This window comes from Rhizobium sp. Root1203 (genome assembly GCF_001424945.1).
Taxonomy (GTDB): domain Bacteria; phylum Pseudomonadota; class Alphaproteobacteria; order Rhizobiales; family Rhizobiaceae; genus Rhizobium.
In genome coordinates this window covers 1-57,671 of sequence record NZ_LMCW01000005.1, presented here as the reverse complement: position 1 = coordinate 57,671, position 57,671 = coordinate 1, and the positions used below count along the sequence as shown (strand labels likewise).

General features: G+C 61.0%; 49 protein-coding genes and 1 pseudogene (1 of these 50 running past the window's edge). 36 read left to right on the top strand and 14 right to left on the bottom strand.

Features of this window, described 5'->3' with window-relative positions:
* On the bottom strand, nt 1-714 hold the start of the coding sequence (locus ASC97_RS06225; protein ID WP_244481401.1) for an IlvD/Edd family dehydratase. 1,164 nt of this gene lie to the left of the window's left edge; 714 of the gene's 1,878 nt are visible here — the first part of the coding sequence; it begins with the start codon at nt 712-714; its stop codon lies beyond the left edge, outside the window.
* A gap of 78 nt (nt 715-792) precedes the next feature.
* Between ASC97_RS06225 and ASC97_RS06220 the strand changes: the two genes are divergently transcribed.
* Nucleotides 793-1,692 (top strand): LysR family transcriptional regulator, encoded by a 900-nt coding sequence (locus ASC97_RS06220; RefSeq protein WP_057467483.1) that lies wholly within the window; start codon nt 793-795, stop codon nt 1,690-1,692.
* Between the two features lie 12 nt (nt 1,693-1,704).
* On the opposite strand, the gene ASC97_RS06215 is transcribed toward ASC97_RS06220, so the two are convergent.
* A complete protein-coding gene (locus tag ASC97_RS06215; protein WP_057467482.1) occupies nt 1,705-2,619 on the bottom strand; it encodes a helix-turn-helix domain-containing protein in 915 nt (304 codons plus the stop codon).
* An 86-nt stretch (nt 2,620-2,705) separates the two neighbouring features.
* Between ASC97_RS06215 and ASC97_RS06210 the strand changes: the two genes are divergently transcribed.
* The 16 genes from ASC97_RS06210 to ASC97_RS06135 all read left to right on the top strand — a co-directional run bounded on the left by ASC97_RS06210 (nt 2,706) and on the right by ASC97_RS06135 (nt 19,272).
* Nucleotides 2,706-3,980, top strand: coding sequence for an ABC transporter substrate-binding protein (locus tag ASC97_RS06210; protein ID WP_057467481.1), 1,275 nt, complete (start codon nt 2,706-2,708; stop codon nt 3,978-3,980).
* 66 nt (nt 3,981-4,046) lie between these two features.
* A complete protein-coding gene (locus tag ASC97_RS06205) occupies nt 4,047-4,907 on the top strand; it encodes a carbohydrate ABC transporter permease (protein WP_057467480.1) in 861 nt (286 codons plus the stop codon).
* Nucleotides 4,904-5,740 (top strand): carbohydrate ABC transporter permease, encoded by an 837-nt coding sequence (locus tag ASC97_RS06200; protein WP_057467479.1) that lies wholly within the window; start codon nt 4,904-4,906, stop codon nt 5,738-5,740. Before ASC97_RS06205 ends, ASC97_RS06200 begins: the two co-directional genes overlap by 4 nt.
* A 14-nt stretch (nt 5,741-5,754) precedes the next feature.
* The gene (locus tag ASC97_RS06195) at nt 5,755-6,840 is read left to right on the top strand and encodes an ABC transporter ATP-binding protein (RefSeq protein ID WP_057467478.1); all 1,086 of its coding nucleotides are present in this window, start codon (nt 5,755-5,757) and stop codon (nt 6,838-6,840) included.
* Between the two features lie 44 nt (nt 6,841-6,884).
* Nucleotides 6,885-8,888 carry an aldo/keto reductase gene (locus ASC97_RS06190; RefSeq protein WP_057467477.1) on the top strand — a complete coding sequence of 668 codons (2,004 nt, stop codon included), beginning with the start codon at nt 6,885-6,887 and terminating at the stop codon, nt 8,886-8,888.
* 231 nt (nt 8,889-9,119) lie between these two features.
* Nucleotides 9,120-9,458 (top strand): DUF2147 domain-containing protein, encoded by a 339-nt coding sequence (locus tag ASC97_RS06185; RefSeq protein ID WP_057467476.1) that lies wholly within the window; start codon nt 9,120-9,122, stop codon nt 9,456-9,458.
* A gap of 308 nt (nt 9,459-9,766) precedes the next feature.
* Nucleotides 9,767-10,777 carry a Gfo/Idh/MocA family protein gene (locus ASC97_RS06180; RefSeq protein ID WP_057467475.1) on the top strand — a complete coding sequence of 337 codons (1,011 nt, stop codon included), beginning with the start codon at nt 9,767-9,769 and terminating at the stop codon, nt 10,775-10,777.
* Nucleotides 10,778-10,787: 10 nt separating this feature from the next.
* Nucleotides 10,788-11,885, top strand: coding sequence for a Gfo/Idh/MocA family protein (locus ASC97_RS06175; protein ID WP_057467474.1), 1,098 nt, complete (start codon nt 10,788-10,790; stop codon nt 11,883-11,885).
* Between the two features lie 121 nt (nt 11,886-12,006).
* A complete protein-coding gene (locus ASC97_RS06170) occupies nt 12,007-12,261 on the top strand; it encodes a DUF2934 domain-containing protein (protein WP_057467473.1) in 255 nt (84 codons plus the stop codon).
* A 184-nt stretch (nt 12,262-12,445) separates the two neighbouring features.
* Entirely contained in the window at nt 12,446-13,480 is a 1,035-nt protein-coding gene (locus ASC97_RS06165; RefSeq protein ID WP_057467472.1) for a GGDEF domain-containing protein, read from the top strand.
* A 170-nt stretch (nt 13,481-13,650) separates the two neighbouring features.
* The gene (locus tag ASC97_RS06160; RefSeq protein WP_057467471.1) at nt 13,651-14,178 is read left to right on the top strand and encodes a hypothetical protein; all 528 of its coding nucleotides are present in this window, start codon (nt 13,651-13,653) and stop codon (nt 14,176-14,178) included.
* Nucleotides 14,179-14,218: 40 nt separating this feature from the next.
* Complete coding sequence (locus ASC97_RS06155; protein WP_057467470.1) at nt 14,219-15,805, top strand: ABC transporter substrate-binding protein; 1,587 nt, start codon at nt 14,219-14,221, stop codon at nt 15,803-15,805.
* Nucleotides 15,806-16,888: an ABC transporter permease gene (locus tag ASC97_RS06150; protein WP_082529888.1), complete on the top strand. Its 1,083-nt coding sequence runs from the start codon at nt 15,806-15,808 to the stop codon at nt 16,886-16,888. It abuts the gene before it with no gap.
* A complete protein-coding gene (locus tag ASC97_RS06145; RefSeq protein ID WP_057467468.1) occupies nt 16,885-17,742 on the top strand; it encodes an ABC transporter permease in 858 nt (285 codons plus the stop codon). The genes ASC97_RS06150 and ASC97_RS06145 overlap by 4 nt, the downstream gene beginning before the upstream one ends.
* A complete protein-coding gene (locus tag ASC97_RS06140; protein ID WP_057467467.1) occupies nt 17,735-18,559 on the top strand; it encodes an ATP-binding cassette domain-containing protein in 825 nt (274 codons plus the stop codon). Before ASC97_RS06145 ends, ASC97_RS06140 begins: the two co-directional genes overlap by 8 nt.
* Nucleotides 18,556-19,272 (top strand): ABC transporter ATP-binding protein, encoded by a 717-nt coding sequence (locus tag ASC97_RS06135; protein ID WP_057467466.1) that lies wholly within the window; start codon nt 18,556-18,558, stop codon nt 19,270-19,272. The genes ASC97_RS06140 and ASC97_RS06135 overlap by 4 nt, the downstream gene beginning before the upstream one ends.
* On the opposite strand, the gene ASC97_RS06130 is transcribed toward ASC97_RS06135, so the two are convergent.
* Nucleotides 19,269-20,747, bottom strand: coding sequence for an FAD/NAD(P)-binding protein (locus tag ASC97_RS06130; protein ID WP_082529887.1), 1,479 nt, complete (start codon nt 20,745-20,747; stop codon nt 19,269-19,271). The two genes, ASC97_RS06135 and ASC97_RS06130, sit on opposite strands and share 4 nt — an antisense overlap.
* Before the next feature lie 230 nt (nt 20,748-20,977).
* Here ASC97_RS06130 and ASC97_RS06125 point away from each other — a divergent pair, with 230 nt between their 5' ends.
* The 3 genes from ASC97_RS06125 (at nt 20,978) to ASC97_RS06115 (ending at nt 23,627) form a co-directional block, all read left to right on the top strand.
* Complete coding sequence (locus tag ASC97_RS06125) at nt 20,978-21,814, top strand: MetQ/NlpA family lipoprotein (RefSeq protein WP_057467465.1); 837 nt, start codon at nt 20,978-20,980, stop codon at nt 21,812-21,814.
* Between the two features lie 93 nt (nt 21,815-21,907).
* Nucleotides 21,908-22,993: a methionine ABC transporter ATP-binding protein gene (locus ASC97_RS06120; protein WP_057467464.1), complete on the top strand. Its 1,086-nt coding sequence runs from the start codon at nt 21,908-21,910 to the stop codon at nt 22,991-22,993.
* A complete protein-coding gene (locus ASC97_RS06115) occupies nt 22,974-23,627 on the top strand; it encodes a methionine ABC transporter permease (protein WP_057467463.1) in 654 nt (217 codons plus the stop codon). The genes ASC97_RS06120 and ASC97_RS06115 overlap by 20 nt, the downstream gene beginning before the upstream one ends.
* Here the strand turns inward: ASC97_RS06115 and ASC97_RS06110 are convergent, their stop codons facing one another.
* The 5 genes from ASC97_RS06110 to ASC97_RS06090 form a co-directional block, all read right to left on the bottom strand.
* A complete protein-coding gene (locus ASC97_RS06110) occupies nt 23,628-24,983 on the bottom strand; it encodes an LLM class flavin-dependent oxidoreductase (protein WP_057467462.1) in 1,356 nt (451 codons plus the stop codon).
* Nucleotides 24,984-25,055: 72 nt separating this feature from the next.
* Complete coding sequence (locus ASC97_RS06105) at nt 25,056-25,910, bottom strand: ABC transporter permease subunit (RefSeq protein WP_057467461.1); 855 nt, start codon at nt 25,908-25,910, stop codon at nt 25,056-25,058.
* Nucleotides 25,907-26,698: a taurine ABC transporter ATP-binding protein gene (locus tag ASC97_RS06100; protein WP_057467460.1), complete on the bottom strand. Its 792-nt coding sequence runs from the start codon at nt 26,696-26,698 to the stop codon at nt 25,907-25,909. The genes ASC97_RS06105 and ASC97_RS06100 overlap by 4 nt, the downstream gene beginning before the upstream one ends.
* Before the next feature lie 66 nt (nt 26,699-26,764).
* Nucleotides 26,765-27,778: a taurine ABC transporter substrate-binding protein gene (tauA, locus tag ASC97_RS06095; RefSeq protein ID WP_057467459.1), complete on the bottom strand. Its 1,014-nt coding sequence runs from the start codon at nt 27,776-27,778 to the stop codon at nt 26,765-26,767.
* A 169-nt stretch (nt 27,779-27,947) separates the two neighbouring features.
* Complete coding sequence (locus ASC97_RS06090) at nt 27,948-28,532, bottom strand: HutD/Ves family protein (RefSeq protein WP_057467458.1); 585 nt, start codon at nt 28,530-28,532, stop codon at nt 27,948-27,950.
* Nucleotides 28,533-28,694: 162 nt separating this feature from the next.
* On the opposite strand from ASC97_RS06090, the pseudogene ASC97_RS36015 reads away from it, so the two are divergent.
* Nucleotides 28,695-28,814, top strand: a pseudogene (locus ASC97_RS36015) (PIN domain nuclease); the annotation flags it as partial.
* Between the two features lie 2 nt (nt 28,815-28,816).
* On the opposite strand, the gene hutU reads toward ASC97_RS36015, so the two are convergent.
* The 4 genes from hutU to hutI form a co-directional block, all read right to left on the bottom strand.
* Entirely contained in the window at nt 28,817-30,493 is a 1,677-nt protein-coding gene (gene hutU / locus ASC97_RS06085) for a urocanate hydratase (RefSeq protein WP_057467457.1), read from the bottom strand.
* A gap of 33 nt (nt 30,494-30,526) precedes the next feature.
* Nucleotides 30,527-31,330, bottom strand: a complete 804-nt coding sequence (gene hutG / locus ASC97_RS06080) for an N-formylglutamate deformylase (protein WP_057467456.1) — start codon at nt 31,328-31,330, stop codon at nt 30,527-30,529.
* A 189-nt stretch (nt 31,331-31,519) separates the two neighbouring features.
* On the bottom strand, nt 31,520-33,055 hold the full coding sequence (hutH, locus tag ASC97_RS06075; RefSeq protein WP_057467455.1) for a histidine ammonia-lyase: 1,536 nt from the start codon (nt 33,053-33,055) through the stop codon (nt 31,520-31,522).
* Nucleotides 33,052-34,314, bottom strand: a complete 1,263-nt coding sequence (gene hutI / locus ASC97_RS06070) for an imidazolonepropionase (RefSeq protein WP_057467454.1) — start codon at nt 34,312-34,314, stop codon at nt 33,052-33,054. Before hutI ends, hutH begins: the two co-directional genes overlap by 4 nt.
* 122 nt (nt 34,315-34,436) lie before the next feature.
* Between hutI and ASC97_RS06065 the strand changes: the two genes are divergently transcribed.
* Nucleotides 34,437-35,798, top strand: a complete 1,362-nt coding sequence (locus ASC97_RS06065; protein WP_057467552.1) for a formimidoylglutamate deiminase — start codon at nt 34,437-34,439, stop codon at nt 35,796-35,798.
* A 59-nt stretch (nt 35,799-35,857) separates the two neighbouring features.
* Nucleotides 35,858-36,580, top strand: coding sequence for a histidine utilization repressor (gene hutC, locus ASC97_RS06060; protein ID WP_057467453.1), 723 nt, complete (start codon nt 35,858-35,860; stop codon nt 36,578-36,580).
* A 168-nt stretch (nt 36,581-36,748) separates the two neighbouring features.
* On the opposite strand, the gene ASC97_RS06055 is transcribed toward hutC, so the two are convergent.
* Nucleotides 36,749-38,608, bottom strand: a complete 1,860-nt coding sequence (locus ASC97_RS06055; RefSeq protein WP_057467452.1) for an ABC transporter ATP-binding protein — start codon at nt 38,606-38,608, stop codon at nt 36,749-36,751.
* Between the two features lie 249 nt (nt 38,609-38,857).
* Between ASC97_RS06055 and ASC97_RS06050 the strand changes: the two genes are divergently transcribed.
* The gene (locus ASC97_RS06050; RefSeq protein ID WP_057467451.1) at nt 38,858-39,571 is read left to right on the top strand and encodes a DUF899 family protein; all 714 of its coding nucleotides are present in this window, start codon (nt 38,858-38,860) and stop codon (nt 39,569-39,571) included.
* Between the two features lie 27 nt (nt 39,572-39,598).
* On the opposite strand, the gene ASC97_RS06045 is transcribed toward ASC97_RS06050, so the two are convergent.
* On the bottom strand, nt 39,599-40,489 hold the full coding sequence (locus ASC97_RS06045; protein WP_057467450.1) for an AraC family transcriptional regulator: 891 nt from the start codon (nt 40,487-40,489) through the stop codon (nt 39,599-39,601).
* A 201-nt stretch (nt 40,490-40,690) separates the two neighbouring features.
* Here ASC97_RS06045 and ASC97_RS06040 point away from each other — a divergent pair, with 201 nt between their 5' ends.
* The 12 genes from ASC97_RS06040 to ASC97_RS05985 all read left to right on the top strand — a co-directional run bounded on the left by ASC97_RS06040 (nt 40,691) and on the right by ASC97_RS05985 (nt 57,408).
* Nucleotides 40,691-42,157: an alpha-glucosidase/alpha-galactosidase gene (locus tag ASC97_RS06040; RefSeq protein WP_057467449.1), complete on the top strand. Its 1,467-nt coding sequence runs from the start codon at nt 40,691-40,693 to the stop codon at nt 42,155-42,157.
* A 123-nt stretch (nt 42,158-42,280) separates the two neighbouring features.
* Entirely contained in the window at nt 42,281-44,368 is a 2,088-nt protein-coding gene (locus ASC97_RS06035; RefSeq protein WP_057467448.1) for an ABC transporter substrate-binding protein, read from the top strand.
* Nucleotides 44,369-44,481: 113 nt separating this feature from the next.
* Nucleotides 44,482-45,489 carry an ABC transporter permease gene (locus ASC97_RS06030; protein ID WP_057467447.1) on the top strand — a complete coding sequence of 336 codons (1,008 nt, stop codon included), beginning with the start codon at nt 44,482-44,484 and terminating at the stop codon, nt 45,487-45,489.
* A 1-nt stretch (nt 45,490) separates the two neighbouring features.
* Entirely contained in the window at nt 45,491-46,624 is a 1,134-nt protein-coding gene (locus ASC97_RS06025; protein WP_057467446.1) for an ABC transporter permease, read from the top strand.
* A gap of 10 nt (nt 46,625-46,634) precedes the next feature.
* On the top strand, nt 46,635-48,302 hold the full coding sequence (locus tag ASC97_RS06020) for an ABC transporter ATP-binding protein (protein WP_057467445.1): 1,668 nt from the start codon (nt 46,635-46,637) through the stop codon (nt 48,300-48,302).
* Between the two features lie 21 nt (nt 48,303-48,323).
* On the top strand, nt 48,324-49,694 hold the full coding sequence (locus tag ASC97_RS06015) for an alpha-glucosidase/alpha-galactosidase (RefSeq protein WP_057467444.1): 1,371 nt from the start codon (nt 48,324-48,326) through the stop codon (nt 49,692-49,694).
* A gap of 641 nt (nt 49,695-50,335) precedes the next feature.
* Nucleotides 50,336-51,262 (top strand): ArsR/SmtB family transcription factor, encoded by a 927-nt coding sequence (locus ASC97_RS06010; RefSeq protein WP_057467443.1) that lies wholly within the window; start codon nt 50,336-50,338, stop codon nt 51,260-51,262.
* 107 nt (nt 51,263-51,369) lie between these two features.
* On the top strand, nt 51,370-52,881 hold the full coding sequence (gene arfA / locus ASC97_RS06005; protein ID WP_057467442.1) for an arabinosylfuranosidase ArfA: 1,512 nt from the start codon (nt 51,370-51,372) through the stop codon (nt 52,879-52,881).
* Between the two features lie 244 nt (nt 52,882-53,125).
* A complete protein-coding gene (locus tag ASC97_RS06000) occupies nt 53,126-54,226 on the top strand; it encodes an ABC transporter ATP-binding protein (RefSeq protein ID WP_057467441.1) in 1,101 nt (366 codons plus the stop codon).
* Nucleotides 54,219-55,154 carry a carbohydrate ABC transporter permease gene (locus ASC97_RS05995; RefSeq protein WP_057467440.1) on the top strand — a complete coding sequence of 312 codons (936 nt, stop codon included), beginning with the start codon at nt 54,219-54,221 and terminating at the stop codon, nt 55,152-55,154. The genes ASC97_RS06000 and ASC97_RS05995 overlap by 8 nt, the downstream gene beginning before the upstream one ends.
* Nucleotides 55,151-55,999, top strand: coding sequence for a carbohydrate ABC transporter permease (locus tag ASC97_RS05990; protein WP_057467439.1), 849 nt, complete (start codon nt 55,151-55,153; stop codon nt 55,997-55,999). Before ASC97_RS05995 ends, ASC97_RS05990 begins: the two co-directional genes overlap by 4 nt.
* 83 nt (nt 56,000-56,082) lie before the next feature.
* Nucleotides 56,083-57,408, top strand: coding sequence for an extracellular solute-binding protein (locus tag ASC97_RS05985; protein ID WP_057467438.1), 1,326 nt, complete (start codon nt 56,083-56,085; stop codon nt 57,406-57,408).
* Nucleotides 57,409-57,671 lie beyond the last annotated feature (263 nt).

Sequence of the window (57,671 nt, the reverse complement as noted above, 5' to 3'; positions counted from 1 at the left end):
GTTCATGGTCGTTGCCGTACCCATGGTGTTGCAATAGCCGGTCGACGGCGCAGACGACGCGACAAGCTTGACAAAGCCCTGATAGTCGATCTCGCCGCGGGCCATCATTTCGCGGGCTTTCCAGACGATCGTGCCGGATCCCGTACGCTCGCCGCGGAACCAACCGTTCAGCATCGGACCGACCGAGAGGGCGATCGCAGGAATGTTGACGGTTGCCGCGGCCATAAGACAGGCTGGCGTCGTCTTGTCGCACCCGATGGTCAGGACCACGCCGTCGAGAGGATAGCCGTAGAGCACCTCGACGAGACCGAGGTAGGAAAGATTCCGGTCCAGACCGGCGGTGGGGCGCTTGCCGGTCTCCTGGATCGGGTGCACCGGAAATTCGATGGCAATGCCGCCTGCGTCACGGATGCCCTCCCGCACGCGCTTTGCCAGTTCGAGGTGATGTCTGTTGCAAGGCGACAGGTCCGAACCGGTCTGCGCGATACCGATGATCGGCCGACCCGACTGAAGCTCGTCCTGGCTCAATCCGAAGTTCATGTAGCGTTCGAGGTAGAGTGCCGTCATATCCGGATTTGCAAGATTGTCGAACCAGGCTTTCGAGCGAAGCTGTGGCCCTTCGGTCTTATCCTGGACTGCGTTTGGACTGTGCGGGGCAGGGGTTTTCTCAACCACGGTAATTTTCCTTGCGTTGACGCCATTGTTGTCATGCATTTAGCTGATCGGTACTGGATTGTATAATCAGTCTTTCGTATTCTGATATGCAATTACCTTATATCAGGCGGGATTTGCATGGGATTGGACGGGTTCAAGCTGCGACACTTGCGAATGCTGGTGGCGCTGAGCGAGCACGGCAAGCTGGGCGTTGTGGCCGAAATGTTCGGTATCTCCCAGCCGGCGCTGTCACGGACGTTGAACGAACTCGAGCAGATGTCGGGCCACCAGCTTTTCGAGCGGCACAACAGGGGTCTTATCTCGACCACGCAGGGGGACGTGATCGTACGCCACGCAAAGATGCTTCTGGCCGAGGCGCAGCGGGCCGAGTACGAGATGGTGGTGGCAGCGGCCGGGCAGGGAGGCAGCGTCGCCTTTGGCACCATCATGACGCCTGCGGCCGACTATGTCGCGCCCGCGCTCAAGCGGCTTTTCGAGACGCATCCGACGATAGACGTCAGCATTACCGTCGGCAGCAGCGATGTTCTCTTGGAAGACGTCCTCAACCGCCGCCTCGACTTCGCGGTCTGCCGCATTCCGAGCGGCATGAATCCACTCTGGTTCGATCATATCCCCCTTGGAAAGGAAACGCTGAGGGTCGTCGTCGCGGCGAATCACCCCTTGGCAAAGAAAGCAGTCGCTGCGGAGGATGACCTGCGCCAGCAGAGCTGGGTCCTGCAGCCGCACGGTTCGTTTCTTCGCCACGTCGTGGACGATTTCATCAGACGCCACGGGATTGTCCCGTCGAGCGTCGTCTCCACGTCGGACGCGCTTTTGACGATGCTTCTCATGCTGCAGAGCCAACGCCTTGGTATTCTGGCGGAGCCCGTTGCCCGGCTCATGGAAGAACATGGCCTTTTGCGCATCCTGTCGATTGTAGGCGATATTTCGGTGCCCGACTTTGGGCTCGTAAAGCTCAAGGACCGCGATCTCTCCGCCTCCGCGGAGCTGCTCTACAAGCTGTTCGAATCGGCCTGACGCGAAAGCGCCTCACGGCACGGGCGTGTGTAGCGTCACCAGGCGCGCATCCCGACGAAAGTCCGATGGCGACATGCCCGAAATATGCCGGAACGACTTGTTGAAGGCGCTGATCGAGCCGAAACCGCTGTCCATTGCCACTTGCAAAACGTTGGCGCCATCCTTCATGAGCATTGCCTGCGCACGCGAAAGCCGAAGCAGGTTGACATATTTGTTGAGTGTCATCCCGGTCGTCTTCTTGAAAAGGTTCATCGCGTATTTCGGATGAAGATCCGCTGCGCGGGCAATGTCTACCGAATCGATTTCCTGCAGGAAGTTGGCGGCGACGAAGTCGCACATGCGCGCCACACTGCGCGAAGACTGTGGATAAGCCTGCTCGATGTCGTCCGTATCGGACAGCCCGTTTGATGCAAGCATCGAAAAAGGCTCAAGCGCGATTCGTTCTATCCGAAGCAGCATCTCTTCAACGGCATGCTGGGCCTTTGCCGGATCGCCTGACTTCGCGTAGCGCACCCAGCGCTGAAAGTTCTCGGTGTCTGCCGCATCGGTCGTCGACGTAAACAGAATCTCGCCTTTCATGAGCCTGCTGGAAATATTGATCGGCAGACGCATACGGAAGAAATAAACCAGCGGCAGATGCCCCCCGGCATAGATGGCGTCATCGCTGCACTCATCCATCTGGTGTGGTTGCCCGCCCCAGAAGAGGCACATGTCACCAGCGGTCATGCTGATGTCGTGGCCGTTCATCTTATAATGCACGCTGCCGCGCATGATGTAGTTGACCTCGACCTGCACATGCCAATGCGGCATTAGCATCACTGATGGGTGATTGTGAAACATCTGGAGTGCCGTCGGCAACCCTTCGATGCTGCTGGCTCCCGGCTGATAGACGGCTCTTCGTTCGATCTTACTTTCCGCCAAATCCATGTTCCCTTTTTAGGAGACAGCGGCTCCCTTCCAGATAGTCTAGCCACGTTCGCTAATGGACGGCAATTGAAAAGGGAGGATTTTCAATGCGCTTCAAACTTATCGGTGCGACCGCTGCGGTCGCGTTGCTCGCATCTGGCTCTGCATACGCGGAACCAGCCAATCTCACCATCTGGAGCTGGAACGTCGCGGCGTCGGCGCTGAAGTCGACGCTCGAAGGCTTCAACAAACAGCATCCTGACATCAAGATCACGGTGGAAGACCTTGGAAATCAGCAGGTCTTCGACAAAATGCTGGCTGCCTGCGCTGCCGGCGGCGAAGGTCTGCCTGACATCGTCAGCGTGGAGAACTTCGAAGCTGAGATCTTTTGGAGCCGGTTCCCCGATTGCTTCGCTAACCTGAAGGAACTCGGCTACACGGCAGACATCCAGGCGAAATTCCCCGACTTCAAGCGCACGGAACTTGAAGTCGGCGACGTCGCCTACGCCATGCCATGGGATTCGGGTCCTGTTGCGGCATTCTACCGTCGCGATTTCTATGAGAAGGCTGGCGTCGATCCGGCGAGCATCAAGACCTGGGATGATTTTATCGCAGCCGGAAAGAAGATTTCCGAAGCCAATCCGGGCGTAGTCATGTCGCAGGCCGACTTGAACGGCGACAGCGAATGGTTCCGGATGATCGCAAACGAGCAGGGCTGCGGCTACTTCTCGTCAGATGGCCAGAACATTACGATCAACCAGCCCGCCTGTGTCGCCACGCTCGAAAAAGTGAAGCAGATGAAGGACGCCGGCACGCTGACGGCTGCCAACTGGGACGAGAAGATCCAGGCGAATACCGCCGGCAAGGTGGCGACGCAGATCTATGGCGGCTGGTACGAAGGCACCGTGCGCTCGACCTCTCCGGACGAGAAGGGCAAGTGGGGCGTCTACATGATGCCGAGCCTGACGGCAGACGGCCCGCATGCGGCCAACCTTGGCGGATCGTCGCTGGCGATCGCCGCCAACTCGCCAAACAAGGAAGCGGCCTGGACCTACGTGAACTATGCCCTCGGCACCAACGAGGGCCAGGTCAGCATGCTGAAGTCCTTCGGTCTCGTCCCGTCGCTGCTGAGCGCGGTGCAGGATCCTTTCGTGAACGAACCGCTGCCTTACTGGGGTAACCAGAAGGTCTGGGCCGATATCCTGTCGACCCTGCCGAAGATCGTTCCGAGCCGCGGCACGGCCTTTCAGACGGACGCGGACTCGATCTACAAGGCAACGCAAACGAAGTATCTCGCCGGCGGCTATCCTGACGCGAAGGCTGCGCTTGACGACGCCGCCAACCAAGTCGCGTCCGCAACGGGTCTCCCGATCGCAAAGTGAGTGATCGTGCCGGGCGCGCCATGCGCCCGGCCTTCACCCTCAGTGCGTTCGTAAGGAGGAGGCCTCATGCCGCTCAGAAACCGGAGCGCCTACGCGTTCCTTGCACCCTATCTATTGGTTTTCGCCACTTTCTGGGTGTGGCCGATCATCAATTCGTTCCTGATTTCGTTCCAGAACACCCGCGTCAATCCCTGGAAATTCAGCGTTCAGGCAAATTGGGGGCGCCTGTTCGGCGACCCGGCATTCTACAACGCGCTCTACAACACACTCCTCATCCTGTTGATCCAGGTCCCGGTGATGATCGCGCTTGCGACGGTCATGGCGGTTCTGCTCAATTCGCCGCTGCTCAAGGCCCGCGCCATCTTCCGCTTCGCATTCTTTGCGCCGGTCGTGGTCGGTGAAGTTGCCTACGCGGCTGTCTTCCGCCTGATGTTCAATATGGACTTCGGCATCATCAACAAGCTGATCGGCACGGTCGGGATTGCGCCTGTGTCGTGGTTCGCGGAAAGCCATGCCGCCATGGCGCTCATTATTCTCGCTGTGACGTGGCGCTGGGCCGGTTACAACGCGATCATCATTCTGGCGGGGCTGCAATCCATTCCGGAGGACGTCTACGAGGCCGCCACACTCGACAAGGTGTCGAAGACGCAGCAGTTCATCCACATCACGCTGCCGCTGTTGAAGCCCATCATCCTATTCTGCGTGATCCTGTCCGTCATCGGCACGATGCAGCTCTTTACCGAACCCTTCCTGATCACCAATCGCGGCGGCCCCGGCGGCGGCACGGAAACGCTCGGCCTGCTCCTTTATCGCCAGGGCTTCCTGTCGCTGAACTTCGGCTACGCCTCGGCGATCGCCTACACGATGGCGGCTCTTGCAATCGCAATCTCGCTGCTCAACCTGTGGGTTGGGAGGGAACAGAAATGAAATCCAAGTCGCAGTCCCTCCTGATCCGTAAAATCGCCTTGCATGCCGCGTTGACGCCGCTGGCGATCATCTGGCTCTTTCCGCTGTGGATGATGTTCGTCTTTGCGACGATGCCCGATTACGGCATCTTCAGCCCCAACATCGTTCTCTTGCCGTCGACCAACCTCATCGAGAACTTCAAGAACCTTCAGGCGGACACGGATTTCGTCGGCGCCATGATCATCTCGATCGGCGTCGCGGCTATCTACACGTTCTGTTCGGTTCTGCTGACGTCGATGGCTGGCTGGGCACTGGCGCGCTATCGCTTCGTCGGCCGCTCGATCGTCATTGCAATCATCCTCGGTACGATCACGCTGCCGTTTGCGGTCGTCGTCATTCCGCAGTTCATCATGGTCGCCCGCGAGTTCAAACTAGCCAACACCTGGATTGCCCTGATCGTACCGCCGCTTTTCAACTCGCTCGGCGTGCTTTTCATGCGCCAGGCCTTCTCGATGATGCCGGGCGAGCTTTTCGACGCCGCCCGCGTCGAGGGCGTCAAGGAGTGGCAAATCTTCCTGCGTATCGCCTTGCCGCTGGCACGGCCGACGATGGCCGCCCTTGCGATCATTCTCTTCCTGGCCTCTTGGAACAACTATCTCTGGCCGCTGCTCATCAACTCCAAGCCCGGAATGATGACGGCACCGGTGGCGCTCGGAACACTGCTCGGCCTCACCAAGGTTTCCTGGGGCGGCATCATGGCAGGCGCACTGCTGCTCACGGCCCCGATCCTGGTCGTCTTCGTGTTCCTGCAGCGTCACTTCATTGCCGGCATTTCAGCCGGCGCAGTCAAATAGTCGGGAAACACCTGATGTCTGAGCTTTCACTGAAAAACGTCGTCAAGCGCTTCGGCGCACTGGAAATCATTCATGGCGCAAACCTCGACGTAAAGGACGGGGAGTTCGTCGTCTTCGTCGGTCCGTCCGGTTGCGGCAAGTCTACGCTGCTGCGCATGATCGCTGGCCTTGAGGAAACCTCCGGCGGAGAGATCAATATCGGTGGCAAGGTGGTCAACGATGTCGAGCCGGCCGATCGCGGCATCGCCATGGTCTTCCAGTCCTATGCGCTTTACCCGCACATGACGGTCGAGCAGAACCTGAGCTTCGGCCTTCGGATGAACGGTAATCCGAAGGAGGATACCGAAAAGCGCGTCAAGCACGCCGCCAACATCCTGCAGATCAACGAGCTGATGCAGCGGCGACCGAAGCAGCTCTCCGGCGGCCAGCGCCAGCGCGTCGCCATCGGCCGCGCCATCGTGCGCGAACCACAGGTGTTCCTGTTCGATGAACCCCTGTCCAATCTGGACGCGGAATTGCGCGTGCAGATGCGCGTCGAAATCTCCCGGCTGCACAAACAGCTGGGCACGACGATGATCTACGTCACCCACGACCAGACGGAGGCCATGACGCTTGCCGACAAGATCGTGGTGCTGAGGGCGGGGAACATAGAGCAGATCGGTGCCCCGCTCGACCTCTATGACGACCCGGCCAATCAGTTCGTCGCGGGTTTCGTCGGGTCTCCGAAGATGAATTTCCTCAAAGCCCAGGTCATCGACACGAATGCGGCCACCGCGACGCTGGCTCTCGTCGACGACCGAAGCGTTCGCCTCGCCATGCCGGTAACAAGCCCGGTCGAGACAGGCATGCCAGTGACGCTGGGCATACGTCCGGAGCATTTTGCTGACGCCGGTAAAGGCGATGCGGACCTGACAGTCAGCATCGACGTCGCCGAGCATCTCGGCAACACCAGTTACATCTATGCAACGACGGCAGGCGGCGAGCAGCTGATCATCGAACGGCCTGAGTCGCGCACAGCAGGCAACCGCGACCAGCTGACCGTCGGCCTTTCCGCCAAACGCATCTTCCTGTTCGACAGCGCCGGCAAGCGGCTGCGCTGATCGCATTTCCATCCCAAGACCAAGCACTGAAAGAGGAATTTTCCATGAGCTCAGATCAACCGATTCGCTGGGGTATCATCGGTCCAGGCACCATCGCGCGTACCTTCGCGGACGGCATCGCCCATTCGCGCACCGGCAAGCTCGCGGCCATCGCGACGCGCAATCCCGACAAGCCCGGCCTTGGCGACAACTTCCCCGGAGCCCGCATCGTCAACGGCTACGAAGCGCTTCTGAAGGACAGCGAGATCGACGCCGTCTATATCTCCACCCCGCACACCGGCCATGCCGAATGGGCAATCAAGGCAATCCGCGCCGGCAAACACGTGCTCGTCGAAAAGCCGATCGCACTTTCTGCCTATGACGCCGATGTCATCTATCACGAAGCCAAGAAGGCGGGCGTCTTTGCCGGTGAAGCCTTCATGTACCGGGTCCATCCGCAGACGGCCAAGATCGTTGAACTCGTAAAGAGCGGCGCTATCGGAACCGTCCGCATCATCCGCTCCAGTTTCGGCTTCAACATGGGAGGCTTCAAGCCGGAGCATCGTCTCTTCGCCAACGAGGCCGCCGGCGGCGGTATTCTCGATGTCGGCGGCTACCCGGTCTCGATGGCGCGCCTGATCGCCGGTGCCGCAGACGGCAAGCCGTTCCTGGAGCCGGAAAAGGTGGCGGGCGTCGGCCACCTCGGCCAGTCCGGCGTTGACGAATGGGCCTCTGCCGTCCTGAAGTTCCCGAACGGCATCATTGCCGAAGTGTCCTGCTCGATCATGGCAAACCAGGACAACACGCTGCGGATCATCGGATCGGACGGACGCATCGAGGTCAAGGATTTCTGGTTTGCTTCCGGCCACAAGGGCGGTGTCGGCAAGATCGAGATCTTCAAGGGCAACGAACAGCAGACGATCGAGGTCAAGGAGGGGCGTTGGCTCTATTCCTTCGAGGTCGATGCCGCCGGCGATGCGATCCGCGCCGGCGAGAAGGAGTTCGCGGCGCCCGGCATGGGTTGGGCGGATTCCCTCGGAAACCTGCGCGTCCTCGACCAATGGCGCGCTTCGATCGGCCTGGAATACAGTGTCGAGAAGGCCGAAAAGCGCACGACCAATCTTGCCGGCGGTACTGTCCGCCGCGGCAACAGCATCCCGCAGCGCCAGATTCCCGGCATTTCCAAACCGGCGTCGGTCGTCACTCTCGGCTTCGAGTTCTTCCCGAACTTCGCGGCGGCATCGCTGACCCTCGATGCCTTCTATGAAGCCGGCGGCAACGTCTTCGACACCGGTTTCGTGTACGGCGGCGGTAAGACGGAGAGCATTTTCGGCGACTGGCACACCAGCCGCAATGTGCCGCGGGACGACATCGTTCTGATCGGCAAGGGTGCGCATTCGCCGCTCTGCTATCCGGATGTGATTGCCAAGCAGCTCGATCAATCGCTGAACCGGCTGAAGACCGATTACGTCGACATCTACTTCATGCACCGGGACAACACCGACATACCGGTCGGCGAGTTCGTCGACGCGATGGACGCGGAAGTGAAGCGGGGGCGGATCCGCGGCATTTTCGGGGGCTCCAACTGGACGCGTGAGCGGATGGACGAGGCGGCAACCTATGCGGCGAAGAACGGCAAGGTCGCGCCGGCGGCTCTTTCCAACAACTTCTCGCTGGCCGAGATGCTGGATCCGATCTGGGCAGGATGCGTGACATCTTCCGACGACGAGTGGAAGACGTGGCTGAACGCCAGGCAGGTCCCGAACTTCGCCTGGTCCAGCCAGGGCCGAGGCTTCTTCACCGACCGTGCCGGACGCGACAAGCTCGATGACGAGGAGATCGTGCGTTGCTGGTATTCCGACCGCAACTTCGAACGCCGGGACCGGGCGATCGAACTGGCCAGCAAGCTGGGACGGAGCCCGATCCACATCGCGCTCGCCTATGTCATCGCCCAGCCGTTCCCGGTTATCCCGCTGATCGGGCCACGCACGATCGCCGAGCTCGAAGACAGTCTCTCGGCGCTCGACATCAAGCTGACGCCGGAGCAGGTGAAGTGGCTGGAAGCATAACACCGACTATGGCCTGAGACGTGTTTGAGACGTGAAGCGGGGCCGACCAGGATTCGTAGGTCGCGGATTCCGGTCGGCCCGTTTTGGGGGCCGTGCCGCTTCGTTGTTCACTCATGGCCCGGCGATGGACAAGTCGCTCTGGAACCGAGCGCGTTTGAGGGGTATGGTTGCCGCCTTCAGGTCGTACCGGCGGCCTTCGCCCCGAACCTCAACAACGAGGGGAAGCGAACCATGCAACGACTGACGTCTGTGGCAGCGCTAATGGCGCTGAGCACAACTGTTGGCTGGGCTCAAGAGCCGGTCATCGGCACCTGGAAGACACAGGTGGGAACCACCGCAGTGATTGATCAGTGCAGCCAAGGCTACTGCATCACGATGAAGACCGGAAATCACGCAGGCAAGCAGATCGGCTCGTTCCAGGGAAGGAACGGGAATTTTACCGGTACCATCGTGGAACCCGAGAGCAAAAAGACATTCGACGGCGTCCTGACGGTCTCGGGAAACACCGTTCGGATGAAGGGTTGCACGATGAAGGTGTTCTGCGTTTCGCTGATCTGGAAGCGACTATAGCCGGGGACGGCAATACGTGGGGCAGCGACCGGCCAGACCGTAACACCGGGCCCCCGCGACGTTCCCCTTGATCACGACGATTCCGGAAAACTTGTTGCCCTATGCCGAACTCGGGAGAGCCCAATAAACGGGCCGGACTGCACTGATGGATCGATCGGTAAATAACTATTTAGATACAAAATGTTATCCAATAATATCAGCGTATTAGGATGGTATTGTGGGAATTCTGCGGGGGCGGTGGCCTTGACAGGTCTCCGCTTTCGCTGTCTGGTTTGTCGCTAGGAATTTCCAGGGAGGACAATGTTGTCATGCTGAGATTTGCAGTCGTCGGGATCGATCATGGGCATACCCTCGATCATGTGAAGGGTCTGGTTGCGGCAGGTGGAGAGTTTGTCGGCTATTGCCCACGGACCTCGGTACCCGCGCTGCTTGAGACCGTCCGGCGGACCTATCCGGATACGCCGCAGATCGACCGGGAGGCGCTATTTGCCGACCCTTCGATCGATGTGATTTGCATCGCTGCTATCCCCTGCGATCGGGCCGACCTCGCCATCCGCGCGATGCGCGCCGGCAAGGACGTGATGACCGACAAGCCGGGGGTGACCACCTTCGCGCAGTTGGAAAAAATAAAGAGGACAGTGTCTGAGACCGGCCGCATCTTCTCGATCTGCTTTTCCGAACGTCACTGCGTGCGTTCCGCCGTCAAGGCGGGCAAGCTGGTCAAGGACGGCGCGATCGGCACGGTAATCCAGACGATCGGGATGGGGCCGCACCGCCTGCAACTGCCGACGCGGCCCGAATGGTTTTTCGATCCGGAGAAATTCGGCGGCATCATCGTCGATATCGCCTCGCATCAGGTCGACCAGTTTCTCTTCTACACCGGCTCCACGAGCGGGGAGGTGGTTGCAAGTTCGGTCGGTAACTTCGCCATGCCGGAGAGGCCAGCCTTTCAGGATTTCGGCGAGCTACTCCTGCGGTCCGAAAATTCATCCGGCTATGTCCGCGTCGACTGGTTCACCCCGGACGCGCTGCCTACCTGGGGCGATGGGCGCCTGACCATTCTCGGCACGAAAGGCTATATCGAATTGCGCAAGTACATCGATATATCCGGTCGTCCGGGCAAGGATCATCTCTTCCTCGTCAACGGCGAGGAGACGACCCACATCGATTGCAGCGACGAAAAGCTGGACTACTTCGATGCCTTTACCGCCGATGCGCGTGACCGCACGCAGACAGCAATGACCCACGAGCATGTCTACGAGGTCTGCCGGCTTTCGTTGGAGGCGCAGGCCAAGGCCGTAAGGCTTGGTGCCAAGTGAGGACCCTGGAATGACGAAGAAACTCCGCGTCGGTGTCGTCGGAGCGGGCATTGCATCCCGCCATCTGACAGGCTTTGCCTGGAACAGGGAGCTGTTCGAGGTCCCTGTTCTCTGCTCGCTCGACGAAGAGCGCGGCAAGGCCCTGTGCGAGGAGTTCACCATTCCGGACTATACGCAGGATGTGGAAACGCTGATCCGGCGCGCCGACATCGACGTGGTCGACATCTGCACGCCACCGAGTTCGCATTTCGAGATCTGCCGCAGGGCGATCGATGCAGGCAAGCACGTGATCTGCGAAAAGCCGCTGTTCGGCTCCATCGCCGAGGTAGACGAGATGAGCCGGTTCGTCGCGCGCGCCGAAGGGCTGACGTTGATGCCGATCTTTCAATATCGCTATGGCTCGGGCGTGCAGAAGCTGAAGATGCTCATCGAACTTGGTCTCACCGGGAGCCCGTTTCTGACGACCATCGAGACGCACTGGTGGCGCGGACCGGATTATTATGCGGTGCCATGGCGTGGCAAATGGGAAACCGAACTGGGCGGTGGCCTGCTCGGCCACGCGATCCACGCTCATGACATGCTGAACTACGTGCATGGCGGCTGTGCCGAGGTCTTCTCCTATGGCGCGACGCTGGTGAACCCGATCGAGGTCGAGGATACAGCCGCCCTTTCGGTGAAAATGAAGAACGGTTCGCTTGCCAGCCTGTCGATGACGCTCGGCTCGCGCGAGGAGATCTCGCGCCTACGCTTCTGCTTCAGCGATCTCGTCGTCGAGAGTATCGTCGAGCCCTATACAATGGGGCGCGACCCGTGGACTTTTGTTGCCGGCGACAAGCAGCACCAGACCCGTATCGACGAGGCGCTGGCAGGTTATGTGTACAAGGAAGACGGCTATACGCGCCAATTCGAGCTATTCCACCAGGCATTGATGCGTGGCGATGAGCCTCCCGTGACGCTTGAGGACGCCCGCAATTCGCTGGAACTCGTCACGGCGGCCTACCACTCGCAACGCACCGGAGTTCCCACCCCCTTGCCGATTCTCTCGGACCATCCACTCTATCGGTCCTGGCTTCCGGAGGACCGGAGGTCGTTCGCTGCCGGCGTGTAAAATGCTCGCGGTCGGGTCCATGACTTTCAGAATAAAAAGCCTTTCAGTGTAACGACTTCCTAAGCTCGATTTGCGAGCCTCCATGCATCGATTTTCATTCCGCCGTTGTTCGAGGCCATGCATGTTTTTAAGCAAGGACGATTGGATCAGTCAGCGCGCTTACGCGCTTTGGGAAGCCGAAGGCCGGCCGGAGGGCCGCGGTGAAGATCACTGGCAGCAGGCAGCGCGAGAACACCAGCTGCTCGAACTAACGAAAGCGTCGCTGGACGGCCGCGACATGATCGAGCGCCTGAGGGCAATGGGAAGGCTGATGCGCGAAACGGAGACCGACGCAACGCCGGTCCGGGAGCCGTCGAAGCGCTCGATAGCACGCTAAGTTGCGTTGTCGAACAGCAATGCAAACGGCAGGCGGTCCGCCTTAACGCGTATTTAGCCATTGCGATTAGTTTTCCCGAAAAATCAGGGGAAGACCGGCTTCGAAGGTAGAACGTCAACCTTTCGCGTCCAGCATCGAGCAACGGTGGCATGAACGCCCCTTTTTGCAGCTGCAGGAACCATAAATGCTTTCGGCGATTGTTCATGAACTCACGTCACAGGTTGGACGTCAATGGAACAACTTCTCCCGGCGTCCCGATGATGGGGACCTCGACAGCCGAAGACACAAAGCTTTCGCACCGGAGGCTTTGGTTGAGCTCGCTCATCTCAAGAAGCTGTTTGACAGGTCCTCCAAAGCAGCCCGCATCGGCGTGTGGGAATGCAGTCTTCCCGATGAGCGCCTGACCTGGACCGACATGGTCTATGAACTCTTCGACCTTCCGCCGGGCTACCCATTGCGGCGCAACGAAATCGTAGGGCTCTACTCCGAGAAATCGCTCGCCGAACTGACGAAACTCCGGAAGCTGGCGATCGAGAAGCACGAGGGGTTCAGCCTCGACGCCGAGATCGTCACTGCCAAGGGTAACCGCCGATGGATACGGATCACGGCCACGGTCGAATGCGAGCACGATGTGCCGGTCCGCATATTCGGGATGAAGCAGGACATCACGGCCGAGAAAACGATGTTCGATGAAATCCGGCATCTGGCCGAATTTGACGTGCTGACCGACCTTCCCAACCGCGTGCAGTTTCAATCGAAGTTCGAGGCTCTCTGCAGCTCCGACGCTCCCGCGGGTGCCGTCGCGCTTTTCCTCGTCGATCTCGACGGTTTCAAGCTGGTGAACGACAGCATGGGGCATCAGGCCGGTGACGAGTGCCTCAGGGAAGCAGCCGGTCGGCTGCTGAGGGCGCTCGAACGCGCGGAGATCGTCGCGCGAATCGGCGGAGACGAGTTCGCGGTTTTGCATTTCTGCGCAAGCGACGAGGACGTGGAACGGGTGGCCAACATCATCGTCACATCCCTCGGCGGCTCATTTGGCTACAACGGGCAACGCATCGGCATCGGCGCTTCTGTCGGTGTCGCCTTTGCTGCCAGGCATCTGGCACCTAAGGATGTCTTTGCGGCTGCCGACAAAGCGCTCTATTCTGCCAAAACCGACGGCAAGAACCATTATCGCATTGCGGCCCCATCGCCTGCAGCGGAAACTCATGCCGCCTAGCAGGCAGCAGCAATCGTCCCGACGTGATATATCTGGATTGCAAAGAACATTGTGATCTCGTAGGTCAGGCGCAAATTTTTTCGAAAAAACACTAAAAAGGTAGACAAAGACGGGCTGCCTATTTTCCTGGGCACCGGATAGTTTCGCCACATGTTCAAAGAGCAGGCATCATGAGCCACATTCCACAGATCGACTACGCGACCGCCTCCCAAGAGATCAAGAGCGCGCATGACGAGGAAGTCAGGATCCGCGGCCGCATGACCAATATGAAGCGGACCCTGCTTCATTCCCCGACGGCCCACCGTATCTATGCGGAATGGTTCACGCTGCGTGCCGAGCTTGGGTCTATCGACGACCGTTCGATATGGATTTTCTCTCATGCCATTTCGAAGGCCAGTAAATCGAAAATTGCGGTGACATTCTTCCGCCGCGCCCTGATAAATGCCGGTTTCAACCCCGATGCGCTGGAACTCTCGGACGAGGAAGCACTCCTCGATGCCTTCGGCAAAGCGATCGTCGCCGACTCAAATGCGATCCACACCGATATCTGGACAGCGCTGAAAGCCCGCTACGACTCAAAGACCCTGGTCGACCTCGTCGCCTTCGCCGGCATCATGCTCGCCACCGCCGTCTTCAACAATGTGGTGGAGATCGACTTCGACCCTGAACTCGAAGCCTTCGCCGAAACCGCCGACTGACCCATATTCCAACAAAAAAATCTCACACAGGGAGTTTGACATGTCCACCATCACCAGCCGTTCGCGACTGCTCGCAAGCGTCTTCGGGCTCGCGCTCGCTTTCGGCGCGACCCTTGCCCATGCCGAAACGCCGCCGAACGTTCTCGTCGTTGCCCAGTCGATCGATGACGCCGTCAGCTTCGACCCGGCAGAGGGCTTCGAGCTTACGACCGTGCAATCGTTCAACAACCTCTATCAGCGCCTCGTTCAGTCGAATCGCGAGGACGGTACCAAGATCGAGCCCGCGCTTGCAGCGTCCTGGGAGCCCGGCAGCGACGGCAAGAGCCTGACGTTCGCGCTGGCCGACGCCAAGTTTTCGTCCGGCAACCCGGTTCGCCCGGAAGACGTCGTGTTTTCGCTGACACGCGCCGTAAAGCTCAACAAATCGCCGGCTTTCATCCTGAACGAGCTCGGCTGGACCGCCGACAATGTCGATGGCGCCGTGACCAAGGTGGACGACAAGCACGTCAGGCTCACCTGGAGCGCTGACGTCGGCGCCGGCTTTGCACTCTCGCTTTTGACAGCGCCGATTGCCTCGATCGTCGACGAACAAACGGTCGCAGCCGAAGCAAAGGACAACGATTTCGGCAACGCCTGGCTGAAGACCAATTCGGCCGGCAGCGGCGCGTTCACGATCGCCACCTACACGCCGCACGAGGCGCTGGTGCTGCAGGCCAACGCCAATTCAGCCGACAAGCCGAAGCTCGAAAGCGTCATCATCCGCAATGTGCCCGATGTCAGCTCCCGCCGCCTCCTCGTCGAACAGGGCGATGCCGACATTGCCCGCGGCCTGGCCGCCGATCAGATCGATGCTCTGAAAGACAAGAGCGGCATCAAGGTGCTGTCGGTGCCGTCTGCACGCAGCGACTACATCCTGATCAACAGCAAGGCGAACGAGACGCTGGGCAAACCGGCTTTCTGGGAAGCGGCCCGCTATCTCGTCGACTACAACGGCATCGCCAAGGATCTCCTGCGCGGCCAGAGCAACGTCCACCAGGCCTTCCTGCCCGTCGGCTTCCCGGGTGCCGTGACCGATACGCCGTTCAAGCTTGACGTCGAGAAGGCAAAGAAGATACTCGCCGACGCCGGCATCAAGACGCCGTTCAAGGTCGAATTCATCGTCTTCAACGATCAGCCGTTCCTGTCGATCGCCCAGTCGCTGCAGTCGACCTTCGCCAAGGCGGGTATCGAGCTGGACATTCAGCCGGGTGTCGCCAGCGACATCTATGCTCGCGGGCGCTCCGGCAAGTTCGAAATGACGCTGCGCTACTGGATCCCGGACTATTTCGACCCACACTCCAACGCCAGCGCTTTTGCGATCAACCGCGACAACTCCACCAACACAGCTGCCAAGTACGCGGGTTGGGTGATTCCGGAGCTGACCGACGAGACGCTCGCGGCGGTCAAGGAACAGGACCCTGCAAAGCGCGTTGCGCTCTATCAGGACCTCCAGAAGAAAATCCAGGCTAGCTCGCCGTTCGTCTTTATGCTTCAAGGCAACGATCAGGTCGTGCTAAGCGACAAGGTGAAGAATTATGCCCAGGGCCTGAATGCAGATCAGGTCTATTACGACAAGGTAGAAAAATAAGTGCCGCAAGCGGCGACACCATCGGATGCCGACACAAACGACTCCCGCCAGAGGAAAGCCTGGCGGGAGTTGTCGTTCGTCTGGCCGCTATTCAAATGGCTCTGGTCCTTCGCGTTGACACTCCTGGGCCTTGCGCTTGTCACCTTTGCCATGACGCGCCTGTCGCCGATCGACCCGGCCCTGCAGCTCGTCGGCGACCATGCCAGCCAGTCGACCTACGACGCCGCGCGGGTACTGCTCGGCCTGGACCAGCCGCTCCCAGTTCAGTTTTTCCGCTATATCGAGACGGCGCTCTCCGGCAATTTCGGCCAGTCGATCTCGACGGGGCAGCCGGTCGCGCGCGACATCGCACGCACCTTCCCCGCCACGATCGAACTTGCAACGGCCGCCATCATCATCGGCGCCGTACTCGGGCTGGCGCTCGGGATCGCGGCCGCGATGCGCCAGGGAACATGGGTCGATACGCTCGCCCGCTTCGTCTCTCTCATCGGCTATTCCGTGCCGATCTTCTGGCTCGGCCTTCTGATGCTGCTGTTCTTTTATGCGCGCCTGCACTGGGCGCCGGGACCGGGAAGGGCGGACGTGGTGTTTCAGTATACGGTCAAGCCGGTCACCGGCTTCGCCTTGATCGACACATGGATGTCAGGCAAGACAGGCGCCTTCAGGGATGCGCTTGCCCACCTCGCCTTGCCGGCAACGGTGCTTGCGTTCCATGCGCTTGCCTCGATCTCACGTTTGACGCGCGCCGCTATCCTCACCGAGCTTGGCCAGGAGTATGTGACGACGGCACGTGCCAAGGGCGCCGGCATCCGACGCATCGTCTTCGTCCACATCCTGCCGAACGTCTCGGGCACGCTGCTCACCGTTATCGCACTCGCATACGCAAGCCTGCTCGAAGGCGCGGTGCTGACCGAGACGGTCTTTGCCTGGCCGGGCATCGGACGCTATCTGACGACGGCGATGTTTGCCGGCGACATGCCGGCAATTCTCGGCGCAACCCTGGTCGTCGGCTCATCCTTCGTGCTACTGAACGCGGTGACGGACCTTGCAGTCTCCAACATCCAGGCCGGGAGACAGAGATGACCGCGATTGTGCAAACACCGGTCACCGGTCCCTCTTTTTTGAAGCGGCTGCTTCGCTCACCATCCGCTGCGACAGGGGCTGTCGTCGTTCTGGTCATACTGTTCGCGGCTCTCCTGGCGCCGGTGATTGCGCCGTACGATCCGACGCTACAGGAGACTGCGAGCCGCCTCATGCCGCCAACGGCTGCCCATTGGCTTGGCACCGACGCCTTCGGTCGCGATATCCTTTCGCGCCTGATCTACGGGGCCCGCCCGACGCTTCTGTTGGTGCTGATCGTGGTGCTCCTGATGGCACCGCTTGGCATAACGGTCGGCATCCTCGCCGGCTTCTTCGGGGGGGTGACCGAGCGGGTGCTGATGCGCCTCACCGACATTGTCATGTCCTTTCCACGTCTGCTGCTGGCCTTCGCCTTCGTTGCGATCATGGGGCCCGGCCTGATCAATGGAGCGCTGGCTCTGGCCCTGACCAGCTGGCCCGCCTACGCCCGCCAGGCCCGTGTCGAAACGGCCGCCCTTCGCCGCAGCGATTATCTGGCCGCGGCCGAAATGGTCGGCATCAAGGGCATCCGCCTTCTCTGGGGGCATATCCTGCCATTGATCCTGCCGTCGGCCGTTGTCAGGCTTGCACTCGATCTGTCCGGCATCATCCTTGCCGCCGCTGGCCTCGGCTTCCTCGGACTGGGCGTTCGACCGCCGACGGCGGAATGGGGTTCGATGGTGTCTGACGGCACGCAGGTCATCTTCGACCAGTGGTGGATCGCGGCGACGCCTGGCCTTGCCATTCTCATCACTTCGCTCGCCTTCAACCTGCTCGCCGACGGTTTGCGCGACATTCTGGATCCGCGACATGGCTGAGCCGCTGCTGACGATCGAGAACCTCCGAATTTCCTTTCCGTCCGAGGGAGGGCCGGTCAGTGTCGTCGACGACGTATCGTTCGACGTCGGGCGTGAGGTCGTGGCGCTGGTCGGGGAATCCGGTTCGGGCAAGTCGATGACCGGACGGGCAGTCATGGGGCTGCTGCCGCGCGGAGCAAGGATCGAGGCCCTGCGAATGGCGTTTGACGGGCAGGAGCTGACCGCGCTTTCCCCTTCAGCCTGGAACCGGCTCAGGGGCCGCGGGATCGGTCTCGTACTGCAGGACCCGAAATACTCCCTCAACCCGGCCCACAAGATCGGACGACAGGTCGAGGAAGCCCTGTTGCTACACGAGAAGATCTCCGCGGCCGAACGCCGGGAGCAGGCGCTCGAGATGCTTTCCAAGGTCGGTCTGCCAGACCCCGAACGTGTCTATTCCAGCTACCCCGCAGCCCTTTCGGGCGGCATGGGCCAACGGGCAATGATCGCCGCGATGCTGGTCAGCCGGCCGAAACTCCTGATCGCCGACGAACCGACATCGGCACTCGATCGCGGCCTTCAGGATCAGATCCTGACCCTGCTTCGATCGCTGACGGAAGAACTCGGCATGGGCTTGCTCCTCATCAGTCATGACCTGCAGCAGGTCTCGCGCTACGCCGACCGGGTTCTGGTCATGCGGCAGGGCCGGATCGAGGAAGAGATGGCATCTGCCGATCTCGCTAATGCGGGGTCTGCCTATACCCGGGCGCTTTGGGCCGCACGCCCCTCGGCTGCGACCTATGGCACCCGCTTGCCGGTCTATGAGGGTGGCCGATGAAGGCGCTCGAAATCGACAATCTCTCCGTAACGTTCCATGGAAAGGGCAAGGGATTTGCCGCTGTTGGCGACGTCAGCTTCGTGGTCGAGGAGGGGCAGACCTTTGGGCTGATCGGACCATCCGGTTGCGGCAAGACGACAGTGCTGCGCGCCATTGCTGGCCTCAATACGCAATGGGACGGTTCGATCCAAGTTTTCGGCGAAGCGCTGCAACCCGGCAGGAAGATTGCCGGCGCGTTGCGCAGCAATATTCAGATGGTGTTCCAGGACCCCTATTCCTCCTTGCACCCACGCCATCGCATTCGCCATATTCTCGGCGAACCGCTGACCATCAGGAGGCACCCCGATGTCGAGACCGAGGTCCTCACGGCACTCGACCAGGTGGGGCTTCCCGCATCTGTGGCTGGCCGTTATCCGCACCAGCTGTCCGGCGGTCAGCGCCAGCGCGTGGCGATTGCCCGCGCGCTGCTGCTGAAGCCGAAGCTTTTATTGCTCGACGAGCCGACATCGGCGCTCGACGTGTCAGTGCAGGCAGAAATTCTGAACCTCCTCAACGATCTCAAGCAGTCGCATGGCATGACCTTCGTGCTGGTCAGTCACGACCCGGGAGTCGTCGCGCACATGTGCGACAATGCCGTTACCATGCAGGCAGGCCACGTCGACCGTGTGCTCGATCGTGCCGCACTGGCCGCAGGGGGCTGGGAGAGCCATTAGCGCCCTGCGTCGGCCAGTATTTTCGCCGCGAGTTCACCGGCGACGAAAGCGGCGTGCTCGGTGATCTGCGGCAATCCCATCAGCTCACCGAAGGTGCCGCGTGCAAGCGGCCCCGAAATCAAAAGCGACGCATCGGCGTTCATATCCGTGGCGACGGCTTCCGACTGCTCGTTGCAGGCAATGCCGAGGCCGGTCGCGTCGAGCTGCAGGTTCCCTCGATCGCGGAGGTCCCTTAACCAGGGCTGGCTGTCGAGAATGCCGCCGTGGGCCGGACCTGTGGTCACCACAACGGCGTCGTAAACCCGCTCCAGCGTCAAGGCATGACGGCGTCGCAGACTGACTTGAATCTCCTCGCCGTTCCGACTGGCATCGCCCACGGATGCGGCAAGAACCTCCATCCGGCCTGCAGCAATCGCTTCTTCGAGTACATCCTCCACCTGCGGCGCAATGCGGAAGCGATGCACGTCCCAGAACGGCCGTAGATGCCGGACGATCCGGCGCCTCTCGGCAACAGGCAGCTTCTGCCAGATGGCATGGCCATGGCCCCGGACCTGGTCGATGACCGCATGCCAGGTCTGGCCGGCCGCCTCCGCCTTGGCGATCGTCTGCCGGACCAACTGCAAAAGGGCGGTCGCGCTGTGCGCCGGCGCTGCTTCGAAATCGCCGAACGGCTCCTGCGGAAAAGGTGAGTGGCCCCTTGATCGCAGGCCACGCCGCGAGATGGACGTGATCGGCCCGTGATGGCCCGTCCGCGCCAATGAGGCTACGATGTCGGCCGCGGTCAGCCCGTTTCCGACGATCAGAAGCCTGTCGTCCGGTCGGATGGCGTCGAGCGATCCGGCGACGGCAGAGTCCGGCACAAATCGCGGATGGCCCTTGAGTCCGTCGAGATTGGCTGGTGCCGAAGGGGCAGGATGACTTGTCGCGATGACGACGAGGTCGGCGAAAGTCTGGCCGCCCTGACTGTCGTATATATGCCAGAACGCACCGTCCCGCCTGACGCCGGTGACCAGAGCCCGCCGGTGCCTGACCGCCCCGCTCCGCACGAGAGGCTGCAAGGCGGCGGCAACATATGCGCCGAAGAGACGACGTTGCGGGAAAATGTTCCCGTCCGGGCGATGAGCGCCCGGATCGTCCGCCACGGCATCGTTGCTCTCAATCCAACCCAGAAAATCCTCCGGATGATCAGGCAACAGGCTCATTCGGGCGGCAGGGACGTTGATCCGGTGGGCCGGATCGTCCGTGTCATAGGCGAGCCCTCGGCCGATTTCCGGGCGCGGCTCGAAAACGACGATCGCCGGCGAATTGTCTCCCAACGCAAGTGTCAAATGATACGCCACGCCGGCGCCAGACACGCCGCCGCCGATGATCGCAACTACGGGCCGGCGGCGGCCGACGCTCGCTTCAGTTCGGGAAGGGATGTTGTCGTGGTTCACAGTTTCCGGTCCCGTCGAATTATTTAAGTCAGAGCGCATATTGCCGCACCGGACTCGCATGATGTAATTTAAAGTTCGGTCGGTGGACCGGCAACGGCAATATTCTACAAATTAGGTAGAATTTTATCCCCCCAATTTGCGCAGGCGCCGAAGAGTTTTCCCGCAGTGCAGCACAATAGAGATCGGCGTACTTGGTTTCTTGTGTCCGTTTTTGAAATTATCTCATTGTTTTGAGGCTACCTCATCAATGTAAGACGGGAAACACCACAATGAACAAGAAGACGTCCGCCAAATTCAGCCTGACGCGCCGCGCGAGCCTCGCAGCGATCGCCGCGTCTGCCGCCGCTCTGGTTACTTTTGCCGCCCCAGTTCCTTCCTTTGCCGAGGACAAGTCGATCAAGGTCGGCATCATGAGCGGCGAGGACGAAGACGTCTGGCGCGTCGTGGCCGCCGAGGCCGGGAAGAGCGGTCTCAAGATCGAGACGGTTGTCTTCAACGACTATACACAGCCGAACGAAGCGCTCGAGCGCGGCGAAATCGACGCCAACGCCTTCCAGCATCAGCCTTATCTCGACAATCAGGTGCAGCAACACGGCTATCATATCGTCCGCGTCGGCTATACCGGCGTCTGGCCGATCGGCCTCTACACCAAGAAGTACAAGGCGATTTCAGAAGTTCCGGAAGGTGCCGTCATCGGCGTGCCGAACGACCCGTCAAACGAAGGCCGTGCCCTGCGCGTCCTGCAGAACGAGGGCCTGATCAAGCTCAAGGACGGCACCGGCATCCTGGCCACCGTTACGGACATCGTCGAAAATCCGAAGAAGATCGAGATCAAGGAACTCGACGCCGGCGTCGTCGGCCGGGCGATCGACGACCTGGATGCTGCCGTCGTCAACACCGACTGGGCATTGAAGAGCGGACTTTCCGCCTCCGACCGCATCGCGCAGGAGCCGATCGCTGACAATCCATACCGCAATTTCATCGCGGTCAAACAGGGCAGCGAGAACGAGGCGTGGGTGAAGACGCTCGTTTCGTCCTACCAGAACGATACGGTTAAGGCCGAGTTCGACAAGGTGTATAAGGGTACCGGCGTCAGCGCCTACTGATCAACATTCGCGCCTAGGGGTTGGGTGCGTTGAACAAGGCGGTCCGGGCGTTCCTTGCCCGGGCCGCCTTGGGCGTTTCCGAAGGGAAAGACTATGAATTCGTTTGTTTCCGCCTCCGTAATCGAGGCGCCGCCGGAGACCGAGGCCGAAGAGGTGGTCCGGCTCATCGATGTTCAGCGGCATTTTGGTGCAACCGCGGCACTGGACGGCATATCTCTGACTGTCCGAAAGGGCGAAATCCTTGGAATCATTGGTCGCAGTGGCGCCGGTAAGTCAACACTCATTCGCTGCCTGAACGGTTTGGAACGCCCCGATAGCGGCGAGATCGAGATCGAGGGGCGCAGCATCACCGGACTTGACGAAAAAGAATTGCAGCCGTTGCGCCGGCGCGTCGGCATGATTTTCCAGCACTTCAATCTGCTGTCGGCAAAGACCGTCGAAGACAACGTCGCCCTGCCCCTGAAGATTGCCGGTGTCGCCAAGGCCGAACGGCTGAAGCGGGCGCATGAACTCCTTCAGCTCGTCGGTCTTTCCGAGAAGGCGAAGGCTTATCCATCATCGCTGTCTGGTGGGCAGAAGCAGCGCGTCGGCATTGCCCGCGCGCTTGCCGCGCGGCCGGCTTTGCTTCTCTCCGACGAGGCGACCTCCGCGCTCGATCCGGAAACGACACGTTCGATCCTGGTGCTCCTGAAGGACATTAACCGCAAGCTCGGTCTGACGATCCTGCTGATCACTCACGAGATGGAAGTCGTGCGCAACATTGCAGACCGCGTCGCCGTGATCGATGCCGGCCGTATCGTGGAGGAGGGTCAGGTCTGGTCGGTCTTCGCCGATCCGAAGGCTCCGATCACCAAGAGCCTGCTTGCGGGAAGCCGTCCGCAGCTGCCGGAGCATATAGCAGCGCGGCTCTCACCCGGTTCCGGGACCGAGGTCATTCTCAGCATCGATCTCGCTGGTCCGGAAGCGCAGGGCGCTCTGTTTGCCGACCTGTCGGCAGCCCTGCCGCATTCGTTCCGGCTCGTTCATGGCGGCATCGATCATATCCAGAACCAGCCGGTGGCGCGGTTCTTCGTGGCCGTCCCGACGCGCGATCCGGCGTTGAAGGACAAGGTCGAACAATTCCTGAAAGCCCGCTCGGCGCGGGTAGAGGTGCTTGGCTATGACACCGATCATGTTTAATCTTTTGCTTCGTTCCCTCTGGGAGACGATCCTGATGACCGGTGCATCGGGCCTGATCTCGCTGGTATTCGGCCTGCCGCTCGGCCTTGCGCTGGTACTGACAAACCGTGGCGGCATTGCCGAAAACCTGTGGGTCAACAGCATTCTCGGCGCCATCGTCAACGGCTTCCGTGCGGTCCCTTTCATCATTCTGCTTGTAGCCCTGATCCCGCTGACACGACTGATTGTCGGAACGGCCCTTGGCACCTGGGCGGCGATCGTGCCTCTGGCGATTGCGGCCACGCCGTACTATGCGCGTATTGCCGAAGTGTCGCTGCGGGAGGTTGATCGCGGCCTGATCGACGCGGTGCGTGCCATGGGTGGCAACCGCTGGACGATCGTCAGGGAAGTGCTGGTGCCGGAAGCGCTGCCGGGAATCGTGGCGGGGTTCACCGTCACGCTGGTGACGCTGATCGGTGCGTCCGCGATGGCCGGTGCGATCGGCGCCGGCGGGCTGGGGGACCTTGCGATCCGCTATGGCTACCAGCGCTTCGAAACCGCCGTCATGGTCGCGGTTGTCGCCGTCCTGATCGTGCTCGTCTGCGGCATACAATGGCTCGGCGACCGCTTTGTCACCAGGCTGGATCACAAATAGTCAACGGCGAAACTGCGCGGCGGGGTGCGAGGAAGGCAGCCTGCCGTTGCCGCCGAAGAGCTTCTGTCGAAGCGGTCCCTCGGCATAGTCCGCCTTGAACAGCCCGCGCTCCTGCAGCACCGGGACGACGAGGTCGATGAAGTCGGCCAGACTTTCCGGCGCAACGGTCCGCGCGAGGTTGAAGCCGTCGATGTCGCCATCCTCGATCCATCCCTGCAGGCGATCCGCGATATGCTCCGGCGAGCCGACAATCGGCTTCATGCGACTGCCGAGCACCATTTGGTCGGTGATCTCCCGAAGCGTCATAGGCTTCGGCGCTTGCCTGGTAATGGCCGACAGCGCCGACTGATTGGCATTGGTTGATACCCGGTCGATCGGATCGTCCAGACCGTATCGCGAGAGATCGATACCGATCGATGCCGAGTAGTGGGCAAGCGATGCTTCCACACTTGCGTGGCGGCGATAGTCCTCGAGCTTGTCTTCCGCCTCTTTCTGCGTGCGTCCTGCGACGACGGTAATCAGGCTCAGGACGCACAAGGCATCAGCCCCGCGCCCCATCGCTGACGCCTTGCCACGCAAAACGTCCACCGTCGGTCTCGCCGCTTGCGGCGTGGGCGTGGCGATGAACACGCATTCGGCGTGGCGGGCCGCAAAATCCTGGCCACGCGCAGAAGCGCCGGCCTGGAAGAGCAAGGGGGTGCGCTGCGGCGACGGTTCCGCAAGGTGAATGCCTTCCATCCTGTAGTACTTGCCCAGATGGCTGACCGCGCGCACCTTCGACGCATCGGCAAAGATACCGCGGGTCTTGTCGCGCACAGCGGCATCGTCGTCCCAGCTTCCCTCCCAGAGCTTGTAGAGGATTTCGAGGTATTCCTCGGCTGCGTCATAGCGGGCGTCATGCTCGGGCAATGCGTCGAAGCCCATGCTGCGGGCAGCGCTGTCGAGGTAACCGGTGACTACGTTCCAGCCGATCCGCCCCTTGGTGAGGTGGTCGAGCGTCGACATGCGCCGCGCGAGCAGAAAGGGCGGCTCGTATGTCGTGTTGACGGTGACGCCGAAGCCAAGGTGCTTCGTCACATAGGCCATCGCCGAGATCGGCATCAGCGGATCGTTGACCGGGATCTGTGCACCGGTCTCGATGACAGGGGCCGGACTTCCCCTGTAGACGTCGTAGACACCGACGATGTCGGCAAGAAAGATGCCGTCGAGCTTGCCGCGTTCGGCCGTTCGCGCAAACTCCGTCCAGTAGTCGAGATCGGTATAGTGCAACGACGTATCGCGCGGATGCGTCCACATTCCATGATTGATATGGCCGACGCAGTTCATGTCGAAGGCGTAGATCTGCATCTGCTTCATCGAACGCTCCCCCATGCCGGGGAGCGTCCCCAACGACTGGTTTGTAGGACCATACGGGCGATTTGTCCCGTGCTAACTCTTTCCTTTCCACGGAACGAGCACGGCTTCCAGTATCCGAACGGAAGCGCTGAAGGCAAATGCGCAGGCGGCGATGATCCCTATGCCGACGAAAACCACGTCCGTCGCCAGAAACTGGGACGCGGACATGATCATGTAGCCGATGCCGCGATTGGACGCGATGAGCTCGGCGGCGACAAGGGTGCTCCAGCCAACGCCAAGCGCGATCCTCAAGCCGGTCAGGATCTCCGGCAGGGCCGAGGGCAATACGATGCTGAGGAGGAGCTGCCAGGGTTTGGCGCCAAGGGACCGTGCGGCATTCACCCGCTCGACGGGCAGCGAACGGACGCCGGCTTGTGCCGACAGGCAAATGGGTGCGAACATCGCAAGCACCAGAAGGGTTACCTTGGATGTTTCCCCGATTCCCAGCCAGATGATCATCAGCGGCAGGTAGGCAAGCGGGGGCAGCGGCCAGTAGAATTCGATCGGCGTGTCGAGGATGCCCTTTACCCAACGATTGAGCCCCATCACAAGGCCGACGGGGATGCCGACCACCGTCGCGATCGCCGCAGCAGTGACAATCCTGAAGAGGCTGGCGGAAATGTGTTCGGACAGGGAGGCGCCAGCATAGCCGTCGCGATAGACGGCACCAAGCTGGGTCCAGACCTCCTGGGGCGTCGGCAGGAACAGATGCGGCACCAATGCCAACTTCGCGACGAGCCACCAAGCCGCCAGAAGTGCTACGGCAGTTCCGATGCTGATGACGATAGTGGGCCGTTCTCCCACGCCGAAGCCCTTCATCTTCACAGGGATAGGCTGGTCGGCGGCAGCGCTTTTGAGGACGTGTCCGGTCTGTGTCAACTCGCTCATTCCGCCGCACTCCTCAATTCGGTCGAACCATGCAGGATGCCGCGGATCTCTTCGCGCAGGCTGACGAACTCCGGTGAGGTCTTTACCGACCGCGAATCTCCGGTTTCGGCGAGCTGTCGCACGAAATCCAGGTTGAAACGCGCGACGATCCTACCGGGACGCGGCGACATCACGACCACCTGCGTGCCGAGGAACAAAGCTTCGTCGATCGAGTGGGTGATAAAGACAATGCGCTTGCGGGTCGTCCTCCAGATCGACACCAGAAGCTCTTGCATCTGTTCGCGCGTCAGGCTGTCCAAGGCCCCGAACGGCTCGTCCATCAACAATACGTCGGGCTCCGTTGCGAGCGCCCGGGCAATGCCGACACGCTGGCGCATGCCGCCCGACAGTTCATAGGGAAACGCGTTCGTGAAATCCTTGAGCCCGACCAGGTGAAGCAACTCTTCTGCACGCGCCCGACGGGTAGCCCTCGGCAACCCTGCAAATTTCAGCCCGAGCGCGACATTGTCTATGACGGATTTCCAGGGGAGGAGCGTGTCCTTCTGGAACACCACTCCGCGATCGGCGCCGGGTCCAGCGATGTGTCGCCCGTCGAGCGTTATCGCCCCCTCGGAGAGCGGCAGAAAGCCCGCGATCGCGTTCAACAGCGTCGACTTGCCGCAACCCGATGCGCCGAGAGCGACCACGAAGCTGTTGTCCGGAATATCGAGCGAAACACGATCGAGGGCATGAACCGTTTGGCCATCTCGCGTCCTGAAATAGACGCTCGCGTGATCGACTTTGAGCATGGGCTGTCTCTTCAAAAAGAGGACGCCGGCGCGATTGTCGCGCCAGCGTTCCCCGGGAGGATCCGATCAGTTGCTTGCGTTGGCAAAAGCGTCTGCCGTGACGAAGGCCGCGTAGCTCGGCAGCACCTCCGACACCTTGCCCTGCTCCTTCAGGAAGGCCGCCGTGTCCTTGAGGATCTTGGCCGCACCCGACTTTTCTCCGCCGCCCAGCCAGGCCTCGGACGCCTGAACTTCAGGCGTGAGCAAGGTAAGGTTCTTCAACGCAGCCGCCTGTTGCTCGGCCGTGCCACCCAGCGCCTTGGCGAGAAGCTTGGCGTTGTCACTGTCGGCCTGCCAGGCCTTCTTGTCGGCTGCGAAGGAAGCGTAGTACTTGTCGATCACACCGGCAAAGCTCTTGAGGAACGCCGGATTTTCATCGGCGAACTTCGAGGCGGCGACCCAGGCCGAGAAGGTCGGCGCGCCCTTGTCGGCAACGTCCTTGGACGTGACGAGGACCTTTCCGTTCTTCTTGAGCTCGGTGAGGGCCGGATCCCAGACGAAGCCGCCGTCGATATCGCCGCGATTGTAGCTTGCGACGATTTCGGGCTGCGGGATAGCGAAGACCTGAACATCCTTCTCCGTCAGGCCGAGCGACTTGATCAAGGCGAGAAGCTGATAGTGATCGGTGGAAACGGGCGCCGCAGCCAGCTTCTTGCCCTTGAGATCCGAGAGCGACTGGATACCGGAGCCATTGCGAACGACCAGCGCTTCGTCAATACCCGAAATCGACGAGAGGTAGAACGCCTTGACCTCAAGGCCGCGCGACGTCGCTGCCGCGAACGGGCTTGAGCCGACGTAGCCGATCTGAACATCCCCCGAGGCGATCGCCGCGAAGATTTCCGCTCCGGAATTGAACTTCCGGAAATCGATGTCGTAGCCAGTCGCCTTGACAAATTCGCCGTTGGCGATCGCCACGGACGACGGCAAGGCGTCGGTTTGATAGGCAACGACCACCTTCTTGTCGGCCGCCTGGGCCATGAAGGGTGCGGCCAGGACGGCGGACCCGAGCGTGAACGCGGCAAATAGAGTCTTGATATTCATGTTTCGCCCCCTTGCGGCTGAGCGTCTGCTCCAGCGCGTGAACTATTTCGACAGGGAAACACTACGGCGGGTACCCGCACTTACACAGATAAAACTATCTATTTTATAGAGATTAGTGACAATATCGTTTTGTCATTCTGGCCGAACGCACCACGTGCCGTTGCGACACTCAGACGTTGACGATCGAGATGCGATAGATGCGCGCATGGCCCGTCAGTGCGACCACCATGCCCATGGCGCCTTCCAGCAGGACAGAATCGCCCGGATCGAGTTCGGCCTTTCCATCTTCCCACTGGAGGGCGAGAGTTCCCCGGTGGCACAGTACGATCCAGGTCCGCGCATCGACGCGAACGCTGTCGCTTCCACCGATGTCGAGACGTTCGACGTGATGACGGAGTGTGTCGCGTCGCGTCATGACGTTGAGGTCGGCAATCGTTCCAGCAGCAAGCACCGCCGAAACCGCGACATCGGCGGGAAAGGCCAGCGGATCGCTCTCCTGGGTCAGGACCAGGGGATGGCCTCCATCGATCGCAAGCGATATGCCGTTGCCCTCCAGGATCGACAGCGTGCGGTCGATGCCGGGAAAGCTCGAAAACGGTCCGTCAGTCGCCACCGTCGCCATGCTGATGCGCCAGTCGAACTCCGAGAGCGCGGCTCCCTCGGGCGATATTGCAATTTCCACTGTCTCGCCCCCACCGTTCTTCCAGGGCATGCGGCGGTAGGTGCTGGCATTGAGGACGGTGGCGCGGGGCATTCTGTCTCCATCATTGCAAAAAAAGGCAGGAAGTCGCGATCAAGCTCAGGCGGCGCCCAACTTCGATCACCGCGGGGCTGTTGCGGCGCTTCCTGCTAGAGAAATGGCTTCGAGGAGCTTCTCGTCACAGGGGAGCACGCGGCCGCGGTCGAAAATCTTCCAACCATTCACGGAGATCCTTTCGACCGCCTGCTGATCGCACAAGCCTTTTCCGAGGGACTGGTTTTGCTGACAGTGGATAAGACCGTCGCACGATACGGCGGCCTTATCCGACTGATCTAGTCTCAGTTCCCCAGGATCGCCGGAAGGCGGAGGCCTTGTTCCTTGGCGCAATCGATCGCGATCTCGTAGCCCGCATCCGCGTGGCGCATGACGCCTGTCGCAGGGTCGTTCCAGAGGACGCGCTCAAGCCGTCGTGCCGCGTCGTCCGTGCCATCGGCGCAGATCACCATGCCGGAGTGCTGCGAGAAGCCCATCCCGACGCCGCCGCCGTGATGCAGCGACACCCAGGTAGCGCCGGATGCGGTGTTGAGGAGGGCGTTCAGCAGCGGCCAGTCGGATACGGCATCGGAGCCGTCCTTCATCGCTTCCGTCTCGCGGTTGGGCGAGGCGACCGAGCCCGAGTCCAGGTGGTCGCGGCCGATAACGATTGGTGCGCTCAATTCGCCGGTCCTGACCATCTCGTTGAAGGCCAGGCCGAGGCGGTGGCGGTCGCCGAGGCCGACCCAGCAGATGCGCGCCGGCAGGCCCTGGAACGATATGCGCTCGCGCGCCATGTCGAGCCAGTTGTGGAGATGCGTATTGCCGGGGGTCAATTCCTTCACCTTGGCGTCGGTCTTGTAGATATCCTCCGGATTGCCGGAGAGCGCTGCCCATCGGAACGGGCCAATACCGCGGCAGAAGAGCGGGCGGATATAGGCAGGCACGAAGCCCGGGAAGGCGAAGGCGTTCTCTAGTCCCTGGTCCTTGGCGACCTGGCGGATGTTGTTGCCATAGTCGAAGGTGGGGATCCCCATGTCCTGGAAGGCGATCATTGCTTCGACGTGTTCGCGCATCGAGGCGCGCGCGGCCTTTTCCACCGCCTTCGGATCGCTTTCGCGCTTTTCCTTCCATTGCGCCATCGTCCAACCCTTCGGCAGGTAGCCGTTCACCGGATCGTGCGCCGACGTCTGGTCGGTTACCATATCGGGACGCATGCCGCGGCGAACCATTTCCGGCAAGATCTCCGCTGTGTTGCCCAGCAGGCCGACGGATTTAGCCTCGCCGTTCTTCGTCCAGTGGGCAATCATCTCCACCGCCTCGTCCAGCGTTTCCGCCTTTTCGTCGACGTATCGGGTGCGCAGGCGAAAATCGATCGAATCCGGGTTGCACTCGACGGCAAGGCAGCAGGCACCGGCCATGACCGCTGCGAGCGGTTGGGCGCCACCCATGCCGCCAAGGCCGCCGGTCAGGATCCACTTGCCCTTGAGATTGCCGCCATAGTGCTGGCGACCGGCCTCGACGAAGGTCTCGTAGGTGCCCTGCACGATGCCCTGCGTACCGATATAGATCCACGAGCCGGCCGTCATCTGGCCGTACATTGCAAGGCCCTTCTTGTCGAGCTCGTTGAAGTGGTCCCAGGTTGCCCAGTGCGGCACGAGGTTCGAATTGGCGATGAGCACGCGCGGCGCATCCTTGTGGGTGCGGAACACGCCGACCGGCTTGCCGGACTGCACGAGCAGTGTTTCTTCCTCGGTCAGCGTCTTCAGCGTCGCAACGATGCGGTCGAAATCCTCCCAAGTGCGGGCAGCGCGGCCGATTCCACCATAGACGACGAGTTCGTTCGGGTTTTCCGCGACGTCGGGGTCGAGGTTGTTCATCAGCATGCGCAGCGGCGCTTCGGTCATCCAGCTCTTGGCACTGAGCTCGTTGCCTCGAGGGCTGCGAATTTCACGGATATTGTGGCGTGGGTTGCTGGTCATGCGGGGTTCCCCCTTGTTCGGTATATCGGATGCTTAGCGTTTTAGGTCGGGCGCGATCTGAGCGATGCGCACGAGGATGTCTTTCAGGTGAACGCGCAGGCGCTCGGCCTTTGCGGGATCGTAGGCGAAGGGTGGCGTCTCGGTTGCGAGATGCGTCGATTGCGCAAGCTCCATCTGGATCGCATGGACGCCGGTCTCCGGCCTGCCGTAGTGCCGCGTCGTCCAGCCACCCTTGAAGCGGCCGTTGAGGATGCTGTCATAGCCATCGGCAGCGGCAGTCGCCGCGACGGCCGCCTGCTCGATCGCGCCGTCGCAGGTCTTGCCCATGTCGGTGCCGATGTTGAAGTCGGGCAGCTTGCCTTCGAACAGGAAGGGGATGTGCGAACGGATCGAATGGCAATCGTAGAGGATGGCCACGCCGTGGATTGCCTTGACGCGTTCGATCTCGGCGGCAAGTGCGGCATGATAGGGCGCATGAAAGTCCCGCAGCCGCTCCGTAATGTCGTCATCCGTGGGCGCGTCGCCATCATTCCAGATCGACTTGCCGTCGAAATCGGTCTCGGGAACGAGGCCCGTGGTGTTCTGGCCGGGATAGAGGCTGACGCCTTCCGGATCGCGGTTGGCGTCGATGACATAGCGATGGAACGTGGCACGCACACTCGTCGCACCGTCCAGCACGCCGTTGTAAAGCTGGTGGATGTGCCAGTCTGTGTCGGCCAGAATTCGGCCGTTGTCGTTCAGACGCTCCCATATCGCAGATGGCACCTCCGTGCCGGTGTGCGGGAAGCCGAGGATCACGGGCGAGGTTCCCTGGCGGATTTCGTAGGGGGCGGTCATGGAGACCCCTCCCCAACCCTTCCCCGCGACGGGGAGGTACCAGGACGCCGCACCAATCGTGCGCGTCGCAGCGTTTCACCCTGCCGAAGGGTTGCTATTTGCTGTTGAGAGCTGCCCCGGGTTAGTCCCTGCCCCTCGTGGGGAGGGGTTGGGGAGGGGTTTAGACCCAAATGTCCGATCGTCATCATATCAAACCTCCAACACAGGCAGAATGCCGGATGAGACCGATGCATTCAGCACTCCGGATGCGACGAGATCGTTCGCCGCCTTGAGATCGTTTGCCATGTAGCGATCGACCTCCAGCGTCGGTACGACGGTACGGATCGCGGCGATCGCTTTTTGTAGTTCAGGGCTGGTGGCGAGAGGCGCGCGGAACTCGACGCCCTGTGCAGCAGTCAGCGCCTCGATGCCGACGATGGCAAAGAGATTGTCCGTCATCTGAAGCAGGCGGCGGGCACCATGGCAGGCCATGGAGACGTGGTCTTCCTGGTTGGCCGAGGTTGGTGTCGAGTCGACCGATGCCGGATGCGACATCTGCTTGTTTTCCGACATCAGCGCCGCCGAGGTCACTTCGGCGATCATCAGGCCGGAGTTGAGGCCGGGCTTCTTGGCAAGAAACGCCGGGAGGCCGTAGGAGAGGGCAGGATCGACCAGGAGCGCGATGCGGCGCTGGGAAATCGCGCCGATTTCGCAGACTGCCAGGGCGATCTGGTCGGCGGCAAACGCCACCGGCTCGGCATGGAAATTGCCGCCGGAAACGACGGAATTGTCCGAGAGGACCAGCGGATTGTCGGTGACGGCATTCGCTTCGATTTCGAGCGTCCGGGCGACCGAACGCAGAAGATCGAGGCATGCACCATCGACCTGCGGCTGGCAGCGGATGCAATAGGGGTCCTGCACGCGCTCGTCGCCTTCGACATGGCTCTGGCGGATGACGGAGTTTTCAAGCAGGGCGCGAAGCGCAGCCGCGGTATCGATCTGGCCCTTATGGCCGCGCAGCGTGTGGATATCGGGGTGAAACGGCGCCGACGAGCCCATGGCGGCGTCCGTCGACATGGCGCCGGTGACGAGTGCCGCCTGCGCCGCCCGGTGGGCACGGAAGAGGCCGGCAAGCGCCAGGGCGGTCGACGTCTGCGTACCGTTGATGAGGGCGAGGCCCTCCTTGGCGGCCAGGACGACCGGCGTCAGGCCGGCCTTGCGAAGGGCCTCCGCACCGGAGAGACGTTCGCCTGCGAAGAAGGCCTCTGCTTCCCCCATCATGACTGCCGCCATGTGTGCAAGCGGCGCGAGGTCGCCGGAGGCACCGACCGAGCCCTTCTCCGGAATAACGGGAATGACGCCCTTTTCCAGCATCCCCTCGATCAGGCGTACCAGTTCCAAGCGCACGCCCGACGCCCCGCGACCGAGCGAAACGAGCTTCAGCGCCATGATCAGACGGACGATGTTGTCGGCTAAAGGCGCGCCGACGCCGCAGCAATGCGACAGGATCAGGTTGCGCTGAAGCGTCGCCACATCCGCGCTGTCGATCTTGATCGAGGCAAGTTTTCCGAATCCGGTATTGACTCCGTAGACCGGCGCGTTGCCGGCTGCGATCTCCGCGATGCGGGCGGCTGCCTTGGCGATGCCGGCGTCGAAGGATGCATCGAGCCTGGCCGGTGCGCCGGTCCAGTAGATCGTTTCCAGATCGTTCAGAGAGACGGAGCCAGGGTGAAGAGTGATGGTCAACGGTCGATCCTTTCGCCCTTGAAGACGTGTGCATGAAGCGGGTTGAAGCCGATGCGGTAGACGAGTTCGGCCAGGCTCTCGACGTCCCAGATCGCGAAGTCGGCGGACTTGCCGGTCTCAAGCGTGCCGGTTTCGTCAAGCAGACCGAGCGCCCGAGCGCCTTCGCGGGTGGCGCCAGCGATGCATTCCTCGACGGTCAGGCCGAAGAGCGTCGCCGACATATTCATCGTCAACAGCAGCGAGGTCAGCGGCGAGGTGCCGGGATTGCAGTCGGTCGCGATCGCGATATGCGTGCCGGCCTCGCGCAATGCGTTGACTGGCGGCTTCTGCTTTTCGTTGATGGCGTAGAAGGCGCCAGGCAGGAGCACTGCGACCGTTCCGGCCGCAGCCATGGCTGCGGCGCCTTCGGCATCGAGATATTCGAGATGATCGGCCGACAGCGCCTTGTAGGACGCAGCAAGCTTCGCACCGCCCAGATCGGAAAGCTGTTCTGCGTGCAGCTTCACCGGCAGGCCGAGCGCTTCGGCCTTGTCGAAGACCCGCGAGATCTGCGCGACGGAGAAGGCGATGCCTTCGCAAAAGCCATCCACAGCGTCGACGAGCCCTTCCGCGTGTGCCTGCTCAAGGCCGGGCAGGACGACATCCGTGATGTAGTCGGTGTTTCGGCCCTTGTATTCGACCGGCGTCGCATGCGCGCCGAGATAGGACGTGACGACACGAACCGGGCGGACCCGCTCCAGCTGGCGCGCCGCGCGCAGCATCTTCAGTTCGGCTTCGATATTGAGGCCGTAGCCGGATTTGATCTCGATCGTGGTGATGCCTTCCAAGAGCAGCGTATCGAGACGCGGCAGGGCCGCCTGGACGAGCCCGTCGACCGATAAGGCGTTCGTTGCCTTTACCGAGGAAACGATGCCACCGCCGGCACGGGCGATTTCCTCGTAGGTGGCGCCTTCGAGGCGCATCTCGAATTCGCGGGCGCGATTTCCGCCGTAGACGATGTGGGTGTGGCAGTCGACGAGGCCGGGTGTGACCCAACGGCCTTCGAGGTCGGTAATCGCGGCGCGCTCGATCGCCCGGACAGGCACTTCGCTTTCCGGTCCGACATAGCTTATGCGGCGGCCTTCGACGACGACAGCGCCCTTTTCGATGATGCCGAGACCCTGCTTTTGCGGGTCGAGCGTTGCCAGGCGCGCGTTGCGCCAAAGATGCGGACGGACCTCGCCGGATGCCTCATCGCCTGAAAAATTGTTCCCATTCATCAGCTTTGCGCCTTTCCTTATGTGGAAACATGTATATACATAATAAACAGGTGACAAGTGGAAATTTGTGCGTCTCCATGGAAAAGAAAGATGCGCGGCGCCAAAGAGGAGAAAAAGCGGTCATGGCACTGACGGTTGCGACCAGACTTCATGCGAGTGCGGCCCTCCTGCCCCAGGGGTGGCAGAAGGACGTGCGCCTGACATTGGCGAACGGCCGTATCTCGAAGATAGAAACGGCCGTGGCCGCCGACAGCGCCGACGAACGCTATCATACGCTCGTTCCGGCAATGGGGAACCTTCACAGCCACGCTTTCCAGCGCGCCATGGCTGGGCTTGCCGAGGTGAGGGGGCCGGCCAACGACAGCTTCTGGAGTTGGCGCACGGTCATGTACAAGTTCGCCTTGTCGATGACGCCGGAACATGTCGAGGCGGTGGCAGCGCAGCTTTATATGGAAATGCTGGAGGCCGGCTTTTCCCGCGTCGGCGAGTTCCATTACCTGCATCACGACAAGGACGGGCAGCAATATGCCAACATTGCCGAGCTTGCAGAGCGCATCGGCGCGGCGAGCACCGCGACTGGCATCGGCATGACGCTGCTGCCGGTGTTCTACGCGCATTCCGGCTTCGGGGGTGCCGCGCCGATTGAGGGACAGCGGCGTTTCATCAACTCGCTCGACAGCTTCGCAAGGCTGATGGACGGTTGCCGCAAGGTCACCGGCGGGATCGAGGGCGCCGAACTCGGCCTTGCGCCGCACAGCCTGCGCGCTGCAACGCCCGAAGAACTTGCGACCGTCGTGCCGATGGCGGGCGAGGGGCCCGTCCATATCCATGTCGCCGAGCAGGTCAAGGAGGTAGAGGATTGCATTGCATGGTCCGGCGCACGTCCCGTGGAGTGGCTGCTTGCCAATGCCCCTGTCGACCACCGCTGGTGCCTCATCCACGCCACCCACATGACCGACGAGGAAACGCGGACGATGGCGCGGCACGGTGCGGTCGCCGGCCTTTGCCCTGTTACCGAGGCCAATCTAGGCGACGGCACATTCCAGGCACCCCTGTTCCTGGAAGAGGGCGGCCGCTACGGAGTCGGTTCGGATTCCAACGTGCAGATCTCGCTGTCCGGCGAGTTGCGGCAGCTCGAATATTCCGAGCGCCTGGCCCTGAGGGCCCGAAACGTCATTGCAGCGCCCGGCGGCTCGACGGCGCGCAGCCTTTTCGATCACGCCATCTCAGGCGGCGGCGCAGCACTGAGGGCGCCCGCTGGCCTGTCGGTCGGCAACTATGCGGATATCATATCGCTCGATACCGGCGCCGTTCCTTATCTCTCGGGCGATCAGTTGCTCGATCACTGGGTCTTTGCCGGTGGCGTCTGCGTCGGCAGCGTCTGGGCGCTGGGTCGCAAGCAGGTCGAAGGCGGCCGGCATGTCGGGCGCGACGCGATCAATCGCCGGTTCCTGAGGGCGATGGGCGAACTGCTCGCGGCCTGAGGGGGCTTTCCACGAACGCGTATTCACATTAGATCGGGAGGGTCAACCGGAGCGTGACGATGAACCAGAGCAAGGACGCAACCTTGCACCAGCGGATCCTCAGCGACATTGAAGGCCGCATCGTCTCGGGCGAGTGGCCGCCGGGTCACCGCATCCCGTTCGAGATCGATCTCACCAAGGAATACGACTGCTCGCGGATGACCGTCAACAAGGCGTTGACCCAGCTTGCCAAAGCGGGCCTGATCGAACGTCGAAAGAAGTCCGGCAGTTTCGTCACGCAGCCGCAGGCACAATCGGCCGTGCTTGAGATCCACGATATCAAGGCCGAGGTTCAGTCGTTGAATCTCATCTATTCCTATGCCGTTTCGGCCCGAACCGTGCGCAAGGCGAAGGCGGACGATATCCGCCGGCTCGACGTTCCGTCCGGTTCGTCCGTCGTGGAGGTGGTTTGTATCCATCACGCCGGCGGCAGGCCCTTTTGCCTCGAGGAACGCCTGATCAGCCTTGAAACCGTCCCGGAGGCAGGGCACGCCGACTTTTCCGATATTGCTCCGGGTGCGTGGTTGCTCAATCAGATACCGTGGAGCAGCGCCGAGCACCGCATCCACGCTGTCTCGGCAGCGGCAGAGGAAACGGCCGCTCTCGACATTCCTCGCCACACGGCATGTCTTGTCGTGGAACGCCGAACCTGGAGCAATATCGGCCCGGTCACCCATGTCCGCTTCACCTATCCCGGCGACAAGCATGCACTCGTGGCACGGTTCACGCCGGCTTCAGCCTAGCATCCAAGCACGCATTTTTGCCTTCGCGCGGCCTTATCGCCCGTGGTTTGACCATGCCTGCTTACTCGGACGGGACGCTGGAAATTGCCGCGATTGAGTAAAAATATGGCGCTTCCCAGCACCCCGTTCGGCGGTCTATGCCCGCAAATGAGGCGTCGAAGCGGGTGTTCAGGCTTCATCGTCGGCATCGGCGATATAGCCGCCGGTCTGCCTCTTCCAGAGGCGGGCATAGAGGCCGTCGCGCGTGAGCAGTTGATCCGGGGTTCCCTCTTCCACGATTCGGCCTTTATCGAGCACGACGATCCGGTCCATCTGCGCGATCGTTGAAAGCCGATGCGCGATGGCGAGCACCGTTTTGCCGCTCATCAAGACCGTCAGCTTGTCCTGGATGGCTGCCTCGGACTCGCTGTCGAGAGCGGACGTCGCCTCGTCGAGCACGAGGAGAGGCGCGTTCTTGAGAAGCACCCTGGCGATCGCCACGCGCTGCCGCTGGCCACCGGATAGTTTCAACCCACGATCGCCGACGAAGGCATCGTATCCGCTTCGTCCCTCGCTGTCGGTCAATTCGGCGATGAAGCCATCTGCCTGAGACGCTCTCGCAGCGTGCTCGATGTCCTGCCTGGCTGCGGTCGGTCGTCCATAGCGAATGTTGTCCCCTACGGAGCGATGCAGCAATGCAACGTCCTGGGCAATCACGCCGATGTTTTCCCTGAGACTCGACTGCGTCACCGAGCCGATATCCTGACCGTCGATGAGGATCGACCCGCTCTTCAAATCGTAGAACCGCAGCAGCAGGTTGACCAACGTCGTCTTGCCTGCTCCGGAGAGCCCGACCAGTCCGACCTTCTCGCCAGCGTGAACGCGCAATGTCAGGCCATCGATGACCTTTCGATCGTTGCGGTAGGCAAAGCCGACATTCTCGAAACGGATCTCGCCCTTGGAAACGACGAGCGGCCCGGCATTCGCTGCGTCGGTAATGGTCGGCGGCGTCGTCATGACGGGCATGGCGTCGCGGATCGTGCCGACGGCCTGGAAAATCTGCTGGCCCATCTGCAGGAATGCCCGGCTATTCCCCGACAGGCGCTGGGTGATGTAAAGCGCAACCACGAATTGGCCCGTGCTGACGAATCCGACCACCATGCCCCAAAAACCGACGGCCAGCATAGCAAACCATAAAAGCACGTTGAGAATCAGGATGCCGCTATCGGTCGAGAGATAGAGGCGCCGTTCCTTCTGCTGAGCGTCAATCGCATTGAAGAAAACGTTGCGCAGTGCCCCGGCTTCACTGTCTTCGGCTGCAAATTGCTTCACCATCTGGATGTTGCTGTACAAATCGGTCATCGAGCCGACCACCAAGCTGCGCTGGCGGGCCGAGCGTCGAGACAACTCGGTGAAATGCGGCACGGCGACCACGGCGATGACGACGCTCGCGGCGATCCAGATCAAAACCGGCAAGGCGAGCGGCCAGGCGACCGCTGCGAGCAGGAAAAGCGAGCCTATGAACTGGACTAGGAAATGCGGTATCGTCTGAAAGGCGACCACGACCTGCTGCTGGACCGCGGAGGCGACCTGCGACAGACGCGAGGCCACCTGACCGGCGAAGAGGTCGTGGAAGAACCCGAGATCCTGTCTTTCGACCGCCTTGTGACCCTGCCATTGGATCGCCACCGGCATGCAGACTGCAATGGCCTGCGAGGAAAGCGTGTTGGCGACGAACGCAAACAGCGGCAGAATCGGAAACAGCAGCCCACCCATGAAGGCGAGCAGGTGCCACTGATCGCGCAGGAACGCCGCCGCGCCATGGGCCGTGACGCCGTCGACGATGACCGACAGGCTCCAGATAAGAAAGAGGTTGATGCCTTCCACCAGCATGGCGAAGAGGGCAATGGAGGCGAGGATGCCTCGAAACATCTTGATGAAGTGCAGCAGCAGGACAAAGGGGCCCCCGGAGGGCAGGGGCTCGTAGCCGATGTCGAGCGGGCGGATAAGGGTTTCGAATGGACGATAGACGAAATCGGACAGGGACATGGCGGCTCAAGAACTGGACGGCGGTCTCGGGGGATTCGCTTCCTTGTGATCTAACCACAGAGTGGTGTCACTAACAAAATACTTATTGCAAATTGTGCCTCTGGATTTTTTGTCTTCCGAATACCGCGATTTTTCGTGCCGGCATGTCGATTTTCTCCCTCTCCGAACGTTCTTGATGGATAGGCCGCGGCTCAGCTTGGTTGGCGGCTGGATATGTCGAGTGAACGAACCGAGAAGGAGGACCATGTCATGGATTCCCGTAGTCTTGTTTCCGCATTGGAACTGGCAAGAGCCAACGGCGCCCGCCAGCCCAACGAAAGCGCCGAGTATCGCCGGGCGCGCCAGGCATTGCTTGCCGAGGAGATCGAGTTGCGCCGTCATATCGAGCGCGTCGCCGAGCAGCGCCGAGCGTTGCCGCCGGGCGGCGAAGTGACGAAGGACTACCGGTTCCAGGGGCCGGACGGAGAGGTGAGCCTTGAGGACCTGTTCGGGGACAAGCAGACGCTGGTCATCTACAGCTACATGTTCGGGCCCAAGCGCGAACGCCCATGCCCGATGTGCACGTCCATGCTGTCGGCGCTCGACGGCGAGGTGCCGGACATCAGCCAGCAAACGGCGTTCGCAGTCGTCGCCCGCTCGCCAATCGGGCGGCTGCTGGCCTTCAAGAAGGAGCGCGGCTGGCATCACCTGCCGCTCTATTCGGACCTGACCGACGAGTACAGTCGCGACTACCGCGCCTTGAGCAAGGAAGACAGCGACGACGCGGCCTACAACGTCTTCACCCGCAGGGACGGCAAGGTCCGTCATTTCTGGAGCGAGGAGATGGGACCCGAGACGGCCGATCCCGGCCAGGATCCGCGCGGCGCCCCGGATTTCATGCCGCTGTGGACGGTGCTTGACACGACCCCGGAAGGGCGTCCCGCCACCTGGTATCCGAAGCTTTCCTACGAGGCCGAGCGATAGGCCGATGGTCACGGTCGCAAGGCATTGTCAGCGTCCCCTGCCGACGCTCGCATACATGCCGGTCGTGCGGAACTCGGTGGGATTGGTGCCGTAAACACGGCGGAAGACCTTGGAGAAGTAGTTGGCGTCCTCGAAGCCCGAGCGGATTGCCACCTCCTTCACCGGCATGCTGTCGGTCTTGGTCAAAAGCTTGACGGCGCGCTGCAGCCGTTTCTGCAGAACGAACTCGGCCGGCGGAACGCCCTCGCTGGCAGCGAAGATGCGTGAGAAATGCGCTCGGCTGAGGCCCGCGACCTTGGCAAGCTCCTCGACCGGAAGCGGACGCTCGAGATTGCTCATGATGTGGCCGATGACGTGCTGCATCGTCCGGTATTCCTCGCTGAAGACGGGATGCGACCCGAAGACGTCGTCATAGAGTGCCATGGCCGCTTCGTATGCGATGGCCGACGCGCGGCCCGGGGTCTCGGCTTCGTCGATGAGACGCAGGCTGCAGTCGGCAAGATGTTCGACGGTGCGAGGCTGAAGCTTGAGAATCGGGCCGGTCACGGCGAGAATCGAGCGGTGAACGCGAAGCGCTTCGTCGCCATTCATCGAGATCCAGAAGAACTCCCATCGGCCGCCATCCTCCAGCCAATAGCGATGGTTATGCGGAACGAGAACCAACAGGGTTTCACCCTCCTTCACCCGCAGCTCTCGGTTGTCGTATCGCAGGTTGCCAGCGCCGCCGATCGTGTGCTGGAGCACGGTGAACGGGGTCTGGCCGCGCTTGCGTCCATCCCAGTTATAGGTTGCATCCGTGCGAATCTCGTAGCCGGTGCTGGTCGGCATCGTGTGCAAAGTCTGTCGGCCCCGCGGCAACGAAACGGTCCGCATGACAGGACCCCGGTCGATCAATTTCTGCAGCACAGAATTACCCATGAAAGCATAATCCTTCTCTGGCGGCTCCGCCGAATTTGCGCATAATCCGCCCCAAGAGAGAGAACACCGCCAGCATCAAGGAACGGCGGGGAGGAGAATAAGCCGGATTTCTGGCCTTTTTTGGCGCAGTGCGCAAGCCCGGCACCTATTCTTCTTCTCATCCCCCAGCGCCGGCATTTTGATCGCATCGAGGTTAGGATTATGAGTTTCAAAATCGCTATCATTGGCGCAGGCAGCGTCGGCTTCACAAAAAAGCTGTTCACCGACATCCTGTGCGTTCCGGAATTCAGGGATATCGAATTCGCGCTCACGGACATGAGCGACCATAATCTCCAGATGATCAAGGCGATCCTCGACAAGATCGTCGAGTCCAACAAGCTGCCGACCAGGGTGACGGCAACCACCAACCGTCGCCAGGCGCTGACCGGTGCTCGCTACATCATCAGCTGCGTTCGCGTCGGCGGTTTGGAAGCCTATGCCGACGATATCCGCATACCGCTGAAATACGGCATCGACCAGTGCGTCGGGGATACGATCTGCGCCGGCGGCATTCTCTACGGGCAGCGCAACATCCCGGTGATCCTCGATTTCTGCAAGGACATCCGCGAGGTCGCCGAACCCGGCGCGAAATTCCTGAACTACGCGAACCCGATGGCGATGAACACCTGGGCGGCGATCGAATACGGGAAGGTCGATACCGTCGGCCTCTGCCACGGCGTCCAGCACGGCGCAGAACAGATCGCCGACGTCCTCGGGGCCAAGTCGCGCTCGGAACTCGACTACATCTGCTCGGGCATCAACCATCAGACCTGGTTCATCGATCTGCGCCTCAACGGCCGAAAGATCGGAAAGGACGAACTCGTCGCCGCCTTCGAGGCGCACCCGGTTTTCTCGCAGCAGGAAAAGCTGCGCATCGACGTCCTGAAGCGCTTCGGCGTCTATTCGACGGAAAGCAACGGCCACCTGTCCGAATACCTGCCCTGGTATCGCAAGCGGCCGGAAGAGATCACCAAGTGGATCGATATGTCCGACTGGATCCATGGCGAGACCGGCGGCTACCTCAGACACTCGACGGAAACGCGCAACTGGTTCGAAACGGAGTTCCCCCAGTTCCTCGCCTCGGCCGAAAAGCCGATCGATCCGTCCAAGCGTTCCAACGAACACGCGAGCCATATTCTCGAAGCGCTTGAAACCAACCGTGTCTATCGCGGCCACTTCAACGTCAAGAACAACGGCGTCATCACCAACCTGCCGGCCGATGCGATTATCGAGTCACCCGGTTTCGTCGACCGCTTCGGTATCAACATGGTCTCCGGCATCACCATCCCGGAAGCCTGCGCAGCGACCTGCATCGCCTCGATCAACGTTCAGCGCATGTCGGTGCACGCAGCCGTCAGCGGCGACATCGACCTCCTGAAGCTGGCCGTCCTGCATGATCCCCTGGTTGGCGCCGTCTCGACCCCGGAAGAGGTATGGCAGATGGTCGATGAGATGGTCGTCGCCCAGGCCCGTTGGTTGCCACAATATGCCGACGCCGTACCTGCGGCCAAGGAGCGTCTGGCGAAATCGACCGTGAAGACCCGCGACTGGGCCGGTGCGGCACGCCGCAACGTCCGCTCGATCGACGAGTTGCGCGCTGAAAAAGCGGCGCTCAAGCAGGCCGTCTGAGATTTCCGGAGGACGGGTGGCGATGGGGCTCCGGGAGGGAACCTATCGCCGCAAGCCTGTTTCCGGATCGTTTGAGGAGAACCGGAGCATCGCAAAACTGCTCCGCAACAAGAGGGAGAAACGATGACAAATTTCCGCAACCTTGGCATTCTTGCCGGACTGGCGCTGAGCGTCTCGGTCTCGGCTTTGAGCGCCTATGCCTCCGAGCCCACGGCTCCGCCCGTCCCGCCGCAGTTTCCGGCGGAAGGCAAGATCAAATACGTGTCCAGGGATTCCATCGAGGAATTCAAGGCACTGCCCGCCTATCATGAGCCCGACTGGGTAACGAAGAACTTCGTCGACAGCGGCAAGCTGCCGCCCGTCAAGGACCGCCTGCCCAAGGAGCCGCTGGTCTTCAAGACCGCGAACATGGTGGATGGACCCGGCGTCTACGGCGATACCCTGCGGCACGTCATCGGCGGCCGGCCGGAAGGCTGGAACTACGGTGCCGGCCAGACCCAGGGCTGGGGTGGCATCGATATTGGCCTGTCCGAATGCCTGACACGCACCGCACCTCTCTTCCAGGTTCAGGCCAAGGATACCGAACCGCTTCCAAACCTCGCCAAGAGCTGGGACTGGTCCGCAGATGGTCACAAGCTGACCATGCACCTCGTCGAGGGCGCGAAGTGGTCGGATGGCGTCGCCTTCAACGCTGACGACATCATGTTCTACTGGGACGACGAGGTCATCGATCCGAACGTCTCGCCGCTCGGCGGCGGCGCTTCGCCGGAAGCCTTCGGTCAGGGAACGACGCTGAAGAAGATCGACGACTACACCGTCGAATGGACCTTCAAGGACGCGTTCCCGAAGCAGTATCTCTATACGATGGCCTACCCGAGCTTCTGCCCGGGCCCGTCGCATATCCTGAAGCCGCAACATCCGAAGTATTCGAAGAACACCTATGACCAGTTCAAGAACGCATTTCCGCCGGAATACATGAACCTTCCGGTCATGGGTGCCTGGGTGCCGGTCGAATACCGTCCTGACGACATCATCGTGATGCGCCGCAATCCGTACTACTGGAAGGTCGACGAGAAGGGCAATCAACTCCCTTATCTCAACGAGCTGCACTACAAGCTGTCGACCTGGGCCGACCGTGACGTGCAGGCCGTTGCCGGATCCGGCGACATTTCCAATCTCGAGCAGCCGGAAAATTTCGTCGCGTCTCTGAAGCGCGCCGCCGAGAAGACCGCGCCGGCACGTCTTGCCTTCGGCCCGCGCCTGATCGGCTACAACATGCGTATGAACCTGTCCGGCAACGGCTGGGGCGAACCGGACGCGCGCAGCCAGGCCGTCCGCGAGCTGAACCGCAATGAAGACTTCCGCAAGGCAATCACCATGGGTCTCGACCGCAAGGCGATCGGCGATTCCTTGGTCAAGGGACCGTTCACGGCGATTTATCCAGGCGGCCTGTCTTCGGGCACGAGCTTCTACGATCGCAATTCCGTCGTCTATTACCCCTTCGATCTGAAGGGCGCCAAGGCGCTGCTTGAGAAAGCCGGCCTCAAGGATACCGACGGTGACGGCTTCGTAAACTTCCCCGCCGCAACCGAAGGCGGAAAGAACGTCGAGATCGTGCTTCTGGTCAACAATGGCTACGCCACCGACAAGAGCTTGGCGGAAGGCGTCGTCGGACAGATGGAGAAACTTGGCCTCAAGGTCATCCTCAATGCGCTGGACGGTCCCAAGCGTGACGATGCCCACTACAGCGGCCGGTTCGACTGGCTGATCCAGCGTAGTTCGCCGGAGCTTGCATCGGTCGTCCAGAACACCGAGCAGCTTGCGCCGGTCGGTCCACGCACGAGCTGGCAGCACCGCGCCGGCAAGGACGGCAAGGTCGACCTGATGCCCTACGAGGAAAAGCTGGTGGATATCGTCACAAAGTTCCAGACCAGCCAGGACAACAGCGAGCGCGTCGACCTGATGAAGCAGTACCAGAAGGTTGCAACCGAGAACGTCGATACGGTCGGTCTCACGGAGTATCCGGGTGCACTGATCATCAACAAGCGCTTCTCGAACGTGCCTGAGGGGACTCCGATCTTCATGTTCAACTGGGCTGAGGACTCCGTCATCCGCGAACGCCTGTGGGTCGCTGCCGACAAGCAGGGCAAATACGAGCTGTTCCCCGAGCAGCTGCCCGGCAAGCCCGGCGAAAAGGGCCCGATCAACTAAGAGCTCCCCTCCCAACCAAGGACTCCGGTCGCGCGTGAAGCGCGGCCGGTCAATTTCAACAAGCCGGCCGCACCGACAGGCGCGACTGGCGGCAAGGAGAAGCGAACCGTCCGATGTTACGATTCCTGCTCGTGCGCATAGCGTCCGCGATTCCCGTCCTGATCATTCTGAGCATCGTGACCTTCGCGATCATCCAGGCACCACCCGGTGACTATGCCGATTACATCCGTTCGCAGCTGATCAACCAGAGTGGCGCCTCGTTCGCGCAGGCGGATGAGCAGGCTCAGGCCTACCGCGTGGCCCATGGCCTCGATCAGCCAATGGTCATCCAGTATTTCAACTGGATCAAGGGCATCGTTACACAGGGCGATTTCGGCTACAGCATGTTCTACAACAAGCCGGTTGCCGATGTCGTGGCCGAGCGACTGCCGCGCACGCTGGCCCTGGCCCTGGTTTGCCACATCCTGGCATCCGTGCTTGGCATCGGCTTCGGCATATGGGCCGCAACCCGGCAATATTCCTGGATCGACAGCCTGCTTTCGGGTGTCTCCTTCCTCGGGATGACGGTGCCGCGCTTCCTGATGGCGCTGATCATCGTCTATCTCCTCGTCTTCCAGTTCAATGTCTCCGAGATCGGAAGCTTCTTCTCGCCGCAATATGGCGGAGCACCGTGGTCCTGGGCAAAGTTCGTCGATCTCGTCAGCCACGTGTGGCCGGTCGTCGCCATCGCCACCTTCGGCGGGCTCGCTTACAATATGCGCGTCATGCGCGGCAATCTGCTCGATACGCTAAACGCCCAGTACGTCGAGACGGCGAAGGCCAAGGGGCTGACCGGCGCGGCCGTTGTCATGCGCCATGCCGTGCCGAATGCGCTGCACCCGCTTGTCATGTACCAGGGCGTCGTGCTTCCCTACATGCTGACCGGCGAGATCGAGACCGCGATCATCTTCTCGCTTCCAACCGTCGGGCCGGCGATCGTCGGCTCCATGGCGATCGGCGACGTCTACGTCACCGCCACCTTCATGATGGTGCTCTCCGCCACTCTGATTGTCGGCAACATCATCGCCGACATGCTGCTTGCCATGCTGGACCCTCGTGTCCGCCAGTACGGAGGAGCCTGATATGCTCGCCTTCGATTCCGCTCCCCCACCGCCGCACGAAGAAGCCGTCAAGAACGCACCGCACGGTAACGAAAGCTACCTGGCGCTCGTCTGGCGACGACTGAGACGCTCCTGGACCGGCATGATGGGCCTTGTTCTCGTCGGCCTGCTGCTGCTCATGGCGATCTTTGCGGACTTCGTCGCGCCAATGGATCCCAAGGCAACCGATGTCGGCTTCGCGCCGCCGCAGATGATCAGCTTCCGCGACAAGGACGGCAACCTCACATATCCGCCGCGCGTCTATGCGCTTGGCGAATCCGAGGAACTCGATCCTGTTACCTTCCAACCGATCGTCGGTCCCGATTACGACAACCCGCGCAATCTCGGTTTCTTCGTGACGGGCGCCGAATACAAGCTCTTTGGCCTCATTCCGGCCAGCCGACATTTCTTCGGTTCGGTCGACGGCCAGCCCGTGCATTTCCTCGGAACCGACAAGTTCGGTCGTGACGTGCTCTCGCGTGCCATCATCGGCTCGCGGATTTCGCTGACGATCGCGCTTACCGTCGTTTTCATCGTGACCGTCATCGGCACCACCGTCGGCATGGTGTCCGGATATTTCGGCGGCGCGGTCGACACCTGGGTGCAGCGCTTCGTCGAAGTGGTGCTCGCCTTTCCGCAGCTGCCCCTTTATCTGGCGCTGACATCGCTTATACCAGTAACCGCTCCGACCAATGTCTTCCTCGGTTTCGTCATCGTCGTCATGTCGGCGCTTGGCTGGGCACAGATGTCCCGCGAAGTGCGTGGCAAGACGTTGGCGCTGGCCCGCATCGATTATGTCCGCGCCGCCATGGCTGTTGGCGCGACCGATCGGCGTATCATCTTCCAGCACATTTTCCCGAATGTGATGAGCCACGTGATCGTTGCGGTGACGCTGCACATACCGAGCGTGGTGCTTCTGGAATCCTTCCTCGGGTTCCTCGGCTTTGCCGTGAAGCCGCCGCTGATCTCCTGGGGTCTGATGCTGCAGGACACGGCGAACTATTCCGTGATCGGCACCTATCCCTGGATCCTGGCACCTGTCGGCTTCGTCCTGATCACCGTCTTCGCGTTCAATGCGCTCGGCGACGGACTGCGCGACGCAGTCGATCCCTATTGAGGTGAAGAACATGGCCCTTGCACTCGTCAACTCCTTCGCCCCGTCCGTTCGCCTCGATCATGAAGGACGTACGGAAAGCCCGATCATCGATGCCCGCAATATCGCCGTCAATTTCAAGGTCGAGCATGGCATGGTGGAGGCCGTCAAGGATATCTCCTTCCAGCTCTATCGTGGGGAAACGATCGCCATCGTCGGCGAATCCGGTTCCGGCAAATCCGTAACCGCCCGCACCGTCATGGGGCTGCTGTCCAAGCGCGCCGTGGTCGCGCCCAAGTCGACCGTCGAGTACGACGGCGCCAATATCCTCAAGTTCTCCGAGCGCGAGCGCCGCAAGCTGCGCGGCGATCGGATCTCGATGATCTTCCAGGAACCGATGAGCTCTCTGAACCCGATCTATACGATCGGCAGCCAGATCGTCGAAGCGATCCGCGTGCATCGCAAGATGAGCAGGAAGCAGGCCGAGGCCCGTGCGCTGGAACTTCTCAGGCATGTCCAGATCCCCGATCCGGAGGCGCGGCTGAAGCAATATCCGCATCAGCTGTCCGGTGGCCAGCGGCAGCGCGTCATGATCGCCATGGCGCTGTCCAATAACCCGGACGTGCTGATTGCCGACGAGCCGACGACGGCACTCGACGTGACCGTGCAGGCGCAGATCCTCAACCTCATCCGCAACCTGCAGAAGGAGTTGCGGATGGCGGTAATCCTGATCACGCACGATCTCACCGTCGTTCGCCAGTTTTCCGACTACGTCTACGTGATGCAGCACGGCGAAATGCGCGAGCACAACACGACCGAAAAGCTCTTCGCCAATCCGAAGCACGCCTACACCAAGCACCTGCTCGGGTCGGAGCCGCGGGGCCAGGCCAATCCGTTGCCGGAGGGGTCGGACGTCCTTCTCGACGCCAAGGGCGTTCGCGTTTCCTTCATGTTGCGCCACGGTACGTTCTTCAAGCCGGAGCTGAGGGAACTCGTTGCGGTGGACAGCCTCGATCTGACGCTTCGGCGCCACGAAACGCTGGGCCTCGTCGGCGAGTCCGGTTCGGGAAAGACGACGTTCGGCCAGGCGCTGCTGCGGCTCAACGACACCGACAATGGCGAGATCTATTTCGACCGCCAGCCGATCCACGGCCGATCGCGCGCCGAAATGCGGCCGCTGCGCTCGCGCATGCAGGTGGTCTTTCAGGATCCGTTTTCGTCGCTCAATCCGCGCATGACGATCGGCCAGATCATCGAGGAAGGGCTTGTCGTAAACAGGCTCGGGGCGACCAAGGCCGAACGTCTCGACCGCGTGCGCGAGGCGCTCATCGCAGCTGGCATGCCCGGCAATATCCTCTCGCGCTTTCCGCACGAGTTTTCGGGCGGCCAGCGTCAGCGTATAGCCATTGCCCGCGCCATCGCGCTCGAGCCCGAATTCATCCTGCTCGACGAACCGACATCGGCTCTCGACCTTTCCGTCCAGGCGCAGATCATCGAACTCCTGCGCAGGCTGCAGGACGAACGGGGTCTCAGCTACCTCTTCATTTCGCACGATCTGAAGGTCGTGCGTGCCCTCTGCCACCGTGTGATCGTCATGCAACATGGCAAGATCATGGAAGAGGGTCCCGTCAACGAAGTCCTGTCCCATCCCAAGACTGCCTACACCGAACGGCTCGTCAAAGCCGCTTTCGAGGTAGCCTGATTGCACATTCCGGAGGTTATAATGGCAAGAAATCCCAAGATCACATTCATCGGAGCCGGTTCCACCGTTTTCATGAAGAACATTATCGGCGACGTGCTGCAGCGCCCGGCGCTGTCGGGCGCGACCATCGCCCTGATGGACATCAATCCGCAGCGTCTCGAAGAAAGTGCCGTCGTCGTCAACAAGCTGATTTCGACGCTCGGCGCCAAGGCGAAGGCCGAGACCTATTCCGACCAGCGCAAGGCGCTGACGGGCGCGGACTTCGTCGTCGTCGCCTTCCAGATCGGCGGTTACGAACCCTGCACGGTCACCGACTTCGAGATCCCCAAGAAGTTCGGCCTGCGCCAGACGATCGCCGACACGCTCGGCGTCGGCGGCATCATGCGCGGCCTGCGAACCGTGCCGCATCTGTGGAAGATATGCGAGGACATGCTCGCCGTCTGCCCCGAGGCGATCATGCTGCAATACGTCAATCCGATGGCGATCAACACCTGGGCGATTTCGGAGAAGTATCCCACGATCAAGCAGGTTGGCCTCTGCCACTCGGTGCAGGGCACGGCAATGGAGCTGGCGCATGACCTCGACATTCCCTACGAGGAGATCCGCTACCGCTCGGCCGGCATCAACCACATGGCCTTCTACCTGAAGTTCGAGCATCGCCAGCCGGACGGCTCCTACAAGAACCTCTATCCGGATCTGGTCCGTGCCTACCGCGAAGGCCGCGCGCCCAAGCCCGGCTGGAACCCGCGCTGCCCGAACAAGGTGCGATACGAGATGCTGACCCGCCTCGGCTATTTCGTCACGGAGAGCTCGGAGCATTTCGCCGAGTACACGCCTTACTTCATCAAGGAAGGCCGCGAGGACCTGATCGAGAAATTCGGCATCCCACTCGACGAATATCCTAAGCGCTGCATCGAGCAGATCGCCCGTTGGAAGGGGCAGGCGGAAGCCTATCGTTCGGCTGACAAGATCGAGGTCGCACAATCGAAGGAGTATGCCTCGTCGATCATCAATTCGGTCTGGACCGGCGAACCCTCCGTCATCTACGGCAACGTGCGCAACAATGGCTGCATCACGTCGCTGCCCGACAATTGCGCAGCCGAGGTTCCCTGCCTGGTCGACGCGTCGGGTATCCAGCCGACCTTCATCGGCGACCTGCCGCCGCAGCTCACGGCACTGATGCGCACCAACATCAACGTCCAGGAGTTGACGGTTCAGGCATTGATGACCGAGAACCGCGAGCACATCTACCACGCCGCAATGATGGACCCGCATACAGCGGCAGAACTTGATCTCGACCAGATCTGGGCGATGACCGACGAACTGCTTGCCGCTCACGGCGACTGGCTGCCCGCCTGGGCCCGCACCGGCCGCAAGGTTCAGGCTGCCTGACCAACTCTCTCCCGGTCTTGCGCCTCAAGAAGTCCCGCGGCCTTGCCGCGGGGCTTTTTGCCCTCGGCTCAGCGTGGTCGTGGTTGCAGATCGCTAAAACCGACCTCAGGGCATCCCCGAACGTTGGCGAAGGTTATTTCGCGTCGGTCACCCCATCCCGTCAGTCCTCGTAGCGTCACCACATTCTCATCTTGGTAAACAACATCGGTCCTGTAGATTCCAGCGCGCCTGGCTCGATTTGTTGCCTGACTGATGTTGCACTGGCCTTCCGACGGCAAGACGTGCCATGTGCTCGTGCCCCTGCCATCGGGACGCCAGCCGTCCGATGCGGCGGATGCCGCTGTCGACAGCAGAATAGCAAAGGAAATTAATGTCGTACGGAAAACGGCTTTCAAAATCGACGACCCCACATTGTGCTCAGTCCATCCCTCGAGCCATTGATTCTGGCGGCAGGGAAACGCCCTGCTCGCACAATAGACGGCAGCATATTTGGCGCAACCGTGCGTGAGAGCACCTGACGTCGAAGTTTGCAAACAAGGCTAAGCTTTGCTTGTCGGAGATCTCGGGCGGCCGATTGAATAAATCAAAAATGTTGATATAGAACAAGGAAACGCATCCTTGCCCCGCCCGATCGGAACCCCATGAGCCGCAACTTTCTTGTCGTCGACCCTGAAGAGGGCATGCCCATTCTCAAGGGTCTGGCATCGCCGGCAAGAGTGTCCGTGTTGAAGCTGCTCCACGAGAGGGGGCCGCTGAACGTCAATGAAATTGCTGAGATCCTTGACCTGCCGCAATCGAGCGTCTCGACGAACGTGCAGATGCTGGAGGAGGCGGGGCTGATCCGCACGGAGACGCAGAAGGCCCGCAAGGGCAACCAGAAAGTCTGCCACAGCGTCTATGACGAAATCCTCGTGGTCTTCAAGAATGAAATCAAGGAAACCGAACCGGATGCCATCGAAGTGTCGATGCCGCTTGGTCTCTATACGGGTTTCGAGGTGACGGCGCCGTGCGGTCTCTGCTCGGTCGAGGGCATTATCGGCTTGCTCGACGTTCCCAACACGTTTTTCGACCCGGACCGGATGAAAACGGCGTTGATCTGGTTCACGCGCGGTCATGTGGAGTATCAGTTTCCGAACAATGCGCGTCTGACGAACACCAGCATTCGCGAGATTGAGTTCGTCATGGAGCTGAGTTCCGAAGTGCCCGGAACGAGCGCCGACTGGCCCTCCGACATCACGCTTACGGTGAACGGGACGGACATCGGAACATGGACGTCTCCGGGCGATTTCGGCGATAAACGCGGGGTTTTCACGCCGGACTGGTGGAAGCTTAAGGGCTCGCAATATGGCAAGCTCAAGAATTTCCGTATCAATGACGACGGCGCTTTCGTCGATGGATTGCGCATCTCCGACGTCACGCTAAAGAACCTCAAGCTGGACGAGCATCATTCGATCCGCTTGCGCATCGGCGTTCGCGACGACGCCAAGCATCCCGGAGGCATCAATATTTTCGGTCGCGGCTTCGGCAACTACGACCAGGACATCCTGCTGCGCCTGAAAACCCGCTGACTATATCCGTTTTTCTGAATTTTACCCTTGACCGGGGTCGGAGCTTCCGCTTTATTCATCTCAAATTGTGATATAGATCACAAAAAGACGATATAGTGGAGGATGTCATGAAGGCTGCGGTTACAGCGCACAGCAAGTACACGATTTCGGAAATCGATCCGCGCCTGTATGGCTCATTCATCGAGCACCTTGGCCGCGCCGTCTATACCGGAATCTATGAGCCGGATCATGCCACCGCCGACGAATACGGCATGCGCAAGGATGTCATCGATCTGGTCAAGGAGCTCAACGTTCCGATCGTGCGCTATCCCGGCGGCAACTTCGTCTCCGCCTATAATTGGGAAGACGGGATCGGCCCGAAGGAGAGCCGCCCGACGCGCCTCGACCTTGCCTGGCACACGTCCGAGAGCAATCAGGTCGGGATGCACGAGTTCGCCGATTGGTGCGTGTCTGCCAACACCGAGATGATGCTCGCCGTCAATCTCGGCTCGCGCGGCCTGGATGAGGCGCGCAATTTCCTCGAATACGTCAACCACCCCGGCGGCAGCGAATGGAGCGACAAGCGCGTCGCCAACGGCCGCGCCGAACCTTGGGACGTGAAGCTCTGGTGCCTCGGCAACGAGATGGATGGCCCCTGGCAGATCGGCCACAAGACGGCGGACGAATATGGCCGCCTGGCGCATGAGACAGCTAAGGCGATGCGCGCCTTCGACAGCTCGCTGGAGCTTGTCGTCTGCGGCTCGTCCAACGCCCATATGCCGAGCTACCCCGAATGGGAGGCCACCGTTCTCGATCATACCTACAACGAGGTCGATTACATCTCGCTGCACATGTATTTTGAGAATCGCGCCAAGAACACCGCCAATTATCTCGCCCGCAGCATCGAGCTCGACAACTACATCGGCACCGTTGCCGGCGTCATCGATTACATCAAGGCGAAGAAGCGCTCGACCAAGGACGTCTACATCTCCTTCGATGAATGGAACGTCTGGTATCATTCCAAGGAGCGGGACAAAGCGACGCTGGCCGGCGCCAACGGCTGGCCGCATGCTCCGGCGCTGCTCGAGGACGACTACAATTTCGAGGACGTTCTGCAGGTCGGCTGCATCCTCAATACCTTCATCAATCGTGCCGATGTCGTCAAGATCGCCTGCCTGGCGCAGCTCGTGAACGTCATTGCGCCAATCATGACGACCCCTGGTGGGGCTGCATGGCGCCAGACCATCTTCTACCCCTACTACTTTGCCTCGGTCTTCGGCCGCGGCACGGCGCTGAAGCTGATGGTGGACAGCCCGAGCTATACCGTCGACGATCTTGGCGACGTGCCCTATCTCGACGTCTCCGCCGTTCACGACGCGCACGGGAAGACGGTGACCTTCTTCATCGTCAATCGCAATGGCACGGAAGCGCTCGATCTCGATGTCAGCCTGCTGGAGTTTGGAGCGCTCAAGATCGCCGACGACCAGGTGATCGCACATGCCGACCTCACCATCACCAACACTTCGGAACGGCCCGACAACGTCGTGCCCCGGAAGACTGACGGTGCGTCGTTTGCGGATGGGAAGCTTAGCGCAAAAATCGCTCCGCTCTCATACCGGATGATCCGGCTGCAGGCGTAATATTTAAATCACAAAATCGGATACATATCAAAAGATATGTTGACATCACAATAGTATGATTTAATGTCAGCGCACCGGAGTTGACGTGCCACTGGGAGGAACAGATGGAAGCGACCGCTTCTGTTCTGGCACTATCACTGACTGAAGGGCGCCCGTTTGTCAAAGCGGGTGGCTCGGTCGGGATATGCCAACCACGTGTCCATATCGGCTTTTCGGGTTCTGACTGCAATATGGGAGCAGTTGGATGACGGCCTTTATCGAAATCCACAACGTCAGCAAGCGCTATGGCTCGATGACGGTGCTCGACGGCCTCTCGCTGTCTATCAAAGCCAATGAGTTCATGGTTTTCCTGGGGCCTTCGGGCTGCGGGAAATCGACCCTCCTTCGGATGATCGCCGGCCTTGAAAGCGTCGACGAGGGAACCATCTCGATCAATGGCGAGCGCATCGATACGTTGCCGCCAGGGCAGCGCGACATCGCCATGGTGTTCCAGAGTTACGCGCTCTATCCGCACATGACGGTGTCCGACAACATGGCGTTCGGGTTGCGCAACATCAACGTTGCCGCCGATGTCATTGCCGCCCGCGTTGCGGAAGCCGCCCGCATGCTTGAAATCGGCCATCTCCTAGAGCGCAAACCCGGCCAGCTTTCCGGCGGCCAGCGCCAGCGCGTCGCCATCGGCCGTGCCATCGTCAAGGAGCCCAAGGCCTTTCTCTTCGACGAGCCGCTGTCGAACCTCGATGCGGCGTTGCGCGTTCGCACCCGAGTAGAGCTTGCCCAGCTTCGCAATCGTGTCAAATCGACGATGATCTTCGTGACGCACGACCAGATCGAGGCGATGACCCTTGCCGATCGCATCGTGGTGATGAACAACCGCAAGATCGAGCAGATCGGCTCTCCGATGGAGATCTATTCCCGCCCGGCCAGCCGCTTCGTCGCCACTTTCGTGGGTTCGCCGACGATGAACTTCCTCGACGTCGGCCTGTCGGAGCAGAACGGCTTCGTCAGCGCCAGGTTGCCTGACGGCACCGAGCTGCGGACCACGATCCGTGCAGCCGGCGTCAAGGGCACTGCGCACTCGCTCGGGATCCGCGCCGAGGCGGTGAAACTCGCAAGCGGCGTTCCCGCGACGACGACAGGCAAGGTCGATGTGCTCGAGCGCCTCGGTGACCGCACGCTTCTCTATACGCGCCTCAAGGACGGAAGCACGGTCGTGGCCGAAGATATCGGCAACAGCCGCGTCGCCATCGGCGACGAGGTGGGTCTCTCGCTCGACGGAACCCGCACCCATCTTTTCGACGCAGAGGGCAGCGCCTGGCATAATGAGGAGCCGGGGCATGGTTGACGCGACCTTGTCCGGCACCCGCTCGGCTGCGAAAGCCAACGCACGGCAAACGGTGCAGAACATCAACGCACCTCTCTGGCGCAATGCGCTTTTCGTCGTGCCCTATCTGTTTTTCTTCGTTACCCTGCTCGCCGTGCCGCTGTTCTGGGGGATATGGCTCAGCCTCCACAAGGCCGACGCCTTCGGCACCGGTCGTTTCGTCGGCATCGACAACTATCTGCGTCTCTTTCGCGACAAGATCTTCATACAGGTGGTTGGCAACACCTTCTATTTCGTCATTCTGACCGTGCCGGCGCTGGCCGTTCTCGGGCTCTTGCTGGCACTCGCGTTGAACCGGAAGACGAAGACGGCGACGGTGCTGCGCACGATCTACTTCTCGTCTTCGGTCCTGTCGGTCACGATCGTCACGCTGATCTGGCGCATCGTCTTCATCGGCAATTTCGGTTTGCTCGCCACGGTCTACGGCTGGTTCGGTGCGACCTCTCCGGCCTTCCTTTCCGATCCCAAGCTCGCGATGATCGGCATAGCAATCGCCACCATCTGGTGGTGCATCGGTCTGCCGATGATGCTCTTCCTCTCCGCGTTGCAGCAAGTCCCGGCGGAGATCTACGAGGCGGCGGCACTCGACAATGCCAGCCGCTGGCGCACGCTCTGGCACATTACCCTGCCGTCCATCCGGCGAACCTTCGTCCTCGTGCTGATCATTCAGGTCGTGCTGCAGTTCCAGCTGTTCGGGCAGTCCAAGCTGATGACGCTCGGCGGTCCGAACAACGTCTCCAAACCGATCGTTTTCTACATCTACGAAGCCGCCTTCACCAAGTGGGACCTGGGGCTCGGTGCGGCAGCCTCGGAAGTTCTCTTCGTCCTGATCCTGATCGCAGCCATGGCGCAGTACTTCATCTCGCGCCGCAAAGGAGAAGAAGGATGAGCGCTTCCGGTGCCAACATGGTCGGCCGTTCGACCGGCGATCGCGTGATCCTGTTCCTTGCCATTCTCTGCGCGCTGATCATGATGGCGCCGGTTGTCTGGGTGATCGGGCTCTCGCTGAAGGACAACAAGGAATTGATGGCGGATATGAACTCCGTCTTCCACGCGCCTTACACGATCAACAACTACATCAATATCCTGGCGACCTCGTCGGTCTTTCGCTGGATCCTGAACAGCGTCATCGTCGCAGGCGGCCTGACGATCATGACGCTGGTCCTTTCCTCGCTCGCCGGCTACGGCTTCGCACGGCTGAATTTCCCGTTTCGCAATGCGCTGTTCATCATTGTGCTGCTGGGTCTGGCGGTTCCGGAACAGGCGGTCCTGATCGCGCGTCACCAGTTGTTCAGCTGGCTGAAGTTTCACAACACCTACCACGGTCTGATCCTGCCCGGTCTGTCAGCGCCATTCGGCGTCTTCCTGATGACGCAGTACTTCCGCGCCATCCCGAAGGAGCTCGACGAGGCAGCGCTGCTCGACAATGCCAGCCGCTTCAAGATCTTCTGGAAGGTGCTTCTGCCGCTCACGGTGCCAGCACAGGCAACGCTCGGCATCTTTACCTTCCTCGGTGCCTGGAACGATTACTTCTGGCCGCTGATTTCGGGCACCAAGAAGGAAATGTATACGCTGACGATCGGGATTGCCTCGACGCAAACCAACTTCGCGCAATCGGAAGGTCTCGGATTCCTGATGTCGCAAGCGGTCTTCGCAGGCGCGCCGATCCTCATTCTCTACCTGTTTTTCCAGAAATACATCGTGACCGCAGTCTCCGGCGCCGCCGTGCGCTGACGCTGACGGGCGATGACGTCGAAACCGGCTCCCGGGGAGGGGGCTAAAGCAAGGGGTCAAAGACCCGAAGAGGAGGAGTTGGAATGACGCATACATTGAGGAAATACATGCTGGCGGCGGCGTCGGTGATCGCGCTTGCCGGCTCGACGCAAGCCTTCGCGGCAACGGAACTTACCGTCCAGCGTTTCTTCGGCGCATGCGACGCGGACTTCGGCACGAACACCGATGTCAGCAAGGCTGTCGGCGAGTGCGGTATCATCACCTCGCTGATCAACAAGTTCAACGCCGATAATCCTGACGTGCATGTCACCGTGACGACGGTCGAGTGGCCGGGTTATGACCAGCTAACGGCGCAGTTTGCTGCCGGAGATCCGCCTGACATCGTTACCATCCATCAGTCGGTGCTCGCGGACTACCAGTCGAAGAGCCTGATCATGCCGCTCGACGACCTTCTGAAATCGGTGGGCGTTGCGTCCTCCGACTTCACCGACGCCAGCCTCGGCGGCGTGACCAAGGAAGGCAAGATCTACGGCCTGCCCATCGACAACTGGACCATGCTCTACCACATCAATATGGACCTCTTCAAAAAGGCAGACCTCGTCAACGCAGACGGTACGCCCAAGCTGCCGACCAGCCCGGACGAGCTTCTGGCACAGGCAAAGCAGTTCAAGGAAAAGACCGGCAAACCCTACTTCGTTCAGAACCTCGCAAACGAAGTCGCGCTCTACACCCGCAACCTCTACACCTACCTTCTACAGCAGGATTCCACTTTCTTCGCCAACCCGAAGCAAGTGAAGCTGAATACGCCCGAGGCCAAGAAGGTCCTCGAAATGTACAAGGCGATCTATGACAACGGCGATACGACCAAGGATCTGGACTACGCCGCCGGCATCAATGCCTTCCTCGCCGGCGAAGGTGGCGTCCACCTGAACGGCACGTGGGTGATCGGGGACTACACAGCCTCGTCCGAGACCGCAGGTACGGCATTGAACAAGGGCGGCTACGCTGTTTATCCCTACCCGCAGCTCTTCGGCGGCAAGAAGGCGCAGTATGCCGACGGCCACAGCTGGGCCGTGTCGCAAAAGGACCGCTCGCCTGAAGAAACCGCTGCCATCGGCGAGTTCCTGAAGTTTTTCCACGACAACGACTTCGACTGGTCGCGCACCGGCCACCTGCCGGCAGTCAAGGCCGTACTGGACTCCGCCGAGTTCAAGGCCCTGCCGCATCGCGACACCATCGCGGCCATTGCCACGCTCGGCACTCCGCTGCCAGCGACTGTCCAGCGCCAGTTCGCGATCCAGGATATCATCGGTCAGGAAATGAGCGCTGCAATCACCGGTCAGAAGGAAGTCGACGCAGCGCTTGCTGACATGGAATCGCGCATCAACGAGCTGCTTGCCAACATCTAAGGCTCACTCTCTCCGAGCCGAAGTGCAGATGCCCGCCGCTGGTCTCGCGGCGGGCATTTTCGTTATCACGGTGCCGCTATCGAGGCGCGTCTTGACCGTGAAGTGCTCCGAACTCCCCATTGAAACCGCAGCCAGGAGAAGGCTAGAGCGTTTCACCTTTTAACGGAACCATATCCAGCATTTTCCAGATAGTTTTGGCATTCGGCGGGCTGGATGGTTTCGACCAGCCTGCCGATATGACGCCATGTGTCGTCGATGGTGCG

What these genes read in the sequence shown, in the direction of transcription:
- ASC97_RS06220 (WP_057467483.1), top strand. Translation starts at nt 793, where the DNA reads ATGGGATTGGACGGGTTCAAGCTGCGACACTTGCGAATGCTGGTGGCG.
- ASC97_RS06215 (WP_057467482.1), bottom strand. Translation starts at nt 2,619, where the DNA reads ATGGATTTGGCGGAAAGTAAGATCGAACGAAGAGCCGTCTATCAGCCG.
- ASC97_RS06210 (WP_057467481.1), top strand. Translation starts at nt 2,706, where the DNA reads ATGCGCTTCAAACTTATCGGTGCGACCGCTGCGGTCGCGTTGCTCGCA.
- ASC97_RS06205 (WP_057467480.1), top strand. Translation starts at nt 4,047, where the DNA reads ATGCCGCTCAGAAACCGGAGCGCCTACGCGTTCCTTGCACCCTATCTA.
- ASC97_RS06200 (WP_057467479.1), top strand. Translation starts at nt 4,904, where the DNA reads ATGAAATCCAAGTCGCAGTCCCTCCTGATCCGTAAAATCGCCTTGCAT.
- ASC97_RS06195 (WP_057467478.1), top strand. Translation starts at nt 5,755, where the DNA reads ATGTCTGAGCTTTCACTGAAAAACGTCGTCAAGCGCTTCGGCGCACTG.
- ASC97_RS06190 (WP_057467477.1), top strand. Translation starts at nt 6,885, where the DNA reads ATGAGCTCAGATCAACCGATTCGCTGGGGTATCATCGGTCCAGGCACC.
- ASC97_RS06185 (WP_057467476.1), top strand. Translation starts at nt 9,120, where the DNA reads ATGCAACGACTGACGTCTGTGGCAGCGCTAATGGCGCTGAGCACAACT.
- ASC97_RS06180 (WP_057467475.1), top strand. Translation starts at nt 9,767, where the DNA reads ATGCTGAGATTTGCAGTCGTCGGGATCGATCATGGGCATACCCTCGAT.
- ASC97_RS06175 (WP_057467474.1), top strand. Translation starts at nt 10,788, where the DNA reads ATGACGAAGAAACTCCGCGTCGGTGTCGTCGGAGCGGGCATTGCATCC.
- ASC97_RS06170 (WP_057467473.1), top strand. Translation starts at nt 12,007, where the DNA reads ATGTTTTTAAGCAAGGACGATTGGATCAGTCAGCGCGCTTACGCGCTT.
- ASC97_RS06165 (WP_057467472.1), top strand. Translation starts at nt 12,446, where the DNA reads ATGCTTTCGGCGATTGTTCATGAACTCACGTCACAGGTTGGACGTCAA.
- ASC97_RS06160 (WP_057467471.1), top strand. Translation starts at nt 13,651, where the DNA reads ATGAGCCACATTCCACAGATCGACTACGCGACCGCCTCCCAAGAGATC.
- ASC97_RS06155 (WP_057467470.1), top strand. Translation starts at nt 14,219, where the DNA reads ATGTCCACCATCACCAGCCGTTCGCGACTGCTCGCAAGCGTCTTCGGG.
- ASC97_RS06145 (WP_057467468.1), top strand. Translation starts at nt 16,885, where the DNA reads ATGACCGCGATTGTGCAAACACCGGTCACCGGTCCCTCTTTTTTGAAG.
- ASC97_RS06140 (WP_057467467.1), top strand. Translation starts at nt 17,735, where the DNA reads ATGGCTGAGCCGCTGCTGACGATCGAGAACCTCCGAATTTCCTTTCCG.
- ASC97_RS06135 (WP_057467466.1), top strand. Translation starts at nt 18,556, where the DNA reads ATGAAGGCGCTCGAAATCGACAATCTCTCCGTAACGTTCCATGGAAAG.
- ASC97_RS06130 (WP_082529887.1), bottom strand. Translation starts at nt 20,747, where the DNA reads ATGCGCTCTGACTTAAATAATTCGACGGGACCGGAAACTGTGAACCAC.
- ASC97_RS06125 (WP_057467465.1), top strand. Translation starts at nt 20,978, where the DNA reads ATGAACAAGAAGACGTCCGCCAAATTCAGCCTGACGCGCCGCGCGAGC.
- ASC97_RS06120 (WP_057467464.1), top strand. Translation starts at nt 21,908, where the DNA reads ATGAATTCGTTTGTTTCCGCCTCCGTAATCGAGGCGCCGCCGGAGACC.
- ASC97_RS06115 (WP_057467463.1), top strand. Translation starts at nt 22,974, where the DNA reads ATGACACCGATCATGTTTAATCTTTTGCTTCGTTCCCTCTGGGAGACG.
- ASC97_RS06110 (WP_057467462.1), bottom strand. Translation starts at nt 24,983, where the DNA reads ATGAAGCAGATGCAGATCTACGCCTTCGACATGAACTGCGTCGGCCAT.
- ASC97_RS06105 (WP_057467461.1), bottom strand. Translation starts at nt 25,910, where the DNA reads ATGAGCGAGTTGACACAGACCGGACACGTCCTCAAAAGCGCTGCCGCC.
- ASC97_RS06100 (WP_057467460.1), bottom strand. Translation starts at nt 26,698, where the DNA reads ATGCTCAAAGTCGATCACGCGAGCGTCTATTTCAGGACGCGAGATGGC.
- tauA (WP_057467459.1), bottom strand. Translation starts at nt 27,778, where the DNA reads ATGAATATCAAGACTCTATTTGCCGCGTTCACGCTCGGGTCCGCCGTC.
- ASC97_RS06090 (WP_057467458.1), bottom strand. Translation starts at nt 28,532, where the DNA reads ATGCCCCGCGCCACCGTCCTCAATGCCAGCACCTACCGCCGCATGCCC.
- hutU (WP_057467457.1), bottom strand. Translation starts at nt 30,493, where the DNA reads ATGACCAGCAACCCACGCCACAATATCCGTGAAATTCGCAGCCCTCGA.
- hutG (WP_057467456.1), bottom strand. Translation starts at nt 31,330, where the DNA reads ATGACCGCCCCCTACGAAATCCGCCAGGGAACCTCGCCCGTGATCCTC.
- hutI (WP_057467454.1), bottom strand. Translation starts at nt 34,314, where the DNA reads ATGAATGGGAACAATTTTTCAGGCGATGAGGCATCCGGCGAGGTCCGT.
- ASC97_RS06065 (WP_057467552.1), top strand. Translation starts at nt 34,437, where the DNA reads ATGGCACTGACGGTTGCGACCAGACTTCATGCGAGTGCGGCCCTCCTG.
- hutC (WP_057467453.1), top strand. Translation starts at nt 35,858, where the DNA reads ATGAACCAGAGCAAGGACGCAACCTTGCACCAGCGGATCCTCAGCGAC.
- ASC97_RS06055 (WP_057467452.1), bottom strand. Translation starts at nt 38,608, where the DNA reads ATGTCCCTGTCCGATTTCGTCTATCGTCCATTCGAAACCCTTATCCGC.
- ASC97_RS06050 (WP_057467451.1), top strand. Translation starts at nt 38,858, where the DNA reads ATGGATTCCCGTAGTCTTGTTTCCGCATTGGAACTGGCAAGAGCCAAC.
- ASC97_RS06045 (WP_057467450.1), bottom strand. Translation starts at nt 40,489, where the DNA reads ATGGGTAATTCTGTGCTGCAGAAATTGATCGACCGGGGTCCTGTCATG.
- ASC97_RS06040 (WP_057467449.1), top strand. Translation starts at nt 40,691, where the DNA reads ATGAGTTTCAAAATCGCTATCATTGGCGCAGGCAGCGTCGGCTTCACA.
- ASC97_RS06035 (WP_057467448.1), top strand. Translation starts at nt 42,281, where the DNA reads ATGACAAATTTCCGCAACCTTGGCATTCTTGCCGGACTGGCGCTGAGC.
- ASC97_RS06030 (WP_057467447.1), top strand. Translation starts at nt 44,482, where the DNA reads ATGTTACGATTCCTGCTCGTGCGCATAGCGTCCGCGATTCCCGTCCTG.
- ASC97_RS06025 (WP_057467446.1), top strand. Translation starts at nt 45,491, where the DNA reads ATGCTCGCCTTCGATTCCGCTCCCCCACCGCCGCACGAAGAAGCCGTC.
- ASC97_RS06020 (WP_057467445.1), top strand. Translation starts at nt 46,635, where the DNA reads ATGGCCCTTGCACTCGTCAACTCCTTCGCCCCGTCCGTTCGCCTCGAT.
- ASC97_RS06015 (WP_057467444.1), top strand. Translation starts at nt 48,324, where the DNA reads ATGGCAAGAAATCCCAAGATCACATTCATCGGAGCCGGTTCCACCGTT.
- ASC97_RS06010 (WP_057467443.1), top strand. Translation starts at nt 50,336, where the DNA reads ATGAGCCGCAACTTTCTTGTCGTCGACCCTGAAGAGGGCATGCCCATT.
- arfA (WP_057467442.1), top strand. Translation starts at nt 51,370, where the DNA reads ATGAAGGCTGCGGTTACAGCGCACAGCAAGTACACGATTTCGGAAATC.
- ASC97_RS06000 (WP_057467441.1), top strand. Translation starts at nt 53,126, where the DNA reads ATGACGGCCTTTATCGAAATCCACAACGTCAGCAAGCGCTATGGCTCG.
- ASC97_RS05995 (WP_057467440.1), top strand. Translation starts at nt 54,219, where the DNA reads ATGGTTGACGCGACCTTGTCCGGCACCCGCTCGGCTGCGAAAGCCAAC.
- ASC97_RS05990 (WP_057467439.1), top strand. Translation starts at nt 55,151, where the DNA reads ATGAGCGCTTCCGGTGCCAACATGGTCGGCCGTTCGACCGGCGATCGC.
- ASC97_RS05985 (WP_057467438.1), top strand. Translation starts at nt 56,083, where the DNA reads ATGACGCATACATTGAGGAAATACATGCTGGCGGCGGCGTCGGTGATC.